The sequence below is a fragment of the Streptomyces sp. NPDC047014 genome, assembly GCF_040644195.1.
Lineage (GTDB): Bacteria > Actinomycetota > Actinomycetes > Streptomycetales > Streptomycetaceae > Streptomyces.
Genome location: NZ_JBEYVX010000006.1, coordinates 54,677 through 110,749, shown reverse-complemented (window position 1 = coordinate 110,749; position 56,073 = coordinate 54,677). Strand labels below are relative to the sequence as shown.

Here is a 56,073-nt window from a genome sequence, read left to right as displayed (position 1 = left end):
CTGGTAGATGGTGCGGGCGATGCCCGAACGCAGGACCAGGGCGTCGAGGCGACGCTCGAGCTCGACGACCAGCGCCTCGCCCGTCTTGCCCTCGGCCTTCTTGGCGCGGTCGTACGCGCGGGCCATCTGGCGCTCGGAGATGTCGTACTGAGCGCGCAGACGCTGCTTCTCGAGCAGACGGACCTTGTAGTCCGAGTTCTGCTTGCGGCCACGGCCGTGCTCGCCCGGCGGGTAGGGGCGGGCCTCGAAGTACTTGACGGCCTTCGGCGTCAGGGCGATGCCGAGAGCACGAGACTTCTTGACCTTGGGTCGCTTCTGGTTCACGTGGAACCTACCTCCATGTAAGTTAGGTGAGGCTTACCTTAGCGAGGAGGACGTAATGTCTCGACCACATGGGATCCCCCTGCCCAGTGCGCAACGCAGTTCGGATTCCAACGAAACAGAATCCGCTTGCGCCGACGATAAGCAAGGTCAGCCGCGTCCCAGGGAAGGCGTTCGGCAGCTCACCGGAGCCGAACGCGTACGAACCCTCGTAGAGTCCAACGCCTCAGTATCCCTCACGCTCATCGGTGCTCGTGACAGTCAGGCTGCCGAGGAGTTCGGGACAGGGATGCCGGTCGCGCGGACCGTCACCCCGGACGGGGACGTGATTCTCCTTGTCTCCGGGGAATCCGCGGCTGCCAGGGCAGCCGCTCACGCCCAGGACGACGACCTCACCGCCGTGATCGAGATCACGGATGTGGCGCCGGTGTCCGTGCCCCATCGTATCCGAGGCCGCGCCTGGCTGGCCGGGTGGCTGACGCCGGTCCGCGGCGACGACCGCGCGGGCTGCGCCGCCCTCCTCGCGGAACGGCAGCCGGTGGGCGAACTGCTGGGCATGCGCGAATCCCTCGACCCCCCGCACACCGGCCGCCCCGCCTGGGTGATGCTGCGGCTGGAGGTCGGCGAGATCTCCCTGGACGACCTGTGGGGCGCCGAGCAGGTGGACCCGGACGAGCTGGCCGCCGCCGAGCCGGACCCGGTCTCCCCGCACGAGGCGGAGCTCCTCCAGCACCTGCACACCGCCCACGGCGACCGGATCGGTGAGCTGTGCGGCCTGCTCGGCTCCCGCGGCACCCGGGACATGAGCGCAGTCCCGCTCTCCCTGGACCGGCTGGGCCTGCGCGTCCGCTTCTCGGGCGGGACCGCCGGGTCCTTCGACGCCCGCTTCGACTTCCCCGAGCCGGTGGCCGACATCTGCGGCCTGCGCCGGGCCATGCGCACCCTCTTCGCGGCGGCCGCGGGCTAGGGCCTAGCCGCGCTCCGTACCCCGCAGGCGCTCGCGGACCTTCTCCACCACGTCCGCGTAGCGCGCCTCCGCGCCGTAGCGCGTGGGCTCGTAGTAACGCTTGCCGTGGATCTCGTCCGGGGCGTACTGCTGCGCGGCGATCGCCCCGGGCACGTCGTGCGGGTAGACGTACCCGACGGCGTGCCCCAGCTTGGCCGCGCCCTTGTAGTGCCCGTCCCGCAGGTGCGAGGGCACCGTACCGGCCAGACCCGCCCGTACGTCGGCCAGCGCGGCGCCGATCGCGGTCGTCGCGGTGTTCGACTTCGGGGCCAGGGCGAGGGCGATCGTGGCGTGCGAGAGGGTCAGCGCGGCCTCCGGGAAGCCGATCATCGCCACCGCCTGGGCCGCGGCCACCGCGAGCGGCAGGGCCGTCGGGTCCGCCAGGCCGATGTCCTCGCTCGCGGAGATCATCAGGCGGCGCGCGATGAACCGGGGGTCCTCCCCCGCCTCGATCATCCGGGCCAGGTAGTGCAGGGCCGCGTCCACGTCCGAGCCGCGGATGGACTTGATCAGCGCGCTCGCCACGTCGTAGTGCTGGTCGCCGTCCTTGTCGTAGCGCACGGCCGCCCGGTCGACGGCCTCCTCCAGCGTCAGGAGGGTGATCTCCTCCTCCCCCTTGGCGATGGCCGAGCCGGCGCCCGCCTCCAGCGCCGTCAGGGCCCGCCGGGCGTCGCCGCCGGCGATCCGCAGCAGATGCGCCTCGGCGTCCGCCGGGAGGGTGACCGCCCCGCCGAGACCGCGCTCCTCGGTGAGTGCGCGCCGCATCAGCGCGCTGAGGTCGTCGTCGGTCAGCGGCTCCAGGGTGAGCAGCAGCGAGCGGGACAGCAGCGGGGAGATGATCGAGAAGTACGGGTTCTCCGTGGTGGCCGCGATCAGCGTCACCCAGCGGTTCTCCACGGCGGGCAGCAGGGAGTCCTGCTGGGCCTTGCTGAACCGGTGGATCTCGTCGAGGAAGAGCACGGTCTCCTTGCCGTACCCGCCGGCGGCGCGCCGCGCGCCCTCGATGACCGCGCGGACCTCCTTGACCCCCGCGGTGATCGCGGACAGCTCCACGAAGCGCTTCTGCGTGGCCTGGCTGACCACATAGGCCAGGGTGGTCTTGCCGATGCCGGGCGGGCCCCAGAGGATCACCGAGGAGGCACCGGCGGGGCCCCCGGCCCCCTCCCCGACCAGCCGCCGCAGCGGCGAGCCGGGTTTCAGCAGGTGCTGCTGGCCGACGACCTCGTCCAGGGTGCGCGGGCGCATCCGGACGGCGAGCGGCGAGCTCGCCGGATCCTTCTCCTGGCGCTCTTCGGCGGCGGCGGTGAACAGGTCTGGTTCCACACGGGAAGCCTAAGCGAGCCCACCGACAGGCCGGTCCCCCGCCGTCGCTCCGTCAGGAGGTCCAGAAGTCCCACCAGCGGGTGAGGATCAGCATGCCGATGATCCCGATGTGCAGCACGGGCAGGACCCAGGTGAACTCCGAGAAGAAGGAGCGCAGCCAGGACGGCGCCGGCAGCAGGCCCTCGCGGACGTTGTGCGAGGTGACGTACCAGAACATCAGGATGGTGGCGACCCAGGCCAGGCAGCACCACAGGCACAGCGCGTTGATGTGGTAGAGCGACTGGTAGGTGAGCCAGGCACAGAAGACCACGCCGAAGAGCATGCCGGCGTTGAGGGTGAGCCAGTACCAGGGGCGGAAGCGGGCGCCGGCCAGGACGCTCATGCCGACGCAGACCACCATGCCGTAGGCGACGAGGCCCAGCATCGGGTTGGGGAAGCCGAAGACGGCCGCCTGGTCGCTCTTCATGATGTTGCCGCAGGAGACCACCGGGTTGAGGCTGCACCCGGGGGTGAAGTTCGGGTCCTCCAGCAGTTTGAACTTGTCGATGGTGATCACCCAGGCGGCCAGCAGGCCGGCGGCTCCGGTGATGACCAGCAGCAGGGCCAGCGCCCTGCTCGCCCCGAAGGTCGTCCTCGGGGCGGTGTCCGCGTCCGTGTCCCGTGTCGTCATGCCGCCCGCTCCACATCTGCCAGGTGATCAAGCACCGGCCATTGTGCCGTACCCGCCTGTGCGTCCACCGTTCGGCGGAGATAAAGCCGGGGGGCGGGGAGGGGCGCCGGTACGCCTCCCTCCCCGCCCCCGGCGGATGCCTCGCGCGGGCCGCCCGTCTCAGGCCAGGCGGGCCCGGACGGCCTCGACCAGGTCCGCGACGGCCACCGGGGTCTGCTCCCCCGACTCCATGTCCTTGAGCTGCACCACGCCCTCGGCCAGGTCCCGCTCGCCCGCGACCAGGGTGAGCCGGGCGCCGGAGCGGTTGGCGTCCTTCATGGCGCCCTTGAGGCCCTTGCCGCCGTACGAGAAGTCGGCGGCGACCCCGGCCCGGCGCAGAGCGGTGACCGTGCCGAAGAGCACCCGGCGGGCCTCCTCGCCCAGGGCCACGGCGAAGACGTCGGTGGCCCTCGGAATGGCCAGTCCCACACCCTCGGCCTCCAGGGCCAGGACGGTGCGGTCCACGCCCAGCGCCCAGCCCACGGAGGGCAGGGCCGGGCCGCCGATCATCTCGGAGAGGCCGTCGTAGCGTCCGCCGCCGCCCACCGCGGACTGGGAGCCCAGGCCGTCGTGCACGAACTCGAAGGTGGTGCGGGTGTAGTAGTCCAGGCCGCGGACCAGCTTCTCGTCGTCCTCGAAGACCACCCCGGCCGCGGAGACCAGGGCGCGCACCTCCTCGTGGTACGCCTTGCAGGCGTCGCACAGGTAGTCGCGCAGCAGCGGGGCGCCGACCAGCTGCTTCTGCACCTCGGGCCGCTTGTCGTCGAGCACGCGCAGCGGGTTGATCTCGGCGCGGCGGACGGTCTCCTCGTCCAGGTCCAGCGTGCGCAGGAAGCCCTGCAGTGCCTCCCGGTACACCGGGCGGCACTCCTTGTCGCCGAGGGAGTTCAGCAGGATCCGGAAGTTCCGCAGGCCGAGCGAGCGGTACGCCTGGTCGGCCAGGATGATCAGCTCGGCGTCCAGGGCCGGGTCCTCGGCGCCGATCGCCTCGGCGCCGACCTGCGAGAAGTGCCGGTAGCGGCCCGCCTGGGCGCGCTCGTAGCGGTAGTACGAGCCGGAGTAGTAGAGCTTCACCGGCAGGTTGCCCTGCTTGTGGAGGTTGGCCTCCAGCGCCGCGCGGAGCACGGACGCGGTGCCCTCGGGGCGCAGGGCGAGCCGGTCGCCGCCCTTCGTGGTGAGGGTGTACATCTCCTTGGTCACGATGTCCGTGGACTCGCCGACGCCGCGGGAGAACAGCTCCACGTTCTCGAAGCCCGGGGTCTCCACATAGCCGTAGCCGGAGTTGCGCAGGGGCGCGGCGATGGCCTCACGGACCGCCAGGAAGGTGGCGGAGCGGGGCGGGATCAGGTCGTACGTGCCCTTGGGGGCCTTGAAGGTGCTCACGAAAGTGTCGTCACATTCCTCGTCGTGGGGCGGGCGCGCCCTCGTGGCCGCCCGCCGCCGGGCCGGCGGCGACCTCCCGCAGGTACGGGTTGGTCGCGCGCTCACGGCCGATGGTGGTCTGGGGACCGTGGCCGGACAGCACCACGGTCGAGTCGTCGAGCGGCAGGCACACGCGGGCCAGCGAGTCGAGCATCTCGGCGTGGGAGCCGCCGGGCAGGTCGGTGCGTCCGATGGAGCCGGCGAAGAGCAGGTCGCCCGAGAAGAAGACCGGCGGGATGTCGGCCAGCTCGGGCATCCGGAAGGTCACCGACCCCTTGGTATGCCCGGGCGCGTGCGCGACGGAGAAGTCCATCCCGGCCAGTCTCAGGGCGGCTCCGTCGGTCAGCTCGCGGACGTCGTCCGGCTCGCCCACGGTCAGCTCGCCCATGAGGGGCATCCCGATGGAGCGGCCGAGGGCCTTCTCCGGGTCGCTCATCATGTACCGGTCCTCGGGGTGGATCCAGGCCGGAACCTCGTGTGCTCCGCACACCGGGACCACCGAGGCCACATGATCGATGTGGCCGTGGGTCAGTACGACCGCCACGGGCTTGAGGCGGTGCTTCCGCAGCGTCTCCTCGACGCCCTGGGTGGCCTGGTGGCCCGGGTCGATGATGACGCACTCCTCGCCGGCGGCGGGGGCGACCACGTAGCAGTTGGTGCCCCAGGCGCCTGCGGGGAACCCGGCAATCAGCACGTTCGTCCTCAATCGTCGTCCGGTGGGAGGCCGCAGGTCGTCAATCCTGCTGCTCAGAGCCTACCGGCGCCGCTCATTACACAGCGAACCCATATACGGTACGGCCTATCCCAGCCCGGACAGCAGTACCTGACACGTACAAGGAGACGACCCGGTGGTCACGAGCGATCAGCGGCGGCGACAGCTCGCCAGGGAGAAGTACGAGCGCCAGCAGAAGCGCCGCACCGAGGCCCGGAGGAAGGGCCGCCAGCGGGCGGCCGTGATCGGCGCGGCGGTGGCCGTGGTGGTGGCGACGCTGGTCGGCCTGATCGTGGGCGGCGTCTTCGACTCGGACAAGGACCCGAAGGACACGGCGGCGGACCCGTCGGCCTCGGCCACCCCGCCGGAGCCGAAGCAGTCCCCCTCGCCGGCCATGGCGATCGACCAGAAGGCGAAGTACACCTTCGGTCTCAAGACCAGCGCGGGTGACATCAACTTCGCGATGGACGCGGCGAAGACCCCGCAGACGGTGAACTCCTTCAAGGCGCTGGCCGACAAGGGGTACTTCGACAACACCAAGTGCCACCGCCTGACGTCCGGCGGCATCTTCGTGCTCCAGTGCGGCGACCCGGAGGGCACCGGCCGCGGCGGACCGGGCTACACCATCCCGGACGAGAACCTGGATTCCCTCGGCAAGCCGAACGAGCAGGGCCAGGTGATCTACCCGGCCGGCACGGTGGCCATGGCCAACACCGGCCAGCCCGGCTCCGGCGGCAGCCAGTTCTTCCTGGTCTACAAGGACAGCCCGCTGACGCCCACGTACACGCCGTTCGGCAAGATCGACGCCGCGGGGCTCAAGGCCCTGGAGGAGATCGCCAAGGCCGGTACGGCCGACGGGGGCCAGGACGGGCCGCCGAAGAACGAGGTGAAGATCGAGAAGGGCACGGTCACCCAGAGCTGACCTGCTTTCGGCGGCCCCGGGGCCGGCCCGCCGCCCGTACGCCGATATTGCGTCGTGCGGGATGCGGACAGCCGGCCCGGCGGTCGCCTATGTTGGCGTTGTGCAGGGCGGGCGCTGCCCGCCCCAGGAAACTGTGGACGATGCCCAGGGGGTGGACCCCCTCGCAGGCATCAGGTGGAGGAGGCGCTGTGAGCAGCGACCCGTGGGGCCGAGTCGACGAGACGGGCACCGTGTACGTGCGGACATCCGATGGCGAGCAGGTCGTCGGTTCCTGGCAGGCCGGCACCCCCGAGGAGGCCCTGGCCTACTTCGAGCGCAAGTACGAGGGCCTGGTGGTCGAGATCGGCCTCCTCGAAAAGCGGGTGCGGACCACTGATCTGTCCGCCAAGGACGCCCAGACGGCGATCGACCACCTGCGCACGCAGGTCGACGAGCACCACGCCGTGGGCGACCTGGACGCTCTGCGCGTACGGCTGGACAAGCTGGTCGAGACCGTGGAGTCCCGGCGCGAGGAGCGCAAGGCCCAGAAGGCCAAGCAGGCGGACGAGGCCCGCTCGTCCAAGGAGGCCCTGGTCACCGAGGCCGAGCAGCTGGCGCAGAGCGACCAGTGGCGCAGCGCCGGTGAGCGGCTGCGCGCCCTGGTGGACATCTGGAAGGGCCTGCCGCGCCTGGACCGCAAGTCGGACGACGAGCTGTGGCACCGGTTCTCGCACGCCCGTTCCGCCTTCTCCAAGCGCCGCAAGGCGCACTTCGCCTCGCTGGACGCGCAGCGCGAGGACGCCCGCAAGGTGAAGGAGCGGCTGGTCGCGGAGGCCGAGGGGCTGTCGAAGTCGACCGACTGGGGTCCGACGGCCGCCCGCTACCGCGAGCTGATGGCGGACTGGAAGGCGGCGGGCCGCGCCCAGCGCGACGCCGAGGACGACCTGTGGAACCGCTTCCGCGGCGCGCAGGACGTGTTCTTCGCGGCCCGCAGCGAGGTGTTCGCCGAGCGCGACGCCGAGCAGATCGAGAACCTCAAGCTCAAGGAGGAGCTGGCCGAGGAGGCCGAGAAGCTCGTCCCGATCACGGACCTCAAGGCCGCCCGCGCGGCGTTCCGCTCCCTGAACGAGCGCTGGGAGGGCATCGGCCACGTGCCGCGCGACGCCCGGCCGAAGGTCGAGGGCCGGATGCACGCGGTGGAGCGGGCCATCCAGGAGTCCGAGGAGGGCGAGTGGCGCCGTACGAACCCGGAGGCGCGGGCCCGTGCGGCCGGTCTGACGGGTCAGCTCCAGGCGGCCGTCGACAAGCTGCGTGAGCAGATCGACGCGGCCCGTGCGGCGGGCAACAACGCCAAGGCCGACAAGCTGTCCCGGGAGCTGGAGGGCCGCCAGGCCCTGCTGGACCAGGCGCTCAAGGGCCTGGAGGAGTTCGGCGGCTAGCCGGACCCCCCACCACGTCGAGGGCCCCGGTACGGAGATCCGTACCGGGGCCCTCGTGGCGTGTCCGCCCGCGTGTTACGGCCTGCGGGCCGAGGTGACGCGGTAGACGTCGTAGACGCCTTCCACGCCGCGGACGGCCTTGAGGACGTGCCCCAGGTGCTTGGGGTCGCCCATCTCGAAGGTGAAGCGGGAGGTGGCCACCCGGTCGCGGGAGGTCTGGACGGCCGCCGAGAGGATGTTCACGTGCTGGTCCGAGAGGACCCGGGTGACGTCCGACAGCAGGCGGGAGCGGTCCAGCGCCTCGACCTGGATGGCGACCAGGAAGACCGAGGACTGGGTGGGCGCCCACTCGACCTCCAGCATCCTTTCGGGCTGCTGGGAGAGCGAGTCGACGTTGACGCAGTCCGCGCGGTGAACCGATACTCCGCTGCCCCGCGTCACGAATCCGATGATCGGGTCGCCGGGGACGGGGGTGCAGCAGCGGGCCAGCTTCACCCAGACGTCGTCCACGCCCTTGACCACCACACCGGGGTCGGCGTTGTTGCGGCGCTTGCTGCGGGCGCGCGCCGGAGGGATCGATTCCTCGATGTCCTCGTTGGCCGCCTCCTCGCCGCCGAGGGCCGCCACCAGCTTCTGTACGACGCCCTGCGCGGCCACATGGCCCTCGCCGATCGCCGCGTACAGGGAGGAGATGTCCGGGTAGCGCATCTCGTGCGCGAGGGTGACGAGCGAGTCCCCGGTGAGGATGCGCTGGATCGGCAGGTTCTGCTTGCGCATGGCCCGCGCGATGGCGTCCTTGCCGTGCTCGATGGCCTCGTCCCGGCGCTCCTTGGAGAACCAGCCGCGGATCTTGTTGCGGGCCCGCGGGGACTTGACGAAGCCCAGCCAGTCGCGGGAGGGCCCGGCCCCCTCGGCCTTGGAGGTGAAGACCTCCACCAGGTCGCCGTTGTCGAGGGTGGACTCCAGCGGGACCAGGCGGCCGTTGACGCGGGCCCCTATGGTCCGGTGGCCGACCTCGGTGTGGACGGCGTACGCGAAGTCCACCGGGGTGGCGCCGGCGGGCAGGGCGATGACATCGCCCTTGGGGGTGAAGACGAAGACCTCGTTGCGGGAGAGGTCGAAGCGCAGCGAGTCCAGGAACTCGCCCGGGTCCTCGGTCTCCTTCTGCCAGTCCAGCAGCTGGCGCAGCCAGGCCATGTCGTTGACCGTGTCCTGGCCGGCGCTGCCCTTGGCGGCCTGCGGGACGTCGGTGCGGACCTTGGAGGTGCCGGCGACGGTCTGCTGCTTGTACTTCCAGTGCGCGGCGATGCCGTACTCGGCGCGGCGGTGCATGTCGAAGGTGCGGATCTGGAGCTCGACCGGCTTGCCGCTGGGCCCGATGACCGTCGTGTGGAGCGACTGGTACATGTTGAACTTGGGCATCGCGATGTAGTCCTTGAACCGGCCGGGGACCGGGTTCCACCGCGCGTGGACGGTGCCCAGGGCCGCGTAGCAGTCCCGGACGGTGTCGACGAGGACACGGATGCCCACCAGGTCGTAGATCTCCGCGAAGTCACGGCCGCGGACGATCATCTTCTGGTAGACGCTGTAGTAGTGCTTGGGTCGGCCGGTGACGGTGGCCTTGATCCGGGCGGCCCGCAGGTCGGTCTGCACCTCGTCGGTGACGACGGCCAGGTACTCGTCGCGCTTGGGCGCCCGCTCGGCGACGAGCCTCACGATCTCGTCGTACATCTTGGGGTAGAGGATCGCGAACGACAGGTCCTCCAGCTCCCACTTGATCGTGTTCATGCCCAGCCGGTGGGCGAGCGGGGCGTAGATCTCCAGCGTCTCGCGGGCCTTCTTCTCCTGCTTCTCCCGCTTGAGGTAGCGCATGGTGCGCATGTTGTGCAGGCGGTCCGCGAGCTTGATGACGAGGACGCGGGGGTCCTTGGCCATGGCCACGACCATCTTGCGGACGGTCTCGGCCTGGGCCGCCTCGCCGAACTTCACCCGGTCGAGCTTGGTGACGCCGTCGACGAGCAGGGCCACGGCGTCGCCGAAGTCGCGGCGCAGGTCCTCCAGGCCGTACTCGGTGTCCTCGACCGTGTCGTGCAGCAGACCGGCCATGAGGGTGGCGGGGTCCATGCCGAGCTCGGCGAGGATGGTGGTCACCGCGAGCGGGTGGGTGATGTACGGATCGCCGCTCTTGCGCTTCTGGCCGCGGTGCCAGCGCTCGGCCACCTGGTACGCCTGCTCCAGCTGGCGCAGCGTCGAGGTCTCGATCTTCGGGTCGTTGCTGCGGACTATGCGGAGCAGCGGTTCCAGTACCGGGTTGTACGGGTTGGAGCGCTGGACGCCGAGCCGGGCGAGGCGGGCGCGTACCCGGTTAGAGGACCCGGCGGACTTCCCCGGCGCGGGCTTGACCGGTGGCACCGGTGGGGCCGCCGGTGCCACGGGGGGCGTGGCGGGGGCCGCCGGGGCCGGCTCGGCCTGGGGGTCGGGCTGCGCGGCGGAGATTGGCTGGACCTCGTCTGGCAAGAGCGCTCCTGGGAATCCGGTGCCCGTGTCCGGTCCGGACAACCCATGGTAGCGAGGGTTGGCCCCCCTCGTTCCGCGGGCACCCCCCTCGGGGCTCCGCCCCGAACCCCGCGCCTCAATCGCCGGCGAGGCTGATTTTCGGCCACGCCCCATTCCGGTACCGCTGCGCCAAACCCATCGCCGCCGCACCAAATCCAGCCCCGCCGACGTTTGAGGCGCTCCTTTCAGCCTCGCCGGCGTTTGAGGCGCGGGGGTCCGGGGGCGGCGCCCCCGGCAGCGGCGCCGCACACGCAAACGGCGGGCACCCGGGAGGGACCCGGATACCCGCCGCTCGGCAAGCGAAGGTTCAGACCACGATCAGCGCGTCCAGCGGAGCATCGCCCAGGGCCGGCGCGAGCTTCGCCCGCCCCGGCAGGAACGACAGTTCCATCAGCACGGCCACCCCGGCCACTTCCGCCCCGGCCCGCCGGATCAGGGACAGCGACGCCTCCGCCGTCCCCCCGGTGGCCAGCACGTCGTCGATGACCATCACCCGGTCACCCGCCGCCAGATCCTCCGCGTGGACCTCGATCTCCGCCGTGCCGTACTCCAGCTCGTACGACTGCGCCAGCGTCGCCCCCGGCAGCTTGCCGGCCTTGCGCACCGGCACGAAGCCGATCCCGGCCTGCACGGCCACCGGAGCCGCGAGGATGAACCCCCGCGCCTCCAGCCCGACGATCTTCGTCGCCCCGTACCGCCCGGCCAGCTCCACCAGCGCGCCCGTCAGGGCCCCGAACGCCTCGGGGTCCGCCAGCAGCGGCGTGATGTCCTTGAACATCACCCCCGGCTTCGGATAGTCCGCGACGTCCTTGATCCGGCTGACCAGCAGCTCCCGCACGTAGCCGGACAGCTGCCCGGTCAACGCCGACGCCCCGTACGGCCCTGCGAGACCACCTGCGGCTCGTCCTCGGCGCCGGCCGCGTCCTCGGGGGACTCCCCCTTGGCCGCCGCGGCCGCCCGCTTCGCGAGCACCCGCTTCTTGAGCGCCTTCATCGCCGGCTCGCGCTCCTTGAGGTCCACGACCAGCGGGGTCGCGATGAAGATCGAGGAGTACGCACCGGCCGCGAGGCCGACGAACAGCGACAGGGAGATGTCGTTCAGCATGCCGGCGCCCAGGAAGCCGCCGCCGATGAACAGCAGGGCCCCGACCGGGAGCAGCGCGACGACCGTGGTGTTGATCGAGCGGACCAGGGTGCCGTTGATGCTGCGGTTGGCGATCTCGCTGAACGTGTAGCGGGTCTGCTTGGTGATGTCCTTCGAGCCCTCCTTGAGACCGTCGAAGACGACGACGGTGTCGTAGAGGGAGTAACCGAGGATGGTCAGCAGACCGATCACGGTGCCCGGCGTGACCTCGAAGCCGACCAGCGCGTACACGCCGACGGTGATGGTGAGGTCGTGGATCAGGGCGATCAGCGCGGCGACCGCCATCCGCCATTCGAAGGCGATGGCGAGGTAGATCACCACGAGGACCATGAAGACGCCGAGGCCGGTCCATGCCTTGTTCGCGATCTGCTCGCCCCAGCTGGGGCCGACCAGGTCGGCGTTGATGTCGGCCTCGGTGACCTTGAGGTCGCCGGCCAGCTGCTTCTTCACGTCGGCCGCGGCGTCGGTGTCCAGACCGGAGATCTGGATGCGCATACCGCCGGTGCCGAGCTCCTGGACGATCGCGTCGTGGCCGGACGCCTCCTCCGCGGCCTCCGTCACCTTGGCGACCGAGACGGCCGTCTTCGGGGTGGTGAAGACGGCTCCGCCCTTGAACTCGATGCCCATGTTGAGGCCCTGGACGGCCAGGGCGACGATCGCCGTGATGGTGATCAGGATGGAAACGCCGTACCAGAGAAAGCGCTTGCCGACGAAGTCGTAGCCGACCTCACCGCGGTACAGCTTGGCGCCGAGATCTCCCAGCTTCGACATCTCTCACGCCTCCTTTGCTTCGACGGGGGCGGGTGCGGCGGTGCGGCGGGAGCTGCGCAGCGGGGGCTTGGCGCCCAGCCGCTTCGGGTCCAGCCCGGACCACGGGTGACCGCTGGAGAAGAACTTCGTCCGCGCCAGGAGCGTCATGACCGGCTTCGTGAACAGGAAGACCACGACCACGTCGAGGAGGGTGGTCAGACCCAGGGTGAAGGCGAAGCCCTGCACCTTGCCGACGGTGACGATGAACAGCACCGCGGCGGCGAGGAAGGACACGAAGTCGGAGACCAGGATCGTACGGCGGGCACGCGGCCAGGCGCGCTCGACGGCCGGGCGCAGGGTGCGGCCCTCGCGGATCTCGTCGCGGATGCGTTCGAAGTAGACGATGAACGAGTCCGCGGTGATACCGATGGCGACGATCGCACCGCAGACGGCGGGCAGGTTCAGCGCGAAGCCGATGCCCTTGCCGAGCAGCGCCATGATCGTGTAGGTGAGGATCGCGGAGACCAGGAGGCTGATGATCGCGATGAAGGCCAGGCCGCGGTAGTAGACCAGCAGGTAGACGACCACCAGGAGGAGGCCGATCGCACCGGCGATCAGGCCGGCCCGCAGCTGCTCGCCGCCGAGGGCGGCGGTGACGGTGGTGACGCTGTCCTCCTGGAAGGACAGCGGCAGCGCGCCGTAGGACAGCATGTTGCCGAGGTCCTGCGCGGACTGCTGGGTGAAGCCGCCGGAGATCTGGGCGTTGCCGCCGGTGATCGCGGTGCTGACGGACGGGTCGGAGATGACGTCGCCGTCGAGGACGATCGCGAACTGGTTCTGCGGCATCTGCTTGGCCGCCAGCTCGCCGGTGACCTTCGCGAAGGCGTCGGCGCCGTGGTCGTTGAAGTTCATCGTGACGATCCACTGACCCGACTGCGGGTCGATCTCGCCCTTGGCGGTCTTCACGTCCTTGCCCTCGACCGCTGCCGGTCCGAGGATCCACTTGCCCCACTGCTCGCCGCGCTGGCCGCAGGCCAGGGTCGGGTCGGTGGGCTTGACGCCCTTGCCGATGTTGGCCCGCTGGGCCTCGTTCGTGCAGTCGAGCGCGGCGAACTTCGCCTGGAGGTCGGCGGCGGCCGGGTCGGGGGCGGGGGCGCTCGCGGAGGGCGAGGGGGCCGCCTTGTCGTCTGCCTTCTTCGACTCGCTCGCCGAGGGCGAGGGAGTGGGCGCGTTCGGGGCCTTGAGGCCCTCGCTGAGCGCGCGGCCCTGGGAAGTGGCGCTGGACGACGGGGTGGCGGACGGGCTGGTCTTGTTCCCGTCCTGGGCCTTGGGAGCACCGGAACCGCTCGCGGAGGGGCTCGGGCTCTGGCTGCCCTCGGGGGCGGCGGGGGCGCCGTCCGCGAACGCGATGACGGGACGGAAGTAGAGCTGGGCGGTGGTGCCGACCTGCTCGCGCGCCTGCTTCTCGTTCATCCCCTTGGGGATGTTGACGATGATGTGGTCGCGTCCCTGCGTCTGGACCTCGGCCTCGGACACGCCGAGCCCGTTGACACGGCGCTCGATGATGCCGACCGCCGTGTTCATGTTGGTCTCGTTGACCGCGTTCTCTTTGCCCGGCTCGCTCTTGGCCTTGAGCGTGATGCTCGTGCCGCCCGCGAGGTCGATGCCCAGCCGGGGAGTCGTCTGCTTGGAGAGGAACATCCCCGCGGTGAGCGCCACCATCGCGATCAGGATGATCGCCAGGGCGCGCCCCGGCCTCCCCTGAGCCCCCGTGGGCCGCCGGCCCTTCTTCGGTGCTGCCACCTTGTCGTTTCTCCCTGTCCAACCGTCCCGCGCCGGGTCAGCGCGCGGACGGCCACGAAATGTGTGGTGGGGACCCCTGCCCCCCGCAGAAGTGTCACTGACGGGGACCGCGCCGGACGCCGGTCGGGCGCTCGCACGGTCCCCGGCCGCGCGCTACTTCGCGCCGGCCTCGCCGTCGCTCTTGCCGTCCTTGGGCTCCTCGTCGCCCTTCGGCTCGTCCTTCTTGCCGAGGTCGAGCTTGGGGGCGGCGTCCTCGTCCTTGGTGAGGTCCGCCTTGGGGGCCTCGGTGAGGGAGGAGGCGTCGTCCGGGACGACGGGGGTGTCGGTCGTCACGTCGTCACCCATGCCGTGGACGATGCGGTTGTACTCCGCGTCCTCCAGGACCGCACCGATGGCGTTCTTCGCGAAGACCGCGTGGACGCCGGGGGCCACCTCGAGGGTGACGGTGTCGTCACCGATCTCCTTCACCGTGGCGTACATGCCGCCGATGGTGCGGACCCCGGTGCCGGGCGTCATGTGGTCGCGCATCTGCGCGGCCTGCTGCTGCTTCTTCTTCGCGGAGCGGGTCATCAGGAACATCGCCCCGATGAGCACGATGAACGGGAGGAATGTCACGAGATTCACGGGACGGAAATCCTTCGCACGACCGCGCGCGGACGGCGGCCTTTTCTACGGGGGTGGGCACACCGACCCGAAGGGTCGGCATCGGCGGAGTCTAGGCGAGTCCGCACCGATGGAACAACGCCCAGCATGGCACCGGCGTTCCCGGCCGGGCGAACCTCCGCGCCGTCAGGCCCCGAAGAGGCCCTGTTGTCCACTTGATCCGTTCCCACCGTGCTGCGGCGGGACAAGTCCCAGGTGGGCCCATGCGGCGGGGGTCGCCACGCGGCCCCGCGGGGTCCGCGCGAGCAGGCCCTCGCGGACGAGGAAGGGCTCGGCCACCTCCTCGACGGTCTCCCGCTCCTCGCCGACCGCCACGGCCAGGGTGGACAGCCCCACGGGGCCGCCGCCGAACAGCTTGAGCAGGGCTTCCAGCACGGCGCGGTCGAGCCGGTCGAGCCCGCGCGCGTCCACCTCGTACACCTGGAGGGCGGTGGCGGCCACCTCCCGGTCGATCACCCCATCGGCCCTCACCTGGGCGTAGTCGCGGACGCGGCGCAGCAGGCGGTTGGCGATGCGCGGGGTGCCGCGGGAGCGTCCGGCGATCTCGGCGGCGCCGGCGGTGTCGATCTCCACGTCGAGCAGGCGGGCGGAGCGGTGCAGGACCCGCTCCAGCTCCTCGGGGGCGTAGAACTCCATGTGGCCGGTGAAGCCGAAGCGGTCGCGCAGCGGCGGGGGCAGCAGCCCGGCCCGGGTGGTGGCGCCGACGAGGGTGAAGGGCGGCAGCTCCAGCGGGATCGCGGTGGCGCCGGGCCCCTTGCCGACGATGACGTCGACGCGGAAGTCCTCCATGGCCATGTACAGCATCTCCTCGGCGGGCCGGGACATGCGGTGGATCTCGTCGAGGAAGAGGACCTCGCCCTCCTGGAGGGAGGAGAGGATCGCGGCGAGGTCGCCGGCGTGCTGGATGGCGGGGCCGGAGGTGATCCGGATCGGCGCCCCCATCTCCGCCGCGATGATCATCGACAGGGTGGTCTTGCCGAGGCCGGGCGCGCCGGAGAGCAGGACGTGGTCGGCGGTGGCCCCGCGCTGCTTGGCGGCCTTGAGGACCAGGTCCAGCTGCTGGCGGACCTTCTCCTGGCCGACGAACTCCCCGAGGTCCTTGGGGCGCAGCGCCGCCTCGACGGCGGTGTCCTCCCCGTCGGCGGCCGGGGCGACGATACGGGCCTCGTCCTCGGGGGTGGTGTCGTCGTCGTACCGGTTCACGGTGTCAGTCTGCCTTCTCGGTTCGTACGGTCGTCTGCCGGGGCCGGACGGCGCCCGTAAGCCCTAGCGGGCGCGGTTGAGCGTCTGGAGCGCGGCGCGCAGCAGCTGGGGTACGGGGGCCGCGCCACCGGCGGCGATGGCCTCCTCCGCCTGCGGGGTGACGGCGGCGACGGCCTCCTCCGCCTCGCGGGAGGCGTAGCCGAGGCCGATGAGGGCGGCGGCCAGCTGCTCGGTCCAGGGGGCCGGGGCGGAGGCCACGGCCCGCTGGGCGCCCACCAGGCCGCTGCTGCCCAGCGGGGCGCCCAGCTTGCCCTTGAGCTCCAGCAGCAGCTTCTGGGCGCCCTTGGGGCCGATACCGGGCACGGCGGTCAGTGCCTTGGCGTCGCCGGAGGCGAAGGCCACCCGCAGGGCGTCGGGGCTGTGCACGCCGAGCATTGCCTGCGCCACCCGGGGGCCGACGCCGCTGGCGGTCTGGAGCAGCTCGAAGACCTGGCGCTCGTCGTCGTCGGCGAATCCGTACAGGGTGAGCGAGTCCTCCCGTACGACCAGGGAGGTCGCCAGCCGGGCCCGCTCCCCCAGCCGCAGTCCGGCGATGGTGTTCGGCGTGCACTGCACGGCCATGCCCACTCCCCCGACCTCGATCACGGCAAGGGTGGGCGAGAGCGCGGCGACCTCGCCGCTGACGAAGGCGATCATCGGGTACGGCCTTTCGGGGCGTGCTGGGCGACGGCCTGCTGGAGGCGGTTCTGGGCGGGGGCCCGCCAGATGTGGCAGATGGCGAGGGCGAGGGCGTCGGCGGCGTCGGCCGGTTTCGGCGGGGCGGCCAGCCGGAGCAGCCGGGTGACCATCGCGCCGACCTGCGCCTTGTCGGCGCGTCCGCTGCCGGTGACGGCGGCCTTGACCTCGCTGGGGGTGTGCAGGGCGACCGGTATCCCGCGGCGTGCGGCGCACAGCATCGCGACGGCGCTCGCCTGGGCGGTGCCCATCACGGTGCTGACGTTGTGCTGGCTGAACACCCGCTCCACGGCGACCACTTCGGGCCGGTGCGTATCGAGCCATTCCTCGATGCCCTGCTCGACGGCGACCAGCCGGTGGCCGAGATCGGCCTCGGGCGGCGTCCGCACGACCCCCACCCCGAGCATGGTCAGGGGCCGGCCCGCGACACCTTCGACGACGCCGACTCCGCACCGGGTCAGCCCCGGGTCCACGCCCAGTACGCGCACACGCCCCTCCTCTTCCGCCAGGCGTGCAGATTACCGGCTGGGTGTGACAACGGGCCGGTCACGGGGGCGCGGCGGGGTGTCCGCGTGCGCATGGGCCTACGAAAACGCCACCGGGCCGACGGAGATCCGTCGGCCCGGTGGCGTGTGGAGCGGGTCAGGCGTCGACCTTCTCCATGACCTCGTCGGAGACGTCGAAGTTGGCGAAGACGTTCTGCACGTCGTCGCTGTCCTCCAGCGCGTCGATCAGCTTGAAGATCTTGCGGGCGCCGTCCTCGTCCAGCTCGACCTGCATGGTCGGGACGAAGCTGGAGTCGGCCGAGTCGTAGTCGATGCCGGCTTCCTGGAGCGCGGTGCGGACCGCGACCAGGTCGGTGGCCTCGCTGATGATCTCGAAGGTGTCGCCGTTGTCGTTGACCTCTTCGGCGCCGGCCTCCAGGACCGCGCCGAGCACGTCGTCCTCGCTCAGCTCCGCCTTGGGCAGGATGATGACGCCCTTGCGGTTGAACAGGTACGAGACCGAGCCCGGGTCGGCCATGGAGCCGCCGTTGCGGGTCATGGCGACGCGGACGTCGGAGGCGGCGCGGTTGCGGTTGTCGGTCAGGCACTCGATGAGCACCGCGACACCGTTCGGACCGTAGCCCTCGTACATGATCGTCTCGTAGTCGGCGCCGCCGGCCTCCAGGCCGCCGCCGCGCTTGACCGCGGAGTCGATGTTCTTGTTCGGGACCGACTGCTTCTTGGCCTTCTGCACGGCGTCGAAGAGGGTCGGGTTGCCCTCGATGTCGGCACCGCCCATACGGGCCGCGACCTCGATGTTCTTGATCAGCTTCGCGAAGAGCTTGCCGCGCTTGGCATCGATCACGGCCTTCTTGTGCTTCGTCGTAGCCCATTTAGAGTGGCCGGACATCCGCCTGTCTCCTTCGCGTCACCAACAGTGTTCGTCCTCGATCCTACCGGGACCCGGTCACAGCCCCGCGCGCACCATGTCGACGAAGTACGCGTGGACGCGATCGTCGCCGGTCAGTTCGGGGTGGAACGAGGTCGCCAGGACGTTGCCCTGGCGCACGGCCACGGTGTGGCCCTCGTAGGTGGCGAGGACCTCGGCGGAGGCGCCGGTGGACTCGACCCACGGGGCGCGGATGAAGACGCCCTCGACGGGGCCGCCCTCGATGCCCGCGAAGTCGATCTTCGCCTCGAAGGACTCGTTCTGGCGGCCGAAGGCGTTGCGGCGCACGATCATGTCGATGCCGCCCAGGGTCTCCTGGTCCTCACGGCCGTCGAGCAGCTTGTCCGCCAGCATGATCATGCCGGCGCAGGTGCCGTACACGGGCATGCCGGCGGCCACGCGCTCGCGCAGCGGCTCCAGCATGCCGAAGAGCACGGCGAGCTTCGACATGGTGGTGGACTCGCCGCCGGGGATCACCAGGGCGTCGACCTCGGCGAGCTCCTCGGGGCGCCGGACCGGCCTGGCCACGGCGTCCGCCGCGGCCAGGGCGATCAGGTGCTCCCGTACGTCGCCCTGGAGGGCCAGGACACCGATCACGGGGGTGTTCGTCATGGTGGTGACTACCAGCCGCGGTTGGCGTAGCGCTCGGCCTCGGGCAGGGTGTCGCAGTTGATGCCGACCATGGCCTCGCCCAGGTTGCGGGAGGCGTCCGCGATGATCTTCGGGTCGTCGAAGAAGGTGGTGGCCTTCACGATGGCGGCGGCGCGCTTGGCCGGGTCGCCCGACTTGAAGATGCCGGAGCCGACGAAGACGCCCTCGGCGCCGAGCTGGCGCATCAGCGCGGCGTCGGCCGGGGTGGCGACGCCACCGGCGGAGAACAGCACCACGGGGAGCTTGCCGAGCTCGGCGACCTCCTTGACGAGCTCGTACGGGGCGCGCAGCTCCTTGGCGGCGGCGTACAGCTCGTTGTTGTCGAAGCCGCGCAGCTTGGCGATCTCGTTCTTGATCTGGCGCAGGTGGCGGACGGCCTCGACGACGTTGCCGGTGCCGGCCTCGCCCTTGGAGCGGATCATGGCCGCGCCCTCGGCGATGCGGCGCAGGGCCTCGCCCAGGTTGGTGGCACCGCAGACGAAGGGGGTGGTGAAGGCCCACTTGTCGGAGTGGTTGACCTCGTCGGCCGGGGTCAGGACCTCGGACTCGTCGATGTAGTCGACGCCGAGGGACTGGAGCACCTGGGCCTCGACGAAGTGGCCGATGCGGGACTTGGCCATCACGGGGATGGACACGGCCTCGATGATCTCTTCGATCATGTTGGGGTCGGACATGCGCGCGACGCCGCCGTCCTTGCGGATGTCGGCGGGAACCCGCTCCAGGGCCATGACGGCCACCGCGCCGGCGTCCTCGGCGATCTTCGCCTGCTCGGCGTTGACCACGTCCATGATCACGCCGCCCTTGAGCTGCTCGGCCATACCGCGCTTGACGCGGGAGGTGCCGATCGCCGACTCGGCGGACTGGGGGGAGGTGGGAAGCGTGCTCACGGATGACCTCACTCGAAGGGAAGACGGGTACTACTGGGCCGAGGAAACCCCGACCGACCAGTCCACTACAAGGGCCAATGTGGAGCCCGTGGCCCCTTCTTTTGTCCCCGGCGGCCCTATGACCCCGCTCCGGCGCCGTGGGACACGGCCTACGCGGGCCGCTCGGCCAGGTCCGCCGGGGGCTCGTCGTCCATCTCGAAGGCCAGCGGGAACGGCGCGTGGCCGGCGAGCCGGAACCAGCGGACCTTGCGGTGCCGGCGCAGGGCGCGGGCGGCCCGTACGGCGTCGTTGTGGAAGCGGCGGGCCATCGGCACCCGGCGCACCGCCTCGGCCAGCTCCGCGGTGGCCTGCGCCCCGCCGGGGGCCGCCTTGAGCACCTCCACCTGGTCGGCGTCCGCGAAGACGGCCCGCAGCGCCTGGCTCAGCTCGCTCTCGGCGACCTCGCGATGGTCCTCCTCGGCCTGCCGTGCCGCGTGCGCGGCCTCGTACAGCACCAGCGAGGAGGCGGGGTCCAGCGCGCCCGAGGTGGCCACCTCGACGACCACGGAGGCCCGCCGGACGAGCTGCGCGTCGAGCGCGGCGCGGGCGGCGTCCATCCGCGAGTGCAGCCGGTCCAGCCGGCCGGCGGTCCAGCTGAGGTACACCCCGATGACGGCGAGCGCCAGGGCAATCCACACAAGGGTTTCGATCACGCTGCGCGACCCTACCGCTCCGGGGGTGCCGGGCCGGCATCGGGCCTGGCCCCGGGCCCGCCCGCCCGCTTAGGCTGCGTGATCCACATCGCTCGGGGGGACCATGGACCGCACTCGCTTCCACAGACCGTCGGCCTGCCTGCTGCTGACGGCAGCCGTCGCACTCGGCTGCACCGTCGTGGCCGCCGTGGAGGCGGGCGAGGACGGCGGGCTGGTCCTGCTGCGCCGGCTGGACGGGCACCTCCTCCCGCTGGCCTGGCTGGCCCTGGCCGCGTTGACCGGGGCCGTCCTGCTGGGGCCGCCGAAATCCCCGCTGCGGGTACCCCTGGCCGGCCTGGTACTCGTCTTCGGCGTCCCGGCGATGCTGCTCGCCGGCTTCCTCTCGGCGGCGGCCGACCGCCCGGAGCCCCGGGTGGACGCGGAGACGGCCGCCCCCGGCCGGGCGGACCGCCGGCTCGTCGTGGTGACGCGGCCGGGCTACCCCGACCCGGTCCGGTGCGTCTACGTCCACGACGGGAGCCCGCTCCTGGAGCGCAGCTGGCTGGCGCGCTGCTTCAACGGCGACGCGCAGGAGAGCGGGCTCGCCGAAGCCGTGTGGGCGGCGGGCGACCGGCTGCGGATGACCACGGCCGGGGGCCAGGTCCACGAGGTGGCCGTCGGCCCCGGCGGGCGGCCGGAGCGGCCCGCCGGCGCCCGCTGACGGGACGCCCCGGGCACGTCAGGACGGGGACGGCGTCAGGACGGGGACGGGTCCTTCGAGAAGCCCAGGCGGGTGCGGAGGGGGACGCGTTCGTCGGTGGCGACCGCCGCCGCGCCGTCCGTCACCGTCTCGTAGACCGCCAGGATGTCCGCGCCCACCGTCGACCAGTCGAAGCGCCGTACGTGGGCCGAGCCCCGCTCGCTCAGTGCGGCGCGGCGCTCCGGGTCCCGGAGCAGGGTGATGGCCCCCGCCGCCAGCGCGTCCGCGTTCTCGTTGGCGAAGAGGTCCCCCGCCCCGCCCTGGTCCAGCACCTGCGCGAACGCGTCCAGGTCGGAGGCGAGCACCGCCGCCCCCGCCGACAGGGCCTCCACCAGGATGATGCCGAAGCTCTCGCCGCCGGTGTTGGGGGCCACGTACACGTCCACGCTGCGCAGCAGCCGCGCCTTGTCCTCGTCCGAGACCATGCCGAGGAATTCCACCCGCGCGCGCAGCTCGGCCGGGAGGGAGGCCACGGCCTCCTCCTCGTCCCCGCGGCCCGCCACCAGCAGCCGTACGTCCGGGCACGCCTCCACGATCTTCGGGAAGGCGGCCATCAGCACCGGCAGGCCCTTGCGCGGCTCGTCGATGCGGCCGATGAAGCCCAGGGTCTGCCCGGACCACTCCGGATTGGCCTCCGCCTTGGCGAAGAAGTCCACGTCCACGCCGTTCGGGATCACCACGGCGTCCCCGCCCAGGTGCTCCACCAGCGTGCGCCGCGCGTACTCGCTCACCGCGATGCGCGCGCTGATCTTCTCCAGCGCCGGCTGGAGGATCGGGTACGCGGCGATCATCGCCCGGGAGCGCGGGTTCGAGGTGTGGAAGGTGGCCACGATCGGCCCCTGGGCCGCCCAGCAGGACAGCAGTCCCAGCGAGGGCGAGGCCGGCTCATGGATGTGGATCACGTCGAAGGTGCCCTCGTGCAGCCAGCGCCGGACCCGGGCCGCCGACAGGAAGCCGAAGTTCAGCCGGGCCACGGAGCCGTTGTACGGGACGGGCACGGCCCGGCCCGCGGAGACCACGTACGGCGGCAGCGGGGTCTCGTCGTCGGCCGGGGCCAGCACCGAGACTTCGTGGCCGAGGCCGGTCAGGTGCTCCGCGAGGTCGCGGATGTGGAACTGGACGCCGCCCGGCACGTCCCAGGAGTACGGGCACACGATCCCGATCTTCACGGAGTGCGCTCCTCCAGGCCGTCCAGGTCCTCCAGGTCGTCCAGCCAGAGCCGCTGGAGCATGTGCCAGTCCTCCGGGTGCTCGGCGATGCCCCACGCGAAGGCGTCCGCGACCGCCTGGGTCATGACCGTGGTCTTCTCGGCCCGGGTCCCGCTCTTCGGCACCTCCACCTCGGGGTGGATCCGGCCGTACATCCGCGGCGACTCCCCGTAGGACAGGGTGGCGGGCAGCAGCACCGCACCGGTCTGCTGCGCGAGCAGGGCCGGGCCGGCGGGCATGCGCGCGGTGGAGCCGAAGAAGTCCACCTCCACGCCCGAGGCCGACAGGTCCCGGTCCGCGACCAGGCAGACCAGCCCGCCGGAGCGCAGCCGCCGGGCGAGGATCCCGAAGGCGGCGCCGCCGCTGTGCGGCAGGACCTCCATGCCCAGGCTCTCGCGGTAGGCGACGAAGCGGTCGTACAGGCTCTCGGGCTTCAGGCGCTCGGCGACCGTGGTGAACGGCACCCCGAGGTGGCCGATGGCCCAGGCCCCGGCGAGGTCCCAGTTGGCCAGGTGCGGCAGGGCCACGACCACCCCGCGCCCGGAGGCCAGGGCCTCGCGCAGGATGTGCTCGTCCTTGAACTCCACGTCCGTGCCGAAGCGGTCCGTGGCCATGGTCGGCAGCCGGAAGGACTCCATCCAGTACCGCATGTACGAGCGCATCCCGGCCTTCGACAGCTCGCGCAGCCGCTCCGCGTCCGCGTCGGGCACCACCCGGGCCAGATTCGACTCCAGCCGCAGCACGCTCTTGCCGCGCCGCTTCCACGCGAAGTCCGCGATCCGCCGCCCGAGGGCCACCGCGGCCGGCTCGGGCAGCTTCTTGACCCCGGCCCAGCCGAGCCCGTACAGCCCGTCGACCAGCTTGTCCTGTGCCGCGCCCATCAGGCCGCACCCCCTTCGGACGCCGCCGCGGCGTCCGCCTCGGCCGCTTCACGCCGTACGGTGACCACGCGCTGGATCAGCGTGACCAGCGAGCCGACGGCCACCACCCACAGGGCGACCGGCAGCAGCACCCCGATCCAGGACGGCACACCGAAGGTCTGGAGCCCCGAGAGCCCGGCCGCGACCAGCGAGATCACCAGGCGCTCGGCGCGCTCGATGAGCCCGTTGACGGCGACGGGCAGCCCGATGGACTCCCCGCGCGCCTTGGTGTACGAGACCACCTGGCCACTGGCCAGGCAGAAGATCGCCACCGCGCACAGCGCGTTGTCGTCGCCGCTGCCCGCGTACCAGAGGGCGAGACCGCCGAAGATCGCCGCGTCCGCCACCCGGTCGAGGGTGGAGTCGAGGAAGGCCCCCCAGCGGCTGGAGACGCCGGCCTGGCGGGCCATGTTGCCGTCGACGAGGTCGGAGAAGACGAAGAGGGTGATCGTGATGGTGCCCCAGAAGAACTCCCCGCGGGGGAAGAAGACCAGCGCGCCCGCCACCACTCCGGCCGTGCCGATCAGGGTGACCGCGTCCGGGCTCACCCCCCGCCGGAGCAGAAAAGCGGCGAATGGCGTGAGAACACGCGTGAAGAATGCACGCGCGTACTTGTTCAGCATGGCCTTCCCGGAGGGTCGCTGGGCCGCACGGCCACCACGGCCACCGGCTGGCCCATCGTAGCCAGCGCGCCGCCGCGCGGGCGCCGCGCACCCACCGGTTCGCGGGAGCCGTGCCCTTACCCGGGGTACGGACGGAGGTACGGACCGGGGTACGGACCGGGCGCGCGCCGCCTCCGCGACGGCCCGGGAGGCGGCCTCCGGCCCCTGACCGGAACGACGTATGGACGCGGTGTGACACCGGTGCAAAGCTCGAATGACCGCGTCCCCGCTCCTCGGGGGGTCCTCCACCGGGAACCGGAACCCATCCTCCTCACCGTCGCACCGGGAGGCACGATCATCATGGGAGCCACATCGCACCACGCCGGGGCCGCCGGCAGGGCACTGACGGCCGACCGGCCCGCCTCCATACGGAACGTCGTCCTGGTCGGCCACAGCGGATCCGGCAAGACCACCCTGGTCGAGGCCCTGGCCCTGACCGCCGGCGCGGTCAACCGGGCCGGGCGCGTCGAGGACGGCGCCACCGTCTCCGACTACGACGAGATCGAACACCGCCGGCAGCGCTCCATCCAGCTCTCCCTCGTCCCCGTCGCCTGGGACGGGATCAAGATCAACCTCCTGGACACCCCCGGATACGCCGACTTCGTCGGAGAACTCAGGGCCGGTCTGCGCGCCGCGGACGCGGCCCTCTTCGTCGTCTCGGCCTCGGACGGCATCGACGGCGCCACCCGCATGGTCTGGGACGAGTGCGCGGCCGTCGGCATGCCCCGCGCCCTCGTCGTGACCCACCTGGAGGCGGCCCGCTCCGACTACGGGCAGATGACCACCGTCTGCGGCGAGATCTTCGGCGCCGACGACCCGGACGCCGTCCTCCCCCTCTACCTGCCCCTCCACGGCCCCGCCGGCCCGGACGGACACGCCCCCGTCACCGGCCTGCTCGGCCTGCTCTCCCAGCGCGTCTACGAGTACTCCTCCGGCGAGCGCGCCGAGCGCGACCCCGATCCGGCCGAGCTCGCCCTGATCACCGAGGCCCGCGCCCGGCTCATCGAGGGGATCATCGCCGAGAGCGAGGACGAGACCCTGATGGACCGCTACCTCGGCGGCGAGGACATCGACCTCAAGACCCTCGTCGAGGACCTGGAGCGCGCGGTCGCCCGCGGCACCTTCCACCCCGTCCTGATGGCCGCCCCCGCCACCGACGGCGCCCGCCAGGGCCTCGGCACCGTGGAACTGCTCGAACTGATCACCGGCGGCTTCCCCACGCCCCTGGAGCGCGCCCCCGTGGCCGTCACCCGCCCCGACGGCACCGCCCGGCCCGACGCCACCTGCGATCCCGAGGGCCCGCTGCTCGCCGAGGTGGTCAAGACCTCCTCCGACCCCTACGTGGGCCGCGTCTCCCTCGTCCGCGTCTTCTCCGGCACCCTGAACCCCGAGGCCACCGTGCACGTCAGCGGGCACGGCCTCACCGACCGCGGCCACGAGGACCACGACGTCGACGAGCGCGTCGGCACCCTCACCGCCCCCTTCGGCAAACAGCAGCGCGCCCTCACCCGCTGCATCGCCGGAGACCTGGCCTGCGTGGCCAGACTCGGCCACGCGGAGACCGGCGACACCCTCTCCGCCAAGGAGGACCCCCTCCTGATGGAGCCCTGGACCATGCCCGACCCGCTGCTGCCACTGGCCATCGAGGCGCACAGCAAGGCCGACGAGGACAAGCTCTCGCAGGGCCTGGCCCGGCTGGTCGCGGAGGACCCGACCATGCGGCTGGAGCAGAACCCGCACACCCACCAGGTCGTCCTGTGGAGCCTCGGCGAGGCCCACCAGGACGTGGCCCTGGAGCGGCTGCGCACCCGCTACGGCGTCCAGGTCGACCCGGTCCCGCACAAGGTCAGCCTCCGCGAGACCTTCGGCGCGCGGGCGGCGGGCCGCGGCCGGCACGTCAAGCAGTCCGGCGGCCACGGCCAGTTCGCGATCTGCGAGATCGAGGTGGAGCCGCTGCCGCCCGGCAGCGGCATCGAGTTCGTGGACAAGGTCGTCGGCGGGGCCGTGCCCCGGCAGTTCATCCCGTCCGTGGAGAAGGGCGTACGCAGCCAGGCGGCCCGCGGGGTCGCCGCCGGGTACCCCCTGGTCGACGTACGGATCACCCTGCTCGACGGCAAGGCGCACTCGGTGGACTCCTCCGACGCCGCCTTCCAGACCGCCGGCGCCCTCGCCCTGCGCGAGGCGGCCGCCGAGGCGCGCATCGACCTGCTGGAGCCGGTCGCGGAGCTGGACGTCCTGGTGCCCGACGAGTACGTCGGCCCCGTCATGAGCGACCTCGCCGGCCGCCGGGGCCGGGTCGTCGGCACCGACCAGGCCGGATCCGGGCGCACCCGCGTCCGCGCCGAGATCCCCGAGATCGAGATCGGCCGCTACGCCGTCGAACTGCGCTCGGTGTCCCACGGCACGGGCCGCTTCGCGCGCTCCTACGCCCGGCACGAGCCCATGCCGCCCCAGATCGCGGAAAAGGTGCGGGAACAGACCGGGAGGGGAAGCCACTTGACATAGGAACGGGACCGGCCGCCCATCCAACCCTCTTGTGATGGGCGGCATTTCCCTGTCCCATGACCATGGGGCGGCCCGCGCCGATAGGCTCGTCGGCGCGGGAGAACAGCATGGGAGCACGGCGATGGGGGTGGGGACAGCGGTGGCGGACGACGGATTCGACTTCAGGCCCGGCGCGCAGATTCCTCTGCAGGGCGGCGGCGGGCAGACGGCGGCGACCAACGCCCTCGCCTCGGCCGCGTACCGCGACGGCGGCAAGGACACCAGGCTCGACGTCCTGCTCGGCGCGAACAACGAGAACCACCCGGCCACGGTCAAGCCGCCGAAGATCTCCCTCTTCGAGCCCAGCCTCGGGGAGGCGTTCTGCCGGGCCGTCGAGGCCCGCACCCTGGGCCCGGGCCGCAAGGCGCTGATCCAGTCCTTCGGCGCCGACCCCCAGACGGTGGTCGAGCACTGCCTGGCCGCCTCGCACATCCGCAAGCAGCGCGACCGCCGGCTCCGGCTGATCATGCTGGTCTGCGGGGTGCTCTTCCTGCCCGGCCTGCTGCTGTGGCTGGGCCTGTTCCAGCTCCGCAGGTCCCTGGCCTCCCGGGAGGGCCGCGGCTCCTGGCTGGGCACCGTACTGCTGGTCTTCGTCGCCGTCGTGGTGGCGATCCTGATGTTCCGGCTGCCGCTCACCGGGTTCCTCGGCCTGTACGCGCGCGCCATGCTCATCGTCCCCGCGCTGGGCTGGCTGCTCGCCCGCCGGACCTGCGAGGCCACCGCCAAGGACCTGCGGTCCCGCTGGGACGGGCTGCTCTCCGGCGGCGGTGTCGCCGCCAAGATCCCCGAGGCCGTGCCGGGCAACCCGGACGAGAAGGCCCGCGAGGACCTGCGCCACCAGCTGGCCAAGCTCACCGCCGAGGACCGCAGCAACCAGGTCTTCTACGCCGGCCCCAAGGGCATCCTCGGCATGGGCACCCGCTGGGGCAACTGGCAGATGGCCGAGGAACTGGCCCCCCGCAGCGAGGTCGCGGAGATCCACCCCTTCCGCAGCTGGGACGTGGTCCGCGCGATCGACGCCCAGCTCCGCAAGCTGGAACGGGGCCCGCTGCACACCGGCGGCTTCCCGCCCGCCGCGATCCAGCACTGGATCGTCACCCCGGTCGGCGAGGGCGCGGGCGAGGTCACCCGGCCCACCGGCGAGAACGTCGACGCCTTCCTCGTCAAGCCGCACGAGGTCACCCGCATCTGCAACGAGCAGCAGTTCAACGCCGGGAACCGGCACTACCTGGGCATCCAGTACCCGCTCTGGGACGGCCAGCTGATCATCAACATGCTGGTCACGGTCACCGTGCTCTACAAGACCCTGCGCGTGGACGTCACCGCGCACGCGCTGGGCCCCGTACACGGCCTGTTCACCACCAAGTCCAAGTCCCCGGCCGTGGAGGTGCCCAAGAGCGTCCGCTTCTGGGAGACCGTGGAGCGCCCGCTGCCGATCGTGGACGCGCAGGAGGTGGTACGCCTGGCCGTGCGCGCGCCGCTGACCTGGTACCCGCCGCTGCTGGAGTACTTCGGCGGCAAGCTGGTCCTGCCCGAGCCCTTCGGCCTGCGGCACGTCTGGGCCAGCTCGATGTGGCGCCACCGCTTCATGGCCGACGACGCGCTGCGCACGGTGGCCCCGGTGCTGCGGGCGATCCACGCGGCGACCTTCAAGGTCCTGGAGGAGAACGGCGTGGACACGGAGCGCTTCACCAGCCGCTCCTCGATCATGAGCGGCGCCGTGCAGGAGCCGTCGCCGCGCAAGGCGGACATGTACGACGCGTAGGCGGGGCGGCCGCGCCCTGTCCGGGGTGCGGCCGCGGCGGGGCTCAGCCCTCGGGCCAGGCGTCCGCGAGCATCTGCCGGGTGTCCGCGAGGAGTTGCGGCAGGACCTTGGTGTGGCCGACGACCGGCATGAAGTTGGTGTCCCCGCCCCAGCGCGGCACGATGTGCTGGTGCAGGTGCGCGGCGATACCGGCGCCGGCGGCGCTGCCCTGGTTGAGCCCGATGTTGAAACCGTGCGCCCCGGACGCCTTGCGCAGCGCGACCATGGCCCGCTTGGTCAGGTCGGCCAGCTCGGCCGTCTCGGGACCGTCGAGCTCGGTGTAGTCCGCGACGTGCCGGTACGGGACGATCATGGTGTGCCCGCCGTTGTAGGGGTAAAGATTCAGCACCGCGAACACGTGCTTGCCCCGGGCCACGACCAGGCCGTCCTGGTCGGTCATCTCCGGAATCCCGCAGAAGGGACAGCCGTCCCCGGCCTCGGGGCCGGTGGGCTTGTTCTCCCCCTGGATGTAGGCCATCCGATGCGGGGTCCACAGCCGCTGGAACCCGTCGTGCGTGCCCACACCGTTCTGCCGCTCCGGCTCAGTCGTCATGGCGGCAAGCATATGACCTCGCGTGCGCGTACGAGGAAGGCCCCCGGGAAGTGATCACTTCCCGGGGGCCGAACCCCGCAGCGGCGGGGAGCAGGCCATGAGCTGGCCGCCGTTCTACGGCTAAAGAGGTACACCCCCGCGTCGGCGGGGACAGGGTCACACCTGCACGCGGCGCTCCACCACGTCAACGAGCTTCGCCAGCGCCTGGTCACGCGGGATGCCGTTTTCCTGCGAACCGTCGCGGTAGCGGAAGGAGACGGTGCCGGCCGCCATGTCCTCGTCGCCGACGATGATCATGAACGGCACCTTCTGCTTCTGCCAGGTGCGGATCTTCTTCTGCATCCGGTCGGAGGAGGCATCCACCTCGACCCGCAGGCCCTTCTTCTTCGCCTCGGCGGCGAAGCTCTGGAGGTACTCCACGTGCCCGTCGCCGATCGGGATGCCGACCGCCTGGACCGGCGCCAGCCACGGCGGCATGGCGCCCGCGTAGTGCTCCAGCAGCACCGCGAAGAACCGCTCGATGGAGCCGAACAGCGCCCGGTGGATCATGACCGGCTGCTGGCGCGAGCCGTCCGGAGCCGTGTACTCCAGGTTGAAACGTTGGGGCAGGTTGAAGTCCAACTGAACGGTCGACATCTGCCAGGTACGGCCGATGGCGTCGCGCGCCTGCACCGAGATCTTCGGACCGTAGAAGGCCGCGCCGCCCGGGTCGGGGGTCAGCGGCAGGCCCTGCTTCTCGGCGACCTGCTGGAGGACGGCGGTGGCCTCCTCCCACACCTCGTCGGAGCCGACGAACTTCTCCGGGTCCTTGGTCGACAGCTCCAGGTAGAAGTCGGTCAGACCGTAGTCGCGCAGCAGGTTCAGCACGAAGGTGAGCGTGCGGTCGAGCTCCTCCGCCATCTGCTCACGGGTGCAGTAGATGTGCGCGTCGTCCTGGGTGAAGCCCCGGGCGCGGGTCAGGCCGTGCACGACGCCCGACTTCTCGTACCGGTACACCGTGCCGAACTCGAAGAGGCGCAGCGGCAGTTCACGGTAGGAGCGGCCACGCGCGTCGAAGATCAGGTTGTGCATCGGGCAGTTCATGGGCTTGAGGTAGTAGTCGGTACCACCGTCGAGCTGCATGGGGGGGTACATGCCCTCCGCGTACCAGTCCAGGTGGCCGCTCTTCTCGAAGAGGGCGCCCTTGGTGGCGTGCGGGGAGTAGACGAACTCGTAGCCCTCTTCCTCGTGCTTCTTGCGCGAGTAGTCCTCCATCACCCGGCGGATGATGCCGCCCTTGGGGTGGAAGACGGCCAGGCCGGAACCGATCTCGTCCGGGATGGAGAAGAGGTCCAGCTCGTTGCCGAGCTTGCGGTGGTCGCGCTTCTCGGCCTCGGCGAGGAAGTCGAGGTGCGCCTTGAGCTCGTCCTTGGAGGGCCAGGCGGTGCCGTAGATGCGCTGGAGCATGGGGTTCTTCTCGCTGCCGCGCCAGTAGGCGGCGGCGTTGCGCATCAGCTTGAACGCCGGGATGTTGCGGGTGGTGGGCAGGTGGGGACCGCGGCAGAGGTCCTTCCAGCACAGCTCGCCGGTCTTGGCGTCCAGGTTGTCGTAGATGGTCAGCTCGCCGCCGCCCACCTCGACGTTCGCACCGTCGTCGGTGGACGCGGAGCCCTTGATGCCGATGAGCTCCAGCTTGTACGGCTCGTCCGCCAGCTCCTCGCGGGCCGCCTCGTCGGTGACCACACGGCGGGCGAAGCGCTGGCCCCTCTTCTGGATCTCCTGCATCTTCTTCTCGACGGCCTTGAGGTCCTCCGGGGTGAAGGGCCGGGCCACGTCGAAGTCGTAGTAGAAGCCGTCCCGGACCGGCGGGCCGATGCCGAGCTTGGCCTCGGGGAACAGCTCCTGCACGGCCTGCGCCATGACGTGCGCGGTGGAGTGGCGCAGGATGTTGAGGCCGTCCTCGGAGGAGATCTCGACCGGCTCGACGGTCTCGCCGTCGCGCACTTCGTACGCGAGGTCCTTGAGCTCGCCCGCGACGCGCGCGGCGACAATGGTGCGCTCACCGGCGAACAGCTCGGCCGCCGTAGTGCCCGTGGCCACCACGCGCTCGTCCCGCTCGGAATCGCGTTGGATGATCACACGGACGTCTGACACCGGTCTCTCCTGACTCAGGGGGTGCACGGCCGAACGCCGCGCGCATGAATCGTACCGATCGAACCCCCACCCCCGCGAAACGGTTCCGCCCCGGCTCCGGCCCGCCCCTCAGGCCGCAGCGGGCGGGCTCCGCCCAGGGCGGGGGCACCACCGGCCCGGCAACGCCGCCGCCCGGCCGGTCCCCACTCCGCAGCAGCGCCGCGAAGGCGGGCAAGCGGAACATGACGGGGGGCGCCGACGGCCGGGCCCGCGCAATCCCCGGTCGATGCCGACTCCGACCCACGCGCCGGCCCCTCCAGCCGCAGCGGCGACGGGGCGCGGAGAAGTCCTGGGCAAGGCCCGGCGCCGATCCGACCGGCCGGACCTCCCACGCCAGCGCCAACGTGGGCGCGCTGAGCGAGGCAAGACGCCGTCCCGGGCAGGGACGCGGCCCCGGGAAAGTCCTGGGCGAGGCCGGCCGCCGGCCGGACCGGCCAGACCTCCCACGCCAGCGACGACGTGGGCGCGCTGAGCAAGGCAAGACACCGTCCCGGGCAGCGGCCGGGGCCCCGGGGAAGTCCTGGGCGAGGCCGGCCGCCGGCCGGACCTCACGCGCCAGCGCCGAGGTGCACGCGCTGAGCAAGGCGAGACACCGACCCGGGCAGGGGCCGGGGGGGAAGTGGGGGACGAGATCCGCGCAGAGGTCTCCCCTGGCTCGCGAATCCGGAGCCGGACCGGCCCGCCCCCGGGGCGCTCGACCTGCGGGGACATCCCGGTACGCGAGGCGTGGCCGGTAGCGTGGGGCGGGCCGACTTCCCGGGGAGGGGACCCGTATGCCGAGGCCGCAGATCCGCCCGCTGGACCTGACCGACGACGCCACCGCGACCGAGGTGCACCGGATCGGCCGTGCCGCGTACGGGGTCGAGGCGGAGCTCATCGGCTTCGACGGCATCCCCGCGCTGCACGAGGGCCTTGCCGAGATGCGGGCCAGGCCGCTGCACTGGCTCGGGGCCGTCACCGCAGACGGCGAGATCGCCGGCTTCCTCGCCTGGGAGGCGCCGGACGACGACGGCCCCGTCGAGATCGACCGCCTCTGCGTGGCCCCCACGTGGTTCCGCCAGGGCATAGCCACCGCCCTGCTGCGCCACGCCCTGACCAGCACCTTCCCCGCCCGCACCCTCAAGGTCACCACGGGCGCGGCGAACGCCCCCGCGACAACCCTCTACGAACACCTCGGCTTCACCCGGGGCCCGGACTTCTGCCCCGCCCCCACCCTCCGCATGGCCTCCTTCACGCGCCCCGCGCCAGAGCCCGAGTAGCCCCCGCACCCACCCTCCGGGCCGGAGTACGCCGCGCCCTGGAGGCAGCGCCCCCGGGGGCAGGGCCGCACCCGCCGAGCGAGCCCGCAGGCACCCGTCAGTCCTCGCCGCCCAGCCCCTCCCCCGGGTCGAACGTGTCCGTCAGGGACTTCATCAGGCGGTCCCGCTCCACCGCGTCCAGCGGTACCGGCCTCACGTCCGTCGTGTGCGCCAGCCGGCGGAAGCCCCCGCGCCGCTGGAGGTCGCCCGTCACGCGGATCGGGAGGCCCACCAGGTGGGCGTGGCCCGCGACGCGGTACGACTCCTCGTCCAGGGCGGCCCGTACGTATGGGACCTCCGCCCCGCCCAGCACGCGCAGCCGCACCGTGCCCCCGCCCCCCGGGGCCGAGCGCCGCATGCGAACCACCGCCCCCGCCAGGCGGACCCGGACGGCCGGCTCGTCCCGCGTGTAGCGCGCCGCCGCCTCCCGCAGCGCGGGCAGATCCCCCGGGGAGAACTCCACCGGCTCGGGGCGCGCCGCGCACCCCGCCGGAACCCCCGCCGCCGGGGCCCACGCCAGCGCGATACGAGCCCCCTCCGAGCCGCGTACCAGCGCGATCAGCGCCTGCGCGAACTCCCGGCTGACACCCGCCTGCACCGCCGCGTCGAACGCCTCCATGCCGCCCGTGGCCCGCTGGTAGTCCACCGCCTCCCGGGCCGCGTGCAGCGCGTGGTGCAGCCGGGTCACCACCCCGCGCCCCGCGTCCACCGGCACGTACACGCTGAGCCTGCGGCCCCCCGGATGCGGCCCCACCAGCACCGGTTCCAGGGCCCGTTCGGCCTGGGCCCGGTACCGCGCCCCGTAGTACCCGGCCGTGGCCCGCGCCGCCAGCGCCCCCGCCAGCAGCAGCTTCCGCGCCGCCGAGCGCAGCTGCTCCTGCGCCGTCCAGGCGGCCTCGCCCCGGATCCCGTACGCCCCCTGCGCGGCCTCCCGCTCCCAGCGGACCTCGTCGCCCGGCACGCTCAGCCCGTACAGCACCTCCCGCGCCGACGGCAGCGCGCAGTGCGCCAGCGCGGCCAGCGCCTCCTCCAGCAGGTCGGCGCAGTCGGGGAAGGCCCGGCTCTCGGGCACGAGCACGCTGGTGCCGGCGTGGCCGGGCGGCGTCCAGCGCCCGTACCGCCCGGCGGCCCCGCCGCGCCGCAGCCAGCCGTGCCGCAGCAGCAGCGCCCCCAGCACGGCGGGATCGACCTGCGCCGGATCGGGCGCGGCGGCGGTACCGCCGGGGTCCGGGAAGCCCCCGGGGTCCGGGGGCGGCAGTGGTCCGAGGTTCGACGGGTACCGGTGCATCAGGGTGTCCCTCCCGACCCGACCCGGGTCATGATCTCGCACAGCGCCCGGTCGTCGAAGATCCGCGTGGTGGGGATCCGTACGGTGGTCCGGCGCCGGCCGGTCACGGGGTGTCCGGCGAGATTGGTCCAGTAGCAGCAGTGCCGCAGGTCGAGCCGGTCGTGCCCGGCGGCGAGCCACTGGTCGCGCTCCCGCGGGACGAGCATCACGACGAGGATCTTGTGCACGGCGACCGGCGTCCGCGCCAGCTTCACCAGGTGCTCGTTGTCGAGGGTGAAGGCGAAGGTGGGCCCGGCCGGCCGGGGCGGTATCTGGTAGGTCGCCTTCAACTGCACCTTGACGGTGACCTCGTCGTCGACGACGTGCTCGGGGGCGCCGTGGCTGACGTGCCAGTCGATGCCGTTGTCGGGGAAGGGCTGGGACAGCGAGCAGCCGGCCGCGGCGGCGACGGCGTGCAGGTATCCCACTTGAAGGGTCTCCATGCAGGCGGTGGTGGCGAGTGTGCCGCGCAGCGGCCCGGTCCGCGTGTCTCCCGGTGCGCCGGTCCGCGGATCGATCCGCCCCGCCAGCACCCCGCCCGGTTCGGGCTGCGCGAGCGCCATGGCCGGCTCCCCATGCCTTCCGGGCTCTGCCGTGGTGGTGGGTGGTGGCTGGGGTGATGGCCGGTCATGTGGGCGGCCCCCCAAGGTTGTTGTCTCCGCACCCGGGTAGCCGCAAACGGCGTACGGGGCAAACAGCCCGGGTATCACCGTTTCGGGCAGGGGCAGCACGTTCCGCGGCGAGGCGCCCGACTGCACCCCGACTGCCGACCGGGAACGAGGAGTTCGCCATGACACGCTGGTACGAGGGCCCGCTGGCCGCATTCGACACGGAGACCACCGGGGTGGACGTGGAGCAGGACCGGATCGTGTCCGCCGCGCTCATCGTCCAGGAGTGCGCGGGCGGCCGGGTCCGCACCACGCGCTGGCTGGTCAATCCCGGCATTCCGGTGCCCCCGGGGGCGACGGAAGTGCACGGGCTCACCGATGACCACCTGCAGCGCCACGGGCGCTGGCCCGCGCCGGTGGTGGAGGAGATAGCCCGCGGGCTGGGCGAGCAGCGGGTGGCGGGCCGCCCGCTGGTGGTGATGAACGCGCCGTTCGATCTGACCCTGCTGGACCGGGAGTTGCGCCGGCACCGGGCCTCCTCCCTCTCGCGGTACCTGGACAACCGGCCGCTGACGGTGCTGGATCCGCGGGTGCTGGACAAGCACCTGGACCGCTACCGCAAGGGCCGCCGCACCCTGACGGACCTGTGCGCGCACTACGGGATAGAGCTGGAGGGCGCGCACGACGCGGCGGCGGACGCGATGGCTTCCCTGGAACTGGTCCGCGCGGTGGGCCGCCGCTTCGCCTCGCGCCTGGAACGCCTGACCCCGGCCGAGCTGCACACCCTCCAGGCGGTGTGGCACGCGGCCCAGGCCCGTGGCCTGCAAGCCTGGTTCGCCCGCCAGGGCACCCCGGAACCGGTGGACCCCCACTGGCCCCTCCGCCCCGACCTCTCAGCCGCCGCCTGACCCACCGGGGCCGCACCCCGGCCCCGAACATGCGGAAGGCCGGTCCGTCTGTGACGGACCGGCCTGACCCGGTGGGCGATACTGGGATCGAACCAGTGACCCCTTCGGTGTGAACGAAGTGCTCTCCCGCTGAGCTAATCGCCCGGGAACGCACTGAACAATACAGAAGCCTCGGGGCTGGTTCAAACCGCCTCCCGTGCCGGTGCGTACTCAGGGCGTACCTGAGTACGGGCGCCGATGCGGCGGGTGGGTGACGGGGGCCACACTCGCCGCATGAACTCGCCTCTGCCGCCGGCCGAAGAGCTGGCGCTCATCGACCGTGAGCTGGCCCAACTCGACTCCCGGCGGCTCTACTTGCTGGCCCGCCGGGACTGGCTGCTGCGGCTGCTCCAGCAGTCCGGTCCGGCGCCCGCGCCCTGGGGGGCCGGGGCGCCCGCCGTGGCCGCCGGGCCCGCCGGTTCCGGGCAGGACGCCTCGGCGCCCGGTGCGCAGAACGTGCTGCTGACCCTGGGCGCCGTGCTGCTGGCCGTGGCCGCGCTCGCGTTCACGCTCGTGAGCTGGGGCTCGATGGGGATCGGCGGGCGTGCGGCGGTGCTGTCCGCGGTGACGGCGGCCGCGCTCGGCGCGCCCTTCCTGCTGCTGCGGCGCGGGCTGCGCTCGACGGCGGAGTCGGTGGCCGCGGTGGGTCTGCTGCTGACGGTGCTCGACGCGTACGCCGTCCACGCGGTCGGCATGCCCGGCACGGACGGCACCGCCTACACGGCCGCCGCCGCGACGGTGCTCGCCGCGGGCTGGGCCGGCTACGGCGCGGCCCTGCGCGGGCTGCGCCTGCCGCTGCCGGCCGCGCTGGCGGCGGCGCAGCTGCCCCTGCCGCTGGCGGCACTGGCCGCGGAGGCGGGCCCCTCGGGGCTGGGCTGGGCGCTGCTGGTGACGGCGGCGCTGGACGCGGCGCTCGCGGCGCGGTTCCGGCCCGCGGCGATTCCGGCGGCCGTGCTGGGCGGGCTGGCGCTGCTGACGGGTGCGGCCCAGTCCTGGGCGGCGGACTCCGCGGCCCAGACCCTGGCCCCGGCGGCGCTGCTGCTGGCGGGTGCGGCGCTGGGCGTGGCGGTGGCCTGGCGGGAGCCGCGCGCGACGGCGGCCGCCGTGGCGGGCGCGCTGGCGGCGGTGGTGGCCGTGGGCGGTGTGGCGCGCCCGGCGCTGACGGGCTCGGCGCGGGAGGCCGCCTGGCTGCTGGTGGTGCACCTGCTGGCGGGTCTGCCGCTGGTGGCGCTGGTACGGGTGCCCGTGCTGCCGCGTGCGGTGCGGCGCGGGCTCGCCGGGGGCGGGGCGCTGGTGGGGGCCGCCGGGGCCGTGGTGGCCGGTGCGGTGGCGGTGCTGGCCCTGCTGGCGCCCGTACGGGTGCTGGGCGAGGTGTGGGCGGCGACGACCCCGGCGGCGATGCCGTACGCGCCGGTGGTGGCGGTCCCGGTGGCGCTGCTGCTGACGGCGGGGGCGGCCTGGTGGCTGTCGCGGGCGCTGGGGCGCTCCGAGGGCACGGTGGCGGCGGTGGTCCTGGCCTGGGCGGGCCTGTTCACGGCGCCGGTGCTGCTGGGGCTCCCGGTGGCGGTGGTGCTGGTGGTGCAGCTCGCGGTGACGGCCGCGGCGGGCGCGCTCGCGCTGCGGGCGGCCGGGGCCCGCGGGGTCCGGATCGCGGCGGCGGTGTGCGCGCTCACGGGGGCCGCGGGGGTGTCCCTGGGCGCGCTGGACGGCCGGGCGGCGACCTTCGCGGTCTGGGGCCTGCTGGGCGCGGGCTGCGCGGCGGGAGCGGCGTACGGGGCCGCGCCGCGCCGGGTCCGTTCGGGCGCGGCGGTGTGCGCCGTCGGGTACACCACGGGGCTGCTCGTGGCGGCGGCCGCGGCATCGGACCTCGCGGTGGTCCGGTGGGCGCTGCCCGTGCTGGCGGTTCCGGCGCTGGCGGCGGCGCTGGGCCCGCGGCTGGGCGGCGTACGGCTGCCGGTGGAGATCGCGGCGGCCTGCTCCGGCGGCCTGGCCGTGGTCCTGGCGGCGGCCGATCCGTCCTGGCTCGCGCTGGTCCTGGCCCTGGCCGGGGTGATCTGCGCGGCCGCGGCGGTACGGCCGGAGCGGCGGGCGCTGAGCTGGGCGGCGGGCGCGCTGTTCGCGGCGGCGACCTGGATCCGGCTGGCGCAGGCGGGGGTGACGGCGCCGGAGGCGTACACGCTGCCGGTGACGGTGCCCGCGCTCGTGGTGGGTGTGCTGCGGCGGCGCCGGGATCCGGCGGCCTCGTCCTGGACGGCGTACGGTCCGGGCCTGGCGGCGACCCTGCTGCCGAGCCTGATCGCGGCCTGGGGCGACCCGGGCTGGCCGCGCCCCCTGCTGCTGGGGCTGGCCGCGCTGGCGGTGACCCTGCTGGGCGCCCACCGGCGGCTCCAGGCGCCGCTGCTGCTGGGCGGCGCGGTGCTGGCGGCGGTGGCACTGCACGAGCTGGCCCCGTACGTGGCGCAGGTGGCGGGGGCGCTGCCGCGCTGGGTGCCGCCGGCCCTGGCGGGCCTGCTGCTGCTGGCGGTGGGGGCGACGTACGAGAAGCGGCTGCGGGACGCCCGCCGGCTGCGCGACGCGATCGCGCGGCTGCGGTGAGGGCGGGGCGGCGGTGGGCGGCCACGCCTGGGAAACGACGAGGGCCCGGAGACTGTGGAAGTCTCCGGGCCCTCGGTCCGGGTGGGCGATACTGGGATCGAACCAGTGACCCCTTCGGTGTGAACGAAGTGCTCTCCCGCTGAGCTAATCGCCCGGACGCACCGCAAACATTACCCCATGTCAGCGGTGCTTCCCGACCATCACTGGTCCTTGAGGTCCCAGGGCAGGACGAGCCCGTACTTCCACAGGTAGAAGCCGATCAGCGCGCCCGCGATGACGAGGCCGGTGGTGGTCAGGATGAGGTTGCGGCGGCGCACCTTCGGGTCGAGCGCCTTCTGGGCCGCCTCGGTGACCTTGCGCTTGGTCCAGCGCAGGACGAGGTGGGCCCAGGCGAACTCGGTGGCCCAGATCGCCAGGCCCGCGAAGATCGCGACCCAGCCAGGGCCGGGCAGCACGAGCATGGCCACGCCCGCGGCGATCACCGCGAGGCCGACGACGAAGACGCCGACCTGCCAGCTGAGGTGCAGGGTCCTGCGGGCCTTGATGAAGGCGGGCGCCTTCGACACGTGCGGCGTCTCGGCGGCGGCCCCGGCGCCCGTCCCCTCGCCGGCTCCGGTGCTCTTGCCCGCGCCCGGCTCCGCGCCCGGCTCCGCGCCCGTCCCCGTCCCGGGTTCCGTGGTGGTTTCGTCGGCGGCGGACTGGTTGGTGCCGCGGTCACTCCCCGTATTCATGAACCCGAATCTACCCGAGCCCGAAGCACACGGGAACGATCGTTTGGATCCGCCGTCCGAGGGACCCAGAGGTCCGCAAAACGGTCAGAGGGGTTTACAACGACACCGTAGGTGGCATGTCGATTTCGCCGACGTGCGAATCCCCGAGCGCACACTGAGCGAAAGGCCCTGGCGCTTATGAACACCACGGTCAGCTGCGAGCTGCACCTGCGCCTCGTTGTGTCGAGCGAGTCCTCACTGCCTGTTCCCGCGGGCCTGCGGTATGACACGGCCGATCCCTACGCCGTGCACGCCACCTTCCACACCGGCGCCGAGGAGACGGTCGAATGGGTGTTCGCCCGCGACCTCCTCGCGGAGGGCCTCCACCGGCCCACCGGTACCGGCGACGTCCGCGTCTGGCCCTCCCGGAGCCACGGTCAGGGCGTCGTCTGCATCGCCCTGAGCTCACCGGAGGGAGAAGCACTGCTCGAAGCACCCGCCCGAGCACTGGAGTCGTTCCTCAAGCGGACGGACGCCGCGGTCCCACCCGGGACCGAGCACCGGCACTTCGACCTCGACAAGGAGCTCTCCCACATCCTGGCCGAAAGCTGAGCCAGCCCCCCAGCGGCCCGCCACCGTCCGACTCGGGGCGACGGTGCGGGCCGGACAACCACATATGCCTGCGCCGGCGCTGTTCCCGCGGAAGCCACCCGCGAGGACGGCGCCGTCGCGCTGTCCGGGGACCGGCTATTGTCGGGCGGCATCGGCGGGCACACCCGTCGCCGCAGGCCCGGCCCCCCAGGGAGACACCGTGCAGATCCCCCACGACACCCGTCGCGCGCTCGACGTCGTCGTCGCGCTGGTGAACACCGCGGCCGAGTCCGACCAGCCCGACGGGCTCTCCGACATCGGCGCGCTCCGCGGCTTCGTCCAGGAGTACTCGATCAGCGACGTGGGCGAGCTCGGGGCCCGCGACCTCGCCGGGGTGCGGACCGTACGCGGCAAATTCGCCCAGGTCTTCGCGGCGCCGACGGCGCGGGCCGCGTCCGTGCTGATCAACGAGCTGGTGGCGACGGCGGGCACGACGCCGCAGCTCACCGACCACGACGGCTACGACTGGCACGTGCACTACTTCGCCCCCGGCGCCTCGGTGGGCGACCACCTGGCGGCCGACGGCGGCATGGCCCTGGCCTTCATCGTGGTCTCCGGCGAGCAGGAGCGGCTGCGGCGCTGCGAGGCCCCCGACTGCCGCCGCGCCTTCGTGGACCTCTCGCGCAACCGCTCCCGGCGCTACTGCGACAGCCGCACCTGCGGGAACCGGCTGCACGTGGCGGCGTACCGGGCGCGGCGCAAGGGGGTCGAGGCGGGGGCGTCAGAGCAGGAAGAGATCGTGCACGGCGGCGAGCATCAGCAGGACGCCGATCACCGCTAGGAAGATCATCAGGGGCGGTTGGGAGAGCGCGAACAGGCAGCCTCGCGGCTCGTCGGCGACAGGGGGAGCGGGTACCGGCACGGGAACCGCGGGATCACTCTGCGATGTCTCGAACATGTCGGCCCGATGATGACCCAGCCCACCGCACGCCACCCGCCAACACGCCATGATCCGCGCGGCAGTTAGCTCGATCTCGTGGACGTATCCCCAACCCCGCCCCACCAGGGCCGCTGACGTGCTTGCCTCTGCCCTCGGCCACCCACCGTGGCGCGGCACGGGGCCGACGGGCGCGCCCGCCACCTGCATCGCTTGCCCCCTGCGTGCGCCCTGGCCGCAGCCGCCGGACTCGGCCACGGTCGTCCGGGGCGCGGCGACCACGCTCGCGTCGCACCGGCGCCCCTCCCCCGCCCGGCCTCGCCGGGCCAAAGGTGAAGGAGGACCTGTGGGCTCTCAGGTGAGGTGTGGGTCGACCAAGACCACGACGGGCAAGCCCTGCCGGAATCCCGCCATGATCGGCTACTCCCGCTGCCAGAAGCACCGTGGTGATTGGAACCCCCCGCAGCGGAAGCGGACGAAGAAGCGCTGACGGTTCGCACGCCCAGCCGGGACCCGACGGGCTCAGATGCCGTGCTTCTTGAGGATGGCCTCGATGTCCGAGAAGTCGTCCGCCGGGGCGGGATCGCGGCGCGGGGTTGTGGTCGGGTTCGGGGTGCCCAGGGAGGGGCGGGAGGCGGTGGGGACGACGGGGGGCGGGGCGTCGGAGGCGGCCTTGCGGCGGCCGCCCGGCCTGCGGCGTTCGATCGCGCGGGTGGTGAGCAGGAGCAGCGCGGACAGGGCCAGGAGGCCGAAGCCGATCCAGACGGCCGGGTCGAAGACCAGGCCGGACAGCCACTGGACGATCCCGGTCAGCGCGAGGCCGGCCGGTACGAGCGCGAACGCGGCCGTGCGGGCCGCGGCCAGGAAGCGCTTGCGGTAGGCGGTCAGCGCGGCGATGCCCAGGCCCGCCGCGGATGCCGCGTAGCAGATGGTCTCGGCGAGCATGCGGTCCTCCGGACTCTCGGCGGGTCGACGATCCGTCCCTGTCCATCCTGCACCGGCCCCCGCCGTACGGGCCAGGTGCCCGGGGCCCCGCGGGCGGATCTCGGGGAGATCTCCGGGTCGGGTCTCCTCCCCAGGTCCCGGTCGGTGCGGCGGGCGGGGGCTGGGAGACTGTCCGTATGACCGATTCCGTGATCCTCGACGTCTGGTGCGAACTCCAGTGCCCGGACTGCCACAGCGCGCTGGACGACGTACGCGCCCTGCGGGCCCGCTACGGCGACCGGCTGGACATCCGGCTGCGCCACTTCCCCCTGGAGAAGCACAAGCACGCCTTCGCCGCCGCGCAGGCGGCCGAGGAGGCCGCGGAGCAGGGGCGGGGCTGGGCCTACGCGGAGGCCGTACTGGCACGGACCGCCGAGCTGGGTGAGCGGGGCGAGCCGGTGCTCCTGGACGTGGCCCGCGAACTGGGCCTGGACGTCGAGGAGTTCGACACCGCGCTGATCGACGGGCGGCACATCCTGATCGTGGACGCCGACCAGGCCGAGGGCAAGGCCATCGGCGTGACCGGCACCCCGACCTATGTGATCGACGGGCAGCGCCTGGACGGCGGCAAGAGCCAGGAGGGCCTGCGCGCCCGCATCGAGGAGATCGCGGACCGGCTGCTGGCCGCCTGAGCGCAGCCGGCCTAGATCAGCTCCTTCGTCGCGTTGACCGTGGTGTCCCGGTAGCCGAGGGATACGTAGAGCCGCCGGGCCGGGGTGTTGCCCTCTGCCACGTGCAGGCCGATGTGCCGGGCGCCCGCCTCGTGCGCGGTGCGCTCGGCCAGCAGCATCAGGGACCTGCCGTGGCCGTGGCCGCGGTGCTCGGGGGCCACCTCGACGTCGTAGACGTACGGGACGGGGCCGAGCCCCGGCAGGTCCAGGCGGCCCGTCCACACCGTGCCCAGCACACTGCCGCCGGGTCCCTCCAGGAGCTGGAAGGTGTGCCCCTCGGTGTCCGGGCCGTCGGGCAGCATCCGCGCGTGCTCGGCCCGGGAGGCGGCCAGGCCCTGCTCGGGGGTCATGCCGGGCGCGGTCAGCCGGGGCGCGTATCCGGTGACGACTGTTTCCAGCCAGGCGTCGAACTCGGCCCGGGTCATCGGCCGCCCGGTGGTACCCGCCGCGGGGGCGGGCGGTTCACCGGCCAGCTCCTTGACCATGACCCGGCCGGTCTCCCGGTAGCCGAGCGCGGCGGCCATCCGCAGCGCCGGTTCCGCGTCGGCGGGCACCGCCAGCGCGATCGCGGTGCAGCGCCAGGAGCGCAGTACCTCCTCGGCGGCGAGGGCGGCGACCGTGGCGCGGCCGCGCCGCCGGTCGGGTTCGTCGATGTACAGCCCCCGGATCACTCCGACGGCGGGCTGGGCCGCGGAGCGCGTGGCCAGTTCGAGTGTGCCGACGCGACGGCTGTTGACGCGGACCTCGTAGGCCCGTGAGCGGGTGCCGTCGCCGTGCTGCTGGAGCGGCTGCGCGGGCCGCAGGGTGGTGGTCATCCCTCTGAGTTCTACCGGCCCGGAGGCCCCGCGTCACCGGTGCCCGCGGACTTACCCGGCCTTCGGGGGCCTCCCCGGCCTTCCGGAGCCTTGCGGAGCCTTGCGCACCTTCCGGAGCCCGGCAGACCTCACGGATCGATGTCGGCGGCCGCCTTCGCCCCGAAGACCCGCATTGCCTCGGCCGTGACCGGCCCGGGCCCGGTGCCCACCGCGCGCCCGTCCACCCGTACGACGGCCTGTACGTCGCGCAGGGAGGAGGTCAGGAAGACCTCCTCGGCCGCTTCCAGGGCCTCGAAGGGCAGACCGCTCTCCTCGGCCCCCGCCCACTCCACGACGAGCGCGCGGGTGATCCCGGCCAGGCAGCCGGAGGACAGCCTCGGGGTGTGCAGCCGCCCGTCGAGCACGACGAACACGTTCGAGCCGGTGCCCTCGCAGAGCTGGCCGACGGTGTTGGCCATCAGCGCCTCGGAGGCTCCCTCCCGGTGGGCGGCGGCCAGCGCGACCACGTTCTCCGCGTACGAGGTGGACTTGAGCCCGGCCACGGCGGAGCGCTCGTTGCGCACCCAGGGCACCGTCACCACGGCGGTGGTGTCCGGCCGGGGTGCGGACTCCGCGACGGCGGCGATCAGCGTGGGCCCGGCGTCCCCTCGGTCGGAGCCGAGCGGGGCGACCCCGCCGGTGTAGGTGACGCGGAGCCGGCCGTGCGCGACGGGGTTGGCCTCCAGGACGGCCGCGCAGGCCCGGCGCACCTCGTCGAGGTCGGGGTCGGGCAGGCCGAGGCCGCGGGCGGAGCGGGTGAGCCGGTCCAGGTGGCGGGTGAGGGCGAAGGCCCGGCCGTGCTGGGCCTTCAGCGTCTCGAAGACGCCGTCGCCCACGGTCAGCCCGTGGTCGAAGACGGACACCCGGGCGGCCTCGACGTCCCTCAGCGCTCCGTCGAGCCAGATCTTCATGGTGCGGTCCTTCCGGTGGTGCGGTGCGGTTCCTCGGGGCGGATGTCCTCGTGTCCGGCGGCCACACGCAGCAGCCGGGCGGCTTTCAGTTCGGTCTCGGCCCATTCGCGGTCGGGGTCGGAGCCCCAGGTGATGCCGGCTCCGGTGCCGAAGAGCAGGCGGGCGCCCCCGGCGGCCGCGCGGTCGATCCAGAAGGTACGGATGCCCACCGCGAGCTCGCCGGTCCCCCGGTCGGCGTCGACCCAGCCGACGCCGCCGCAGTACGGGCCGCGCGGGGCGGTCTCCAGCGCCTCGATGATCCGCAGGGCGGAGGACTTGGGCGCGCCCGTGACGGAGCCGGGCGGGAAGGTGGCGGCGAGCAGTTCGGGCCAGCCGGCGCCCTCGGCGAGCTCCCCGCTGACGGTGGAGACGAGGTGGACGAGGCCCGGGTGCTCCTCGACGGCGCACAGCGCGGGCACGGTGACGGAGCCCGTGGCGCAGACCCGGCCGAGGTCGTTGCGGACCAGGTCCACGATCATCACGTTCTCGGCGTGGTCCTTGGGGAGCAGGTCCCCGGCGGTGCGGCCGGTGCCCTTGATGGGGCCGGACTCGATGCGGCGGCCGGTCCGGCGCAGGAACAGCTCGGGTGAGGCGGTGGCGATCTCGACGCCGTGGGCCGGAAGCCGAATCGTTCCTGCGAACGGGGCCGGATTGCCCCGCGCGAGCAGTGCGGTCAGCGCGTCGACGTCGGCGCGCTCCGGGTGCGGCAGCGGCGCGGACAGCACACGGCAGAGATTGGCCTGGTAGACCTCCCCGGCGGCGATGTGCTCGCGGATGCGGTGTACGCCGGCCACGTACGCGGCACGGTCCAGCGAGGAGGTCCACCGATCGGCGGCGGGGCCGTGCCAGGCGCCAGGGACGGGCGCGGGCACCGGGTCCGGCCGGACGTCCCCGAAACGCGCGCAGACGAGGCGCCCTTCGAAATCGGCGGCCACCGCCCAGAACCCGGTGGAGTCGAGGGCGGCGGGGTCACTGGTGACATCCCGCAGGTCGGTCGCGAGGAGGCCGCCGAAGCGGGCCAAGGGGGGCAGGTCGTGCACGGCTGCGAGTCTATGACCGGTGACGCGCGGGCGCCGGTGCGGTGACGCCGGGGTGACCTGTGGTGATCGAGCGGCAGCACGCTGCGGAAACGCGTTTTTGAGCTGGCCCCGGAATCCGCTAGAGTTCAACACGTCGCCAGGGAGCGAAGGGGCCAGAACCCCGGAGCGAACAAGGTGACCTGCGGACGTAGCTCAGTTGGTAGAGCACCACCTTGCCAAGGTGGATGTCGCGAGTTCGAGTCTCGTCGTCCGCTCGAAGTGGGGGATCTTCCCGAGAAACCCCGCAGCTCCATGGTGGAGTGGCCGAGAGGCGAGGCAACGGCCTGCAAAGCCGTCTACACGGGTTCAAATCCCGTCTCCACCTCCAAGGACGATTAGCTCAGCGGGAGAGCGCTTCCCTGACACGGAAGAGGTCACTGGTTCAATCCCAGTATCGTCCACTGATCCGCAAGGATCCCGCGCGATTAGCTCAGCGGGAGAGCGCTTCCCTGACACGGAAGAGGTCACTGGTTCAATCCCAGTATCGCGCACGCAGTACCTCGCACCACCTGTTCCACCTGCGGTTCTCGGACCGTGGAGCCCGCGCGATTAGCTCAGCGGGAGAGCGCTTCCCTGACACGGAAGAGGTCACTGGTTCAATCCCAGTATCGCGCACAGCAAGAAAGCCCCGGCCTTTTCCTCGGCCGGGGCTTTTGCGTTTCCCCATACCCGTGGAACGTCAAAAAGGGCGCTGCCCGTACGACTCCCCAGTCGTGCGGGCAGCGCCCTTCACCTGCCGTCCGTCGCTCCCCCGTCCCCACGGGGTACAACAGGCCGATGTCCCGGCCCGGGCCGCTCTCCCGGGCCCGGGGCGCCGCTCAGCGCCCCGGCATCATGCCCACGGACGACGCCTGTGCCGCCAGCTGGTCGAAGCCTCCGAAGAGGAAGAGCAGCAGGGCGGCCAGAGGGAGGACCATGGCCGCGGCCACCAGTGGGTGGCGGGTGCCGGACTCATGGCTGTTGAACGCGAATGCCTTGCGTCCCTGCCGTGCGATGTCCGCCATGGTCCTCTCCCTGTCGTCTGGCAGCGGCGGGCTTGTGACCTCGGGGGACGAGTGCGCCACCCGCCGCTTGACTTCAACACTAGGCGGGCGGGCGGCCCGTGGCCTCATGCCCTCGTACCCATTGCCTGGCCTCCAGGAGGATGACCGCGAACGCCGGATGTACTCCCCTGGGTGGAGACCTCTCCGCCGCTATGGGGGTCTTCCCGGAGGGGGATGACCGGAGGGTAGTGACTTCGCTCACTTCCGTCACTCCCTGTTCCCATATGTCCGCGCGGCGGGCGCCCACAAGATCGACTCGGCCGTGGACCGCCCCACGGCTCCCCCGGCGGCCCTCCGGCCCGCCCCTGGCCGCCAATCCCCTTGTTCCGAGGGCGGTTTGGGCCGGGCACCCGCCCCGGAGCGTCCGACGGGCCCGGCCGCTGATGCTCCCTCAAGGGTGCTGCGCCGCACAGACAATCGAATCCTGCGGCGAGGGCGCGGCCTCTGAGCGCGTGTGCCGGAAGGTCCGTAAGCTGTGCAAGGTCAACAGGACGAGCGGTCAGCGGGGTGGACATGGCGATGATGCGGCTCCGGCGCGAGGACCCGCGTGTCGTCGGCTCGTTCAGACTGCACCGGCGGCTCGGTGCCGGCGGCATGGGCGTGGTCTACCTGGGCTCCGACCGGCGCGGACAGCGCGTGGCGCTCAAGGTGATCCGCCCGGACCTGGCCGAGGACCAGGAGTTCCGCTCCCGGTTCGCCCGCGAGGTGTCCGCCGCCAGGCGGATCCGCGGCGGCTGCACGGCCCGGCTGGTGGCCGCGGACCTGGAGGCCGAACGGCCCTGGTTCGCCACCCAGTACGTACCCGGGCCCTCGCTGCACGACAAGGTGGCCGAGGAAGGGCCCCTGACGGCCGCGCAGATCGCCGCCGTCGGTGCGGCGCTCTCCGAGGGCCTGGTCGCCGTACACGAGGCCGGAGTGGTCCACCGGGACCTCAAGCCCTCGAACATCCTGCTGTCGCCCAAGGGCCCGCGGATCATCGACTTCGGGATCGCCTGGGCCACCGGCGCGAGCACCCTCACCCATGTGGGCACCGCCGTCGGCTCCCCCGGCTTCCTCGCGCCCGAGCAGGTGCGCGGCGCGGCCGTCACCCCGGCCACCGACGTCTTCGCGCTGGGGGCCACCCTCGCCTACGCGGCCACCGCCGACTCCCCCTTCGGGCACGGCAGTTCCGAGGTCATGCTGTACCGCGTGGTCCACGAGGAGCCGCATCTGCACGGGGTCCCGGACGCGCTGGCACCCCTCGTACGGGCCTGTCTGGCCAAGGACCCCGAGGAGCGGCCCAGCACGCTCCAGCTGTCCATGCGGCTCAAGGAGATCGCCGCCCGCGAGGCCCAGGGGCTCTCCGACGGGCGGCCGCCCGCGCAGCGCGCCCGGGTCGAGCGGCCCTCGGGGCGGCTGCCCGAGGCGGCCGGGCGGGCCGGCGGTGTGGACCACGCCGAGCAGCGCACGGAGCGGCGTACCGGCGGCGGCAGCGCGCCCCGGCCGCAGGGCGGCCCCGGCTCCCAGGGCGGCCCGCACTCGCGGCCCTCGTCCTCGCGCCATCCGCGCAGCCCGGGCGGGCCCTCCTCGCGGCCGACCGCCGGGCGTACGGGCGGCCGCCCGGCCCCCCGGACCACGGGGACGGGCCGCCGGCCCGCGCGGCCGGACCCGAAGCTGCTGCGCCAGCGCCTGATCGTGTTCGTCGTGGTGACGCTGATCGTGGCGCTGGGCATCGCGGTGGCGCAGAAGCTGTAGCGCCGCCGGGCCAGGGACCGGCCGCCCGGCCGCTCAGTCGCGGCCCTGGTTCACCGCGTAGAAGGCGACGGCCGCCGCAGCGCCCACGTTCAGCGAGTCCACCCCGTGCGCCATCGGGATGCGGACCCATTCGTCGGCGGCCACCAGCGCCTGCGTGGACAGGCCGTCGCCCTCGGCGCCCAGCATCAGCGCCACCCGTTCCAGGGACTGCGGGGCCGCCACGTCGATGGGCGACGCCTTCTCGTGCGGGGTGAGCGCCAGCAGCTTGAAGCCGGCCTCGCGCACCGAGTCCAGGCTCTTGGGCCACGCCTCCAGCCGGGCGTAGGGCACGGAGAACACCGCGCCCATGGAGACCTTCACCGAGCGCCGGTAGAGCGGGTCCGCGCAGTCCGGCGACAGCAGGACGGCGTCCATGCCGAGGGCGGCGGCGCTGCGGAAGATGGCGCCGATGTTGGTGTGGTCGTTCACCGCCTCCATGACGGCGACGCGGCGGGTGGTGGCGAGCAGTTCCTCGGCCGTCGGCAGCGGCTTGCGCTGCATGGAGGCCAGGGCGCCGCGGTGCACGTGGTAGCCGGTGACGCGCTCGGCGAGCTCCGGGCTGACGGCGTAGACGGGGGCCGGGAGCTCGTCGATGACGTCCCGCATGACGTCGACCCACTTGGCGGAGAGCAGCATCGAGCGCATCTCGTACCCGGCGTCCTTGGCCCGTCTGATGACCTTCTCGCCCTCCGCGATGAAGAGTCCTTCGGCGGGCTCGCGCCGGCGCCGCAGCTCCACATCGGTCAGGCCCGTGTAGTCGCGCAGGCGGGGGTCTTCGGGGTCGTCGATGGTGATGAGATCAGCCACAGGGTGATACTGCCTTGTCCTGGGTACGGTGCCAACGGCCTGTCAGGCGCCGGTGGCGGGGAGGTTCTGGTTTCCGACGCGGACGACCTCACCGATGACGATGACCGCGGGCGGGCGGACCTCCTCGGCGCGCACCCGCTCCGCGACCGTGGCCAGGGTGGCGTCCACCCGGCGCTGGGTGGCGGTGGTGCCCTCCTGGACGACGGCGACGGGGGTGTCCGCGGACCGGCCGTGACGGACCAGGGCCTCCGCGATCAGGCCGATCTTGTCCACGCCCATGAGGACCACGAGGGTGCCGGTGAGCTTGGCGAGGGAGGCCCAGTCCACGAGGGAGCGCGGGTCGTCGGGGCCGACGTGGCCGCTGACCACGGTGAACTCGTGGGCCACGCCCCGGTGGGTGACCGGGATCCCGGCGGCGGCGGGCACCGAGATGGAGCTGGAGATGCCGGGCACCACGGTGCAGGGGATCCCCTCCTCCGCGAGCGCCTGCAGCTCCTCCATCCCGCGCCCGAAGACGTACGGGTCCCCGCCCTTGAGCCGGACCACGGCCTTCCCGGCCTTGGCGTGCTCGATGAGCGCGTGGTTGATGGCCTCCTGGGCCATGAAGCGGCCGTACGGGATCTTCGCGGCGTCGATGACCTCGACGTGCGGCGGGAGCTCGTCGAGCAGGTCGCGGGGGCCGAGCCGGTCCGCGATGACCACGTCGGCCTCGGCGAGGAGGCGGCGGCCGCGCACCGTGATCAGGTCGGGGTCGCCGGGGCCGCCGCCGACGAGGGAGACGCCGGGGGCGGAGCGGTGGCGGCGCCCGGGGGCGGCCAGGCTGCCGTCGCGCAGGCCCTCGACGACGGCGTCGCGGACGGCGGCGGAGCGGCGCGGGTCGTTGCCGGTCAGCACGGCGACGGTGACGCCCTCGACGCGGCCGGTGGCCGGGGTCCAGGCGGTGGCCGCGGCGGCGTCGTCGGCGCGCACGCACCAGACCCGCTCGCGCTCGGCCTCGGCGGAGGCCAGCTCGTTGGCGTCGCGGTTCTGGGTGGCGATGAGGGCGTACCAGGCTCCGGCGAGGTCGCCGTCCTGGTAGCGGCGGCGCTCCCAGCGGATCTCGCCGGTCTCGGCCATCGCGTCCACGGAGGGGGTGGCGGAGGGGGAGACGAGCAGGACGTCGGCCCCGGCGGCGATCAGCGCGGGGAGGCGGCGCTGGGCGACCTGGCCACCGCCGATGACGACGACGCGGCGGCCGGCGAGTCGGAGGCCGACGGGGTAGGCGGGGTGTTCGGCCATGGCGGTGCGGCTCCTGGTGCGGCGGGCGTGCGGTGTTGCCGCTGCGGCTCTGGAGCGGCGGAGTGGGCGGGATCCGGGATCCGGGATCCGGGTTGCGGGTGGGCGGGGCCCGGGGTGTGGTGCGGTTGCTGACGTGCGGTTGCTGACGTGCGGGGATGTGGTGCGGGTCCACCATACGGCGCGGGGCGTTCCGAGGCGCGGACGGGGCGGGGGTTCACGGGGCTCCGCCCCGGACCCCGCGCCTCAAACGCCGGCGGGGCTGGATTGCGGGGCTCCGTCCGGACGCGCGCTCCGGGCCCCGGGCGGGACTGGATTGTGGGGCTGGGCCTCGCCCCGCGAGCAGGGCACGGCTGGATGGTGCGGCTCCGCCCGGCCCGCGCTCCGGGCGCCGAGCGGGGCTGGATGGCGGCTCCGCCCGGACGCGCGCTCCGGGCACGGCCGGATCGTGCGGCTCCGCCCCGCCCCGCGCTCCGGGCGGGGCTGGATGGTGCGGCTTCGGCCCACCCCGCCCCGCGCTCGGGTGCAGGGCGGGGCCGGGTGTGGTGGGGCTACTTTTCCGTTACGCCCGCCGAGTCGAAAGTGGCCACCTCGTGCATCGCGCGGGCCGCGCTCTGGACCAGGGGGAGGGCCAGCAGGGCGCCCGTGCCCTCGCCGAGGCGGAGGTCCAGGTCGACCAGGGGGCGCAGGCCCAGCTTGTTCAGGGCCGCCACATGGCCCGGCTCCGCGCTGCGGTGGCCCGCGATGCACGCCGACAGGGACTCGGGGGCGATCGCGCGGGCGACCAGGGCGGCCGCGCCGGCGCTGACGCCGTCCAGGATGACCGGCGTACGCAGGGAGGCGGCGCCCAGCAGCAGGCCGACGATCGCCGCGTGCTCCAGGCCGCCGATCGCGGCGAGGACGCCGATCGGGTCCGCCGGGTCCGGCTGGTGCAGCTCCAGGGCGCGGCGGACCACGTCCACCTTGCGGGCGTGCGTCTCGTCGTTGATGCCGGTGCCGCGGCCGGTGACCTCGGCGGGGTCGACGCCCGTGAAGACCGCGATCAGGGCGGCGGAGACCGTGGTGTTCGCGATGCCCATCTCGCCCGTGAGCAGCGCCTTGTTGCCCGCCGCGACCAGGTCGCGGGCCGTCTCGATACCGACCTCGATGGCGGCGACGGCCTCCTCGCGGGTCATGGCCGCGCCGGTGGAGAGGTCGGCGGTGCCGGGGCGGACCTTGCGGGGCAGCAGGCCCGGGGTGGCCGGGAGCTCGCCCGCGATGCCGACGTCGATCACGCAGACCTCGGCGCCGACCTGGTTGGCGAAGGCGTTGCAGACGGCTCCGCCGCCCAGGAAGTTGGCCACCATCTGCGTGGTGACCTCCTGCGGCCAGGGGGTGACGCCCTGGGCGTGCACGCCATGGTCGCCCGCGAAGATCGCCACGGCGGCGGGCTCCGGGATCGGCGGCGGGCAGACCCGGGAGAGCCCGGCCAGCTGCGCCGAGATGATCTCCAGCATGCCGAGGGCCCCGGCGGGCTTGGTCATGCGCTTCTGCCGCTCCCACGCCTCGCCGAGCGCCTTCGCGTCGAGCGGGCGGATGCTGGCGACGGTCTCCGAGAGCAGGTCGTGCGGCTCCTCGCCGGGCAGCGCGCGGCGGCCGTAGGTCTCCTCGTGGACCACCCAGGAGAGCGGGCGGCGCTGCGACCAGCCCGCCTGGGCCAGCTCGGGCTCCTCGGGGAACTCGTCGACGTACCCGACGCACAGGTACGCGACGACCTCCAGGTGCTCGGGGAGGCCCAGCGCGCGGACCATCTCGCGCTCGTCGAAGAAGCTGACCCAGCCGACGCCGAGGCCCTCGGCGCGGGCGGCGAGCCAGAGGTTCTCGACGGCGAGGGCCGAGGAGTACGGGGCCATCTGCGGCTGGGTGTGCCGGCCGAGGGTGTGGCGGCCGCCGCGGGTGGGGTCGGCGGTGACGACGATGTTCACCGGGGTGTCGAGGATGGCCTCGATCTTGAGTTCCTTGAACTGCTTCGCCCGGCCCTTGGGCAGCGACTTCGCGTACGCCTCGCGCTGGCGCTGGGCGAGCTCGTGCATCGTCCGGCGGGTCTCGGCGGAGCGGATCACGACGAAGTCCCAGGGCTGCGAGTGGCCGACGCTGGGGGCGGTGTGGGCCGCCTCCAGGACGCGGAGCAGGACCTCGTGCGGGATGGGGTCGGTGCGGAAGCCCTTGCGGATGTCGCGGCGCTCGCGCATCACGCGCAGGACGGCCTCGCGCTCGGCGTCGTCGTAGGCCGGAGCGGGGTCGCCTGCGGCGGGCTCGGGCTGTACGGGTTCCCCCGCGACGGGCTCGGCCGCGAGCACCGGCTCGGGCTGCGGGGCCTCTGCCGGCGCGGCCACGACCGGCTCGGGCCCGGCGTCGGCCGGCTCCGGCGCGGCGGGGGGCGCGGTGACGGGCTCGAAGAGCTCCGGGGCGGCCTCGGCGGGCTCCACGGGGGCCTGCTCGGCGGTGGGCTGTACGGGGGCCACGGGCTCGGCGGGGGCCAGCCCGGCGGCGGGGGCGGCGGCGGCCACCCCGTCGGCGGCGGTCTCAGCCGGGGCCTGCCCTGCGGCAGCGGGCTCGGCGGGAGCCTGCCCGGCGGTGACCGGCTCGGCGGCGAGCGGGGCCGGGATCACCGGCTGCGGGGCTCCGGCCACCTCGGCCTGTGCCCCGTCGGCGGGGGTGGCGTCGGCCGGGACCGCATCCGCCGGGGCGGCGTTGGCCGGTGCCGCGTCGGCCGGGACGGCGTCCGCCGGTACTGCGTCGGCGGGGGCGGCGCCCGCCAGTGCCGGGTCAGCCGGAGCGGCGTTCGCCGGGACCGCATCCACCGGGGCAGCGCCCGACAGTGCCGCGTCAGCCTGGGCGGCGTCCGCCGGTACTGCGTCGGCGGGGGCGGCGTCAGCCGGAGCGGCGCCCGACAGTGCGGCGTCCGCCGGTACCGCGTCAGCCGGGACCGCATCGGCCAGGGCGGCGTCCGCCGGAGCGGCGTCGGCGGGGGTGGCTTCCGCCGGAGAGGCGTCGAGGGGTGTGGCTTCCGCCGGAGCCGCGTCGGCCGGGGCATCAGTAGCTGCGGCCTCGGCCGGGGCCGCGTCAGCGGGGGCGGCGGCGGCCGGGGCGGCGTCAGCCGGTACCGCATCGGTCGGCACAGCGTCGGCCGCGGCCGCGTCAGCGGGGGCCGCGTCGGCCGGAGCGGCGTCAGCCGGGGCAGTGACACCCGGCACCGCATCCACCGGAGCCGCATCCGCCGGGGCGGCCGGCTGCGCGGGCGCGGCAGGCTGGTCGGGCTGCGCGGGCTGGGCCGGGCCCGTCGGCGGCTCCGGGTGCATCACCGTTTCTGCGGCGGGCGGGGTCGGGGTCCACGGGGTGCCGGCCTGCGGGGGGATCTCGCCGAGGTGGGCCTCGGGGGTCTCCGCACGCGGGACGTCGAGGTATTCCGGGCCGAGCGTGGCCGGTCCGGCCTGGTGCAGCGGGGCGACCGCCACGGGGGCCGGGGCGGGCGCGGCGGCGGGGCCGCGGTCCGCGAGGGAGCGGACGACTCCCCCGGTGGCCTCGGGCACGGGCGGGCCCATGTGCAGCGGGCGCCGGGGGGCGGCCGGGGGCGCCACCGGGGCGGCGGGGGCGGCCGGCGGCGGGACGACGAGCCCGCCGAGGTCGAGGGCGCCGGAGTCGCGGCCGCCCGCCTCGTGCGCGCCGGTGCTGTAGGAGTCGGCGAAGGAGGGCTGCGGAAACTCCTGGTAGCCGGTGGCGCCGGGGTAGGCCGGCGGGGCGGCCGGGTATCCGGGCTCGGTGCCGAAGGAGGGGTCGGCGTACATCTGCGGCTCGTGCGGCTGGGGCGGGGCGGGGAAGGCGGGCTGCGGGACCACCTGCGGGTCGCTCCACGAGCCCTGGGCGCTCGGCATGAGCAGCAGTTCCTCGTCCTCGGCGCCGGCCGGGTCGTCCACGAGGTCCTGGAAGGCGTAGCCGGTGGACATCGGGACCGGTGCCGGCATCGGGACCGGGGCGGGGGCGCCCTGCTGATCCACCATGCCCGTGTTGTCCGGGTGACCCTCGCCCGGGACCTGGCCGGTGTCAGTCATGCGTACCCCTCGCCCATCGGTGTTGCCTCTTCGATCGCCCGGAGGCCCACGAGGCCCGCCGGGCGGTTCGCCGTGCGCATGCGGTGCGACGGCCTCGTCCCACCTGCCTGCACGGCAACCAGTAAGCATTGTCGCGCCCGTTAGCGATCGTGGCGGCCATAACCACCACGGTCCGCTGTGGACTGCGCCACGTCGCGCGTCCGAGCGGTGTCGCGATGCCCCGAATCGTCCGGACAGTACGACGATCGGCCAGCCTACCCCCGCCCCCGGGTCAGCGGTTCACAGGGCGCTGACCTGCCAGGAGGAACACCACGGAACGGTCCTGTTCCGCCCAGCTGCGGGTGTCCAGGCCGACGGACTGGAGCAGGGCGCACTCGACGGCGTAACCGTGTTCGGTCAGTACCCGGCCGATGGCCTCCGCCTCGTCGCGGGTGGAGGCGTGGCTGACGATGCGTTCGGGGCGGCGGTCGGCGACGGCCGCGACCACCTCGGCGCCGCCGCCGCCGACGCGGACGACGTCCGGTTCGGGCAGCCGTTCCAGGACGTGCGGGGCCTGTCCGGCGACGACCTGGATCTGGACTCCGCGGGTGCGGGCGGCGGCGGTCACCCGTTCGCGGGCCTCGGGGTCGGCGTCGACGGCGATGACGGCGGCGCCGAGGGCGGCGGCGTCCACGGCCACGGCGCCGGAGCCGGTGCCGATGTCCCAGAGGAGGTCGCCGGCGCGCGGGCCGAGCCGGGCGAGCTGGGCCGCGTGCAGCAGGGCCGACTCCCCCTCGCCCGTGTCGGGGCGCGGGTGGGCCCAGCCGCGTTCGGCGCTGAGGGCGGGGCTCTGGCCGAGGAGCCAGCCGGGCTCGGCGGCGAGGGCTCCGCCGCCGCCGATGACGATGACGACGTTGGGGTCGCGCCAGCTGTGGTCGGCGGCCTTGTCGGAGGTGAGGACGCTCACCTGCTCGCGCTCGGTGCCCAGTTCCTCGCAGACGACGAAGGTGCGGTGGACCCCGTCGAGCAGCAGGGCGAGTTCGGCGGGTCCGGCGCCGGGCGAGGTGAGGACGGCGACCTTGGGGTGGGCGCGGCAGACGTTGACGGCGCGGCGCAGGGTGCGGGGGTGGGCGACGACGACGCGGGCGTCGTCCCAGGGCATGCCGGCGCGGGCGAAGGCGGCGGCCACCGAGGAGACGGCGGGGACGACCTCGACCTCCAGGCCGTGTTCCGGGGCGCGCAGGGTGCGTACGACGCCGAAGAAGCCGGGGTCGCCGTCGGCGAACACCACGGCGGTGCCGCGGTGTCCGGCGATGCGGCGGGCGGCGAGGCCGAGGCTGCCGAGGCGGATGCGTTCGGCGGTGGGCGGGACCTCGGGGAGGGCGAGGTGGTGGGCGGCGCCGGCCACGAGGGTGGCGGCGGAGAGCGCGGACCTGGCGGCGCCGGTGAGGGGCGAGCCGTCCCAGCCGATCACCGTGACCCGGTCGGCCATCGTCGTCAGTCTCCTGGGGTGGGGCGGGCGGGTGGGGCGGGCACGGTGAGACTACCCGGTCGCCGGTTCACTTCCGGTCGGCGCCGACGGGGTGGCCGTACGCGCCGGAGTGCTGTCCGTAGGGGGTGCCGGGGGCGTGGCTGCCGTGGGTGGCGTAGCTCTCGTACGTGTCGAAGTCCTCGCCCTCGTCCAGGTCCTCGGGCAGCAGGCTCCAGACGATGAGGTCGGTGCGGCTGTCGGCCCAGTCGCCGTCGGGGTTCTGCGTCCGGACGATCCAGGCGTTGCGCAGGACGCCTTCGCTGATGCAGCCGATCTTCTGGGCCACTTGCTGCGCGGCGGTGTTGTCGGCGGCGGTGCGCAGTTCCAGGCGCTCGAAGCCCTGTTCGCGGAAGAGCCACTGGGCGACGGCGAGGACGGATTCGCTGGCGTAGCCCTCGCCGCGGGCCCAGGGGGCGGTGGCGTAGGCGGCTTCGGTGGAACGGGTGCGCCAGTTGGTGTTCTTGAGGTGGACGGTGCCGACGAGGCGCTGGGTGAGGAACTCGGTGACGGCGAGGGCGATGCCGCGGCCCGTGGTGCGTTCGGTGTGGGAGCGCCGGGTGGCCCAGCGGCGGGCGTCGGCGCGGGTGTAGGGGTGGGGCGCGGAGGACCAGGCGGTGACGTGCTCGTCGTTCATCATCTCGGTGAGCGCGATGACGTCCTCTTCCTCGAAGGGGCGCAGCACCAGCCGGTCCGTGCTGATGGTGACGTCCGGGAAGGTGGTAGTCATGCGCAGCTCCATGCCTGAGAACGTGGTGCGACCGTGGTGCGAGGCGACCGTGGTGCCGGACCGTGCGTGCCGGACCGTTCATGCGGGTCGTAGGCCACAGCATGCAGCATCGGCCGGGGGATGTGCAGGGCCGGGTTGCCCGGGGGCGGGCAGCGCTCGGCCCCGCGCGCCGTCAGGGGCGTACGGGGCCGAGGGGCATGACCGCCGGGCCCGGTGGGGCCGGGCGGCGGGTGGGGCGAGGGGCCAGGAGGCGGGGTCAGGAAGCGGGGTCAGGAAGCGGGGGTGCCGAAGGCCGGGACGACCGAGCCCTGGTACTTCTCCTCGATGAACTTCTTGACCTCGTC

The 56,073-nt window shown here is 73.2% G+C and carries 49 protein-coding genes and 7 tRNA genes (2 of these 56 only partly in view); 18 read left to right on the top strand and 38 right to left on the bottom strand.

The annotated features are described in order from the left end of the window. Positions 1-324, bottom strand: partial view of a 30S ribosomal protein S4 gene (gene rpsD / locus ABZ873_RS06140; RefSeq protein WP_030294564.1) — the 5' portion only. The gene continues 288 nt to the left of window position 1, outside the view; only the first 324 of its 612 coding nucleotides appear in the window; its start codon is at positions 322-324; its stop codon lies beyond the left edge, outside the window. A gap of 286 nt (positions 325-610) precedes the next feature. Between rpsD and ABZ873_RS06135 the strand changes: the two genes are divergently transcribed. Beyond that, a complete protein-coding gene (locus ABZ873_RS06135; protein WP_360865902.1) occupies positions 611-1,288 on the top strand; it encodes a DUF2470 domain-containing protein in 678 nt (225 codons plus the stop codon). 3 nt (positions 1,289-1,291) lie between these two features. On the opposite strand, the gene ABZ873_RS06130 is transcribed toward ABZ873_RS06135, so the two are convergent. The 4 genes from ABZ873_RS06130 to ABZ873_RS06115 all read right to left on the bottom strand — a co-directional run bounded on the left by ABZ873_RS06130 (position 1,292) and on the right by ABZ873_RS06115 (position 5,475). Beyond that, on the bottom strand, positions 1,292-2,650 hold the full coding sequence (locus ABZ873_RS06130) for a replication-associated recombination protein A (protein WP_360865898.1): 1,359 nt from the start codon (positions 2,648-2,650) through the stop codon (positions 1,292-1,294). 52 nt (positions 2,651-2,702) lie between these two features. Beyond that, positions 2,703-3,320 carry a vitamin K epoxide reductase family protein gene (locus ABZ873_RS06125; RefSeq protein WP_360865894.1) on the bottom strand — a complete coding sequence of 206 codons (618 nt, stop codon included), beginning with the start codon at positions 3,318-3,320 and terminating at the stop codon, positions 2,703-2,705. Between the two features lie 159 nt (positions 3,321-3,479). Next, positions 3,480-4,742: a histidine--tRNA ligase gene (hisS, locus tag ABZ873_RS06120; RefSeq protein ID WP_360865890.1), complete on the bottom strand. Its 1,263-nt coding sequence runs from the start codon at positions 4,740-4,742 to the stop codon at positions 3,480-3,482. Positions 4,743-4,752: 10 nt separating this feature from the next. After that, positions 4,753-5,475, bottom strand: coding sequence for an MBL fold metallo-hydrolase (locus tag ABZ873_RS06115; protein WP_360865887.1), 723 nt, complete (start codon positions 5,473-5,475; stop codon positions 4,753-4,755). A 154-nt stretch (positions 5,476-5,629) separates the two neighbouring features. On the opposite strand from ABZ873_RS06115, the gene ABZ873_RS06110 reads away from it, so the two are divergent. Continuing rightward, positions 5,630-6,415 (top strand): peptidylprolyl isomerase, encoded by a 786-nt coding sequence (locus ABZ873_RS06110; RefSeq protein ID WP_360865884.1) that lies wholly within the window; start codon positions 5,630-5,632, stop codon positions 6,413-6,415. A 188-nt stretch (positions 6,416-6,603) separates the two neighbouring features. After that, positions 6,604-7,833: a DUF349 domain-containing protein gene (locus ABZ873_RS06105; RefSeq protein WP_360865882.1), complete on the top strand. Its 1,230-nt coding sequence runs from the start codon at positions 6,604-6,606 to the stop codon at positions 7,831-7,833. A gap of 75 nt (positions 7,834-7,908) precedes the next feature. On the opposite strand, the gene ABZ873_RS06100 is transcribed toward ABZ873_RS06105, so the two are convergent. From ABZ873_RS06100 to ABZ873_RS06045, 12 genes are all read right to left on the bottom strand, one after another. Continuing rightward, positions 7,909-10,350 carry a bifunctional (p)ppGpp synthetase/guanosine-3',5'-bis(diphosphate) 3'-pyrophosphohydrolase gene (locus ABZ873_RS06100; RefSeq protein WP_360865879.1) on the bottom strand — a complete coding sequence of 814 codons (2,442 nt, stop codon included), beginning with the start codon at positions 10,348-10,350 and terminating at the stop codon, positions 7,909-7,911. Positions 10,351-10,696: 346 nt separating this feature from the next. Continuing rightward, complete coding sequence (locus ABZ873_RS06095) at positions 10,697-11,251, bottom strand: adenine phosphoribosyltransferase (RefSeq protein WP_360865876.1); 555 nt, start codon at positions 11,249-11,251, stop codon at positions 10,697-10,699. Beyond that, positions 11,248-12,303: a protein translocase subunit SecF gene (gene secF, locus ABZ873_RS06090; RefSeq protein WP_360865873.1), complete on the bottom strand. Its 1,056-nt coding sequence runs from the start codon at positions 12,301-12,303 to the stop codon at positions 11,248-11,250. The genes ABZ873_RS06095 and secF overlap by 4 nt, the downstream gene beginning before the upstream one ends. 3 nt (positions 12,304-12,306) lie before the next feature. Further along, the gene (gene secD, locus ABZ873_RS06085) at positions 12,307-14,085 is read right to left on the bottom strand and encodes a protein translocase subunit SecD (RefSeq protein ID WP_360865870.1); all 1,779 of its coding nucleotides are present in this window, start codon (positions 14,083-14,085) and stop codon (positions 12,307-12,309) included. Between the two features lie 153 nt (positions 14,086-14,238). Continuing rightward, complete coding sequence (gene yajC / locus ABZ873_RS06080; protein WP_360865866.1) at positions 14,239-14,709, bottom strand: preprotein translocase subunit YajC; 471 nt, start codon at positions 14,707-14,709, stop codon at positions 14,239-14,241. A gap of 165 nt (positions 14,710-14,874) precedes the next feature. Then, entirely contained in the window at positions 14,875-15,951 is a 1,077-nt protein-coding gene (gene ruvB, locus ABZ873_RS06075) for a Holliday junction branch migration DNA helicase RuvB (RefSeq protein WP_360865863.1), read from the bottom strand. A 63-nt stretch (positions 15,952-16,014) separates the two neighbouring features. Continuing rightward, complete coding sequence (ruvA, locus tag ABZ873_RS06070) at positions 16,015-16,647, bottom strand: Holliday junction branch migration protein RuvA (protein WP_360865859.1); 633 nt, start codon at positions 16,645-16,647, stop codon at positions 16,015-16,017. Further along, a complete protein-coding gene (gene ruvC / locus ABZ873_RS06065; RefSeq protein ID WP_360865856.1) occupies positions 16,644-17,174 on the bottom strand; it encodes a crossover junction endodeoxyribonuclease RuvC in 531 nt (176 codons plus the stop codon). The genes ruvA and ruvC overlap by 4 nt, the downstream gene beginning before the upstream one ends. A gap of 154 nt (positions 17,175-17,328) precedes the next feature. Further along, positions 17,329-18,081 (bottom strand): YebC/PmpR family DNA-binding transcriptional regulator, encoded by a 753-nt coding sequence (locus tag ABZ873_RS06060; RefSeq protein ID WP_360865853.1) that lies wholly within the window; start codon positions 18,079-18,081, stop codon positions 17,329-17,331. A gap of 57 nt (positions 18,082-18,138) precedes the next feature. Further along, positions 18,139-18,732 carry a pyridoxal 5'-phosphate synthase glutaminase subunit PdxT gene (gene pdxT, locus ABZ873_RS06055; RefSeq protein WP_360865850.1) on the bottom strand — a complete coding sequence of 198 codons (594 nt, stop codon included), beginning with the start codon at positions 18,730-18,732 and terminating at the stop codon, positions 18,139-18,141. 8 nt (positions 18,733-18,740) lie between these two features. Beyond that, on the bottom strand, positions 18,741-19,658 hold the full coding sequence (pdxS, locus tag ABZ873_RS06050) for a pyridoxal 5'-phosphate synthase lyase subunit PdxS (RefSeq protein ID WP_030656154.1): 918 nt from the start codon (positions 19,656-19,658) through the stop codon (positions 18,741-18,743). Positions 19,659-19,807: 149 nt separating this feature from the next. After that, positions 19,808-20,350, bottom strand: a complete 543-nt coding sequence (locus ABZ873_RS06045; protein ID WP_360865846.1) for a hypothetical protein — start codon at positions 20,348-20,350, stop codon at positions 19,808-19,810. A gap of 103 nt (positions 20,351-20,453) precedes the next feature. Here ABZ873_RS06045 and ABZ873_RS06040 point away from each other — a divergent pair, with 103 nt between their 5' ends. Next, complete coding sequence (locus tag ABZ873_RS06040) at positions 20,454-21,050, top strand: hypothetical protein (protein WP_360865843.1); 597 nt, start codon at positions 20,454-20,456, stop codon at positions 21,048-21,050. Positions 21,051-21,085: 35 nt separating this feature from the next. On the opposite strand, the gene ABZ873_RS06035 is transcribed toward ABZ873_RS06040, so the two are convergent. Genes ABZ873_RS06035 through pgsA form a run of 3 tightly spaced genes read right to left on the bottom strand, consistent with a single transcriptional unit; the run spans position 21,086 to position 23,840 of the window. Next, positions 21,086-22,258: a glycosyltransferase family 4 protein gene (locus ABZ873_RS06035; RefSeq protein WP_360865840.1), complete on the bottom strand. Its 1,173-nt coding sequence runs from the start codon at positions 22,256-22,258 to the stop codon at positions 21,086-21,088. Beyond that, positions 22,255-23,178, bottom strand: a complete 924-nt coding sequence (locus ABZ873_RS06030; RefSeq protein ID WP_360865837.1) for a phosphatidylinositol mannoside acyltransferase — start codon at positions 23,176-23,178, stop codon at positions 22,255-22,257. Before ABZ873_RS06030 ends, ABZ873_RS06035 begins: the two co-directional genes overlap by 4 nt. Next, a complete protein-coding gene (pgsA, locus tag ABZ873_RS06025) occupies positions 23,178-23,840 on the bottom strand; it encodes a phosphatidylinositol phosphate synthase (protein WP_360865834.1) in 663 nt (220 codons plus the stop codon). Before pgsA ends, ABZ873_RS06030 begins: the two co-directional genes overlap by 1 nt. 339 nt (positions 23,841-24,179) lie before the next feature. Here pgsA and ABZ873_RS06020 point away from each other — a divergent pair, with 339 nt between their 5' ends. Both ABZ873_RS06020 and ABZ873_RS06015 read left to right on the top strand, forming a co-directional pair. Continuing rightward, entirely contained in the window at positions 24,180-26,384 is a 2,205-nt protein-coding gene (locus ABZ873_RS06020) for an elongation factor G-like protein EF-G2 (RefSeq protein WP_360865831.1), read from the top strand. A 139-nt stretch (positions 26,385-26,523) separates the two neighbouring features. After that, positions 26,524-28,188 carry a hypothetical protein gene (locus ABZ873_RS06015; RefSeq protein ID WP_360866170.1) on the top strand — a complete coding sequence of 555 codons (1,665 nt, stop codon included), beginning with the start codon at positions 26,524-26,526 and terminating at the stop codon, positions 28,186-28,188. Positions 28,189-28,231: 43 nt separating this feature from the next. On the opposite strand, the gene ABZ873_RS06010 is transcribed toward ABZ873_RS06015, so the two are convergent. Together ABZ873_RS06010 and thrS are read right to left on the bottom strand one after the other, a co-directional pair. Continuing rightward, positions 28,232-28,792 (bottom strand): HIT domain-containing protein, encoded by a 561-nt coding sequence (locus tag ABZ873_RS06010; RefSeq protein WP_360865828.1) that lies wholly within the window; start codon positions 28,790-28,792, stop codon positions 28,232-28,234. Positions 28,793-28,936: 144 nt separating this feature from the next. After that, positions 28,937-30,913, bottom strand: coding sequence for a threonine--tRNA ligase (gene thrS / locus ABZ873_RS06005; RefSeq protein ID WP_360865824.1), 1,977 nt, complete (start codon positions 30,911-30,913; stop codon positions 28,937-28,939). A gap of 812 nt (positions 30,914-31,725) precedes the next feature. Between thrS and ABZ873_RS06000 the strand changes: the two genes are divergently transcribed. After that, positions 31,726-32,211 carry a GNAT family N-acetyltransferase gene (locus ABZ873_RS06000; RefSeq protein ID WP_360865821.1) on the top strand — a complete coding sequence of 162 codons (486 nt, stop codon included), beginning with the start codon at positions 31,726-31,728 and terminating at the stop codon, positions 32,209-32,211. Positions 32,212-32,308: 97 nt separating this feature from the next. Here ABZ873_RS06000 and ABZ873_RS05995 read toward each other — a convergent pair whose 3' ends face one another. Then, positions 32,309-33,538, bottom strand: a complete 1,230-nt coding sequence (locus ABZ873_RS05995; protein ID WP_360865818.1) for a hypothetical protein — start codon at positions 33,536-33,538, stop codon at positions 32,309-32,311. Further along, entirely contained in the window at positions 33,538-34,140 is a 603-nt protein-coding gene (locus ABZ873_RS05990; protein WP_360865816.1) for a DUF4365 domain-containing protein, read from the bottom strand. The genes ABZ873_RS05995 and ABZ873_RS05990 overlap by 1 nt, the downstream gene beginning before the upstream one ends. 227 nt (positions 34,141-34,367) lie before the next feature. Here ABZ873_RS05990 and ABZ873_RS05985 point away from each other — a divergent pair, with 227 nt between their 5' ends. Then, positions 34,368-35,093: a 3'-5' exonuclease gene (locus ABZ873_RS05985; RefSeq protein WP_360865813.1), complete on the top strand. Its 726-nt coding sequence runs from the start codon at positions 34,368-34,370 to the stop codon at positions 35,091-35,093. Between the two features lie 72 nt (positions 35,094-35,165). Here ABZ873_RS05985 and ABZ873_RS05980 read toward each other — a convergent pair. Next, positions 35,166-35,237: transfer RNA gene (locus ABZ873_RS05980), tRNA-Val, on the bottom strand. Between the two features lie 129 nt (positions 35,238-35,366). Between ABZ873_RS05980 and ABZ873_RS05975 the strand changes: the two genes are divergently transcribed. Further along, positions 35,367-37,727 (top strand): hypothetical protein, encoded by a 2,361-nt coding sequence (locus ABZ873_RS05975; RefSeq protein ID WP_360865810.1) that lies wholly within the window; start codon positions 35,367-35,369, stop codon positions 37,725-37,727. Between the two features lie 82 nt (positions 37,728-37,809). On the opposite strand, the gene ABZ873_RS05970 is transcribed toward ABZ873_RS05975, so the two are convergent. Both ABZ873_RS05970 and ABZ873_RS05965 read right to left on the bottom strand, forming a co-directional pair. Beyond that, positions 37,810-37,881 (bottom strand) — tRNA-Val (locus tag ABZ873_RS05970). Positions 37,882-37,927: 46 nt separating this feature from the next. After that, positions 37,928-38,458 carry a TIGR02611 family protein gene (locus ABZ873_RS05965; protein WP_360865807.1) on the bottom strand — a complete coding sequence of 177 codons (531 nt, stop codon included), beginning with the start codon at positions 38,456-38,458 and terminating at the stop codon, positions 37,928-37,930. A 177-nt stretch (positions 38,459-38,635) separates the two neighbouring features. Between ABZ873_RS05965 and ABZ873_RS05960 the strand changes: the two genes are divergently transcribed. Continuing rightward, entirely contained in the window at positions 38,636-39,049 is a 414-nt protein-coding gene (locus ABZ873_RS05960) for an SsgA family sporulation/cell division regulator (protein WP_030011909.1), read from the top strand. A 199-nt stretch (positions 39,050-39,248) separates the two neighbouring features. Next, positions 39,249-39,869, top strand: coding sequence for a CGNR zinc finger domain-containing protein (locus ABZ873_RS05955; RefSeq protein ID WP_360865804.1), 621 nt, complete (start codon positions 39,249-39,251; stop codon positions 39,867-39,869). Between the two features lie 618 nt (positions 39,870-40,487). Here the strand turns inward: ABZ873_RS05955 and ABZ873_RS05950 are convergent. Next, positions 40,488-40,910, bottom strand: coding sequence for a hypothetical protein (locus ABZ873_RS05950; RefSeq protein ID WP_360865801.1), 423 nt, complete (start codon positions 40,908-40,910; stop codon positions 40,488-40,490). A gap of 176 nt (positions 40,911-41,086) precedes the next feature. On the opposite strand from ABZ873_RS05950, the gene ABZ873_RS05945 reads away from it, so the two are divergent. Beyond that, positions 41,087-41,581, top strand: a complete 495-nt coding sequence (locus ABZ873_RS05945) for a DsbA family protein (protein WP_360865798.1) — start codon at positions 41,087-41,089, stop codon at positions 41,579-41,581. Between the two features lie 11 nt (positions 41,582-41,592). Here the strand turns inward: ABZ873_RS05945 and ABZ873_RS05940 are convergent, their stop codons facing one another. The 3 genes from ABZ873_RS05940 to ABZ873_RS05930 form a co-directional block, all read right to left on the bottom strand. Then, positions 41,593-42,435, bottom strand: a complete 843-nt coding sequence (locus ABZ873_RS05940) for a GNAT family N-acetyltransferase (protein WP_360865795.1) — start codon at positions 42,433-42,435, stop codon at positions 41,593-41,595. Positions 42,436-42,563: 128 nt separating this feature from the next. Beyond that, a complete protein-coding gene (locus ABZ873_RS05935) occupies positions 42,564-43,385 on the bottom strand; it encodes an aminodeoxychorismate lyase (RefSeq protein ID WP_360865792.1) in 822 nt (273 codons plus the stop codon). Continuing rightward, entirely contained in the window at positions 43,382-44,464 is a 1,083-nt protein-coding gene (locus ABZ873_RS05930; protein WP_360865789.1) for a chorismate-binding protein, read from the bottom strand. The genes ABZ873_RS05935 and ABZ873_RS05930 overlap by 4 nt, the downstream gene beginning before the upstream one ends. 181 nt (positions 44,465-44,645) lie before the next feature. Between ABZ873_RS05930 and ABZ873_RS05925 the strand changes: the two genes are divergently transcribed. The 5 genes from ABZ873_RS05925 (at position 44,646) to ABZ873_RS05905 (ending at position 45,118) form a co-directional block, all read left to right on the top strand. Further along, positions 44,646-44,718, top strand: a tRNA-Gly gene (locus tag ABZ873_RS05925). Between the two features lie 39 nt (positions 44,719-44,757). Then, positions 44,758-44,831: transfer RNA gene (locus ABZ873_RS05920), tRNA-Cys, on the top strand. A 1-nt stretch (position 44,832) separates the two neighbouring features. Beyond that, positions 44,833-44,904 (top strand) — tRNA-Val (locus tag ABZ873_RS05915). 18 nt (positions 44,905-44,922) lie between these two features. Beyond that, positions 44,923-44,994 (top strand) — tRNA-Val (locus ABZ873_RS05910). A 52-nt stretch (positions 44,995-45,046) separates the two neighbouring features. Next, positions 45,047-45,118: transfer RNA gene (locus tag ABZ873_RS05905), tRNA-Val, on the top strand. Positions 45,119-45,321: 203 nt separating this feature from the next. Here ABZ873_RS05905 and ABZ873_RS05900 read toward each other — a convergent pair. Further along, positions 45,322-45,507: a hypothetical protein gene (locus tag ABZ873_RS05900; RefSeq protein WP_030830068.1), complete on the bottom strand. Its 186-nt coding sequence runs from the start codon at positions 45,505-45,507 to the stop codon at positions 45,322-45,324. A gap of 546 nt (positions 45,508-46,053) precedes the next feature. Between ABZ873_RS05900 and ABZ873_RS05895 the strand changes: the two genes are divergently transcribed. After that, positions 46,054-47,280: a serine/threonine-protein kinase gene (locus ABZ873_RS05895; RefSeq protein WP_360865785.1), complete on the top strand. Its 1,227-nt coding sequence runs from the start codon at positions 46,054-46,056 to the stop codon at positions 47,278-47,280. A gap of 33 nt (positions 47,281-47,313) precedes the next feature. Here the strand turns inward: ABZ873_RS05895 and ABZ873_RS05890 are convergent, their stop codons facing one another. From ABZ873_RS05890 to ABZ873_RS05865, 6 genes are all read right to left on the bottom strand, one after another. Then, entirely contained in the window at positions 47,314-48,126 is an 813-nt protein-coding gene (locus tag ABZ873_RS05890) for an RNA methyltransferase (RefSeq protein ID WP_360865782.1), read from the bottom strand. A gap of 42 nt (positions 48,127-48,168) precedes the next feature. Next, positions 48,169-49,404 carry a uroporphyrinogen-III C-methyltransferase gene (cobA, locus tag ABZ873_RS05885; RefSeq protein WP_360865779.1) on the bottom strand — a complete coding sequence of 412 codons (1,236 nt, stop codon included), beginning with the start codon at positions 49,402-49,404 and terminating at the stop codon, positions 48,169-48,171. Positions 49,405-49,952: 548 nt separating this feature from the next. After that, positions 49,953-53,492: a nicotinate-nucleotide--dimethylbenzimidazole phosphoribosyltransferase gene (gene cobT, locus ABZ873_RS05880; RefSeq protein WP_360865776.1), complete on the bottom strand. Its 3,540-nt coding sequence runs from the start codon at positions 53,490-53,492 to the stop codon at positions 49,953-49,955. Positions 53,493-53,763: 271 nt separating this feature from the next. Further along, positions 53,764-54,963, bottom strand: coding sequence for a precorrin-6y C5,15-methyltransferase (decarboxylating) subunit CbiE (gene cbiE, locus ABZ873_RS05875; protein ID WP_360865773.1), 1,200 nt, complete (start codon positions 54,961-54,963; stop codon positions 53,764-53,766). Positions 54,964-55,030: 67 nt separating this feature from the next. Next, entirely contained in the window at positions 55,031-55,729 is a 699-nt protein-coding gene (locus ABZ873_RS05870) for a GNAT family N-acetyltransferase (RefSeq protein WP_360865770.1), read from the bottom strand. Between the two features lie 269 nt (positions 55,730-55,998). Then, a protein-coding gene (locus ABZ873_RS05865; RefSeq protein ID WP_360865767.1) for a MetQ/NlpA family ABC transporter substrate-binding protein crosses the window boundary here: on the bottom strand, positions 55,999-56,073 show its final stretch. The gene runs 789 nt beyond the window's last position; only the last 75 of its 864 coding nucleotides appear in the window; its start codon lies beyond the right edge, outside the window; its stop codon occupies positions 55,999-56,001.

What these genes read in the sequence shown, in the direction of transcription:
- cbiE (WP_360865773.1), bottom strand. Translation starts at nt 54,963, where the DNA reads ATGGCCGACCGGGTCACGGTGATCGGCTGGGACGGCTCGCCCCTCACC.
- ABZ873_RS05985 (WP_360865813.1), top strand. Translation starts at nt 34,368, where the DNA reads ATGACACGCTGGTACGAGGGCCCGCTGGCCGCATTCGACACGGAGACC.
- secF (WP_360865873.1), bottom strand. Translation starts at nt 12,303, where the DNA reads ATGTCGAAGCTGGGAGATCTCGGCGCCAAGCTGTACCGCGGTGAGGTC.
- ABZ873_RS06010 (WP_360865828.1), bottom strand. Translation starts at nt 28,792, where the DNA reads ATGCTTGCCGCCATGACGACTGAGCCGGAGCGGCAGAACGGTGTGGGC.
- ABZ873_RS05870 (WP_360865770.1), bottom strand. Translation starts at nt 55,729, where the DNA reads ATGACTACCACCTTCCCGGACGTCACCATCAGCACGGACCGGCTGGTG.
- ABZ873_RS05975 (WP_360865810.1), top strand. Translation starts at nt 35,367, where the DNA reads ATGAACTCGCCTCTGCCGCCGGCCGAAGAGCTGGCGCTCATCGACCGT.
- ABZ873_RS05940 (WP_360865795.1), bottom strand. Translation starts at nt 42,435, where the DNA reads ATGACCACCACCCTGCGGCCCGCGCAGCCGCTCCAGCAGCACGGCGAC.
- ABZ873_RS05935 (WP_360865792.1), bottom strand. Translation starts at nt 43,385, where the DNA reads ATGAAGATCTGGCTCGACGGAGCGCTGAGGGACGTCGAGGCCGCCCGG.
- ABZ873_RS06040 (WP_360865843.1), top strand. Translation starts at nt 20,454, where the DNA reads ATGGACCGCACTCGCTTCCACAGACCGTCGGCCTGCCTGCTGCTGACG.
- ABZ873_RS05990 (WP_360865816.1), bottom strand. Translation starts at nt 34,140, where the DNA reads ATGGCGCTCGCGCAGCCCGAACCGGGCGGGGTGCTGGCGGGGCGGATC.
- ABZ873_RS06020 (WP_360865831.1), top strand. Translation starts at nt 24,180, where the DNA reads ATGGGAGCCACATCGCACCACGCCGGGGCCGCCGGCAGGGCACTGACG.
- ABZ873_RS06030 (WP_360865837.1), bottom strand. Translation starts at nt 23,178, where the DNA reads ATGGGCGCGGCACAGGACAAGCTGGTCGACGGGCTGTACGGGCTCGGC.
- ABZ873_RS05900 (WP_030830068.1), bottom strand. Translation starts at nt 45,507, where the DNA reads ATGGCGGACATCGCACGGCAGGGACGCAAGGCATTCGCGTTCAACAGC.
- ABZ873_RS05950 (WP_360865801.1), bottom strand. Translation starts at nt 40,910, where the DNA reads ATGCTCGCCGAGACCATCTGCTACGCGGCATCCGCGGCGGGCCTGGGC.
- ABZ873_RS05965 (WP_360865807.1), bottom strand. Translation starts at nt 38,458, where the DNA reads ATGAATACGGGGAGTGACCGCGGCACCAACCAGTCCGCCGCCGACGAA.
- pgsA (WP_360865834.1), bottom strand. Translation starts at nt 23,840, where the DNA reads ATGCTGAACAAGTACGCGCGTGCATTCTTCACGCGTGTTCTCACGCCA.
- pdxT (WP_360865850.1), bottom strand. Translation starts at nt 18,732, where the DNA reads ATGACGAACACCCCCGTGATCGGTGTCCTGGCCCTCCAGGGCGACGTA.
- ABZ873_RS05995 (WP_360865818.1), bottom strand. Translation starts at nt 33,538, where the DNA reads ATGCACCGGTACCCGTCGAACCTCGGACCACTGCCGCCCCCGGACCCC.
- ABZ873_RS06135 (WP_360865902.1), top strand. Translation starts at nt 611, where the DNA reads ATGCCGGTCGCGCGGACCGTCACCCCGGACGGGGACGTGATTCTCCTT.
- ABZ873_RS05960 (WP_030011909.1), top strand. Translation starts at nt 38,636, where the DNA reads ATGAACACCACGGTCAGCTGCGAGCTGCACCTGCGCCTCGTTGTGTCG.
- cobA (WP_360865779.1), bottom strand. Translation starts at nt 49,404, where the DNA reads ATGGCCGAACACCCCGCCTACCCCGTCGGCCTCCGACTCGCCGGCCGC.
- ABZ873_RS06125 (WP_360865894.1), bottom strand. Translation starts at nt 3,320, where the DNA reads ATGACGACACGGGACACGGACGCGGACACCGCCCCGAGGACGACCTTC.
- cobT (WP_360865776.1), bottom strand. Translation starts at nt 53,492, where the DNA reads ATGACTGACACCGGCCAGGTCCCGGGCGAGGGTCACCCGGACAACACG.
- ABZ873_RS06000 (WP_360865821.1), top strand. Translation starts at nt 31,726, where the DNA reads ATGCCGAGGCCGCAGATCCGCCCGCTGGACCTGACCGACGACGCCACC.
- ABZ873_RS05945 (WP_360865798.1), top strand. Translation starts at nt 41,087, where the DNA reads ATGACCGATTCCGTGATCCTCGACGTCTGGTGCGAACTCCAGTGCCCG.
- ABZ873_RS06060 (WP_360865853.1), bottom strand. Translation starts at nt 18,081, where the DNA reads ATGTCCGGCCACTCTAAATGGGCTACGACGAAGCACAAGAAGGCCGTG.
- ruvA (WP_360865859.1), bottom strand. Translation starts at nt 16,647, where the DNA reads ATGATCGCCTTCGTCAGCGGCGAGGTCGCCGCGCTCTCGCCCACCCTT.